Annotated in this window: 61 protein-coding genes, 1 tRNA gene and 1 riboswitch (2 of these 63 cut by a window edge); of the genes, 56 read left to right on the forward strand and 6 right to left on the reverse strand. The window is 68.4% G+C overall.

Annotation, left to right across the window (positions count from 1 at the left end; all coding sequences use genetic code 11):
• The 3 genes in view from VKV57_07150 to VKV57_07160 are tightly spaced (at most 54 nt apart) and all read left to right on the forward strand, a layout consistent with a single transcriptional unit that may run on beyond the window.
• Window positions 1-586: the 3' portion of a hypothetical protein gene (locus VKV57_07150; protein HLW59688.1), read on the forward strand. 962 nt of this gene lie to the left of the window's left edge; the window shows 586 of its 1,548 coding nt (coding positions 963-1,548); its start codon lies beyond the left edge, outside the window; the stop codon is at window positions 584-586.
• A 54-nt stretch (window positions 587-640) separates the two neighbouring features.
• A complete protein-coding gene (locus VKV57_07155) occupies window positions 641-1,360 on the forward strand; it encodes an ABC transporter ATP-binding protein (protein HLW59689.1) in 720 nt (239 codons plus the stop codon).
• Window positions 1,357-2,025: a heme exporter protein CcmB gene (locus tag VKV57_07160; protein ID HLW59690.1), complete on the forward strand. Its 669-nt coding sequence runs from the start codon at window positions 1,357-1,359 to the stop codon at window positions 2,023-2,025. The genes VKV57_07155 and VKV57_07160 overlap by 4 nt, the downstream gene beginning before the upstream one ends.
• 37 nt (window positions 2,026-2,062) lie before the next feature.
• On the opposite strand, the gene VKV57_07165 is transcribed toward VKV57_07160, so the two are convergent.
• Both VKV57_07165 and VKV57_07170 read right to left on the reverse strand, forming a co-directional pair.
• On the reverse strand, window positions 2,063-2,371 hold the full coding sequence (locus tag VKV57_07165; GenBank protein HLW59691.1) for a non-heme iron oxygenase ferredoxin subunit: 309 nt from the start codon (window positions 2,369-2,371) through the stop codon (window positions 2,063-2,065).
• Window positions 2,362-3,036: an ArsR family transcriptional regulator gene (locus VKV57_07170; GenBank protein ID HLW59692.1), complete on the reverse strand. Its 675-nt coding sequence runs from the start codon at window positions 3,034-3,036 to the stop codon at window positions 2,362-2,364. Before VKV57_07170 ends, VKV57_07165 begins: the two co-directional genes overlap by 10 nt.
• 174 nt (window positions 3,037-3,210) lie before the next feature.
• On the opposite strand from VKV57_07170, the gene VKV57_07175 reads away from it, so the two are divergent.
• The 28 genes from VKV57_07175 (at window position 3,211) to VKV57_07310 (ending at window position 28,797) form a co-directional block, all read left to right on the forward strand.
• Complete coding sequence (locus tag VKV57_07175; GenBank protein ID HLW59693.1) at window positions 3,211-3,954, forward strand: Crp/Fnr family transcriptional regulator; 744 nt, start codon at window positions 3,211-3,213, stop codon at window positions 3,952-3,954.
• Window positions 3,954-5,138, forward strand: coding sequence for an FAD-dependent oxidoreductase (locus tag VKV57_07180; GenBank protein ID HLW59694.1), 1,185 nt, complete (start codon window positions 3,954-3,956; stop codon window positions 5,136-5,138). Before VKV57_07175 ends, VKV57_07180 begins: the two co-directional genes overlap by 1 nt.
• Before the next feature lie 29 nt (window positions 5,139-5,167).
• The gene (locus tag VKV57_07185; protein ID HLW59695.1) at window positions 5,168-6,838 is read left to right on the forward strand and encodes an MFS transporter; all 1,671 of its coding nucleotides are present in this window, start codon (window positions 5,168-5,170) and stop codon (window positions 6,836-6,838) included.
• 280 nt (window positions 6,839-7,118) lie between these two features.
• Window positions 7,119-8,471 carry a hypothetical protein gene (locus tag VKV57_07190; protein ID HLW59696.1) on the forward strand — a complete coding sequence of 451 codons (1,353 nt, stop codon included), beginning with the start codon at window positions 7,119-7,121 and terminating at the stop codon, window positions 8,469-8,471.
• 327 nt (window positions 8,472-8,798) lie between these two features.
• Window positions 8,799-9,470 (forward strand): cytochrome c biogenesis protein CcsA, encoded by a 672-nt coding sequence (gene ccsA, locus VKV57_07195; protein ID HLW59697.1) that lies wholly within the window; start codon window positions 8,799-8,801, stop codon window positions 9,468-9,470.
• On the forward strand, window positions 9,457-9,642 hold the full coding sequence (locus VKV57_07200; GenBank protein HLW59698.1) for a CcmD family protein: 186 nt from the start codon (window positions 9,457-9,459) through the stop codon (window positions 9,640-9,642). Before ccsA ends, VKV57_07200 begins: the two co-directional genes overlap by 14 nt.
• Window positions 9,642-10,058, forward strand: a complete 417-nt coding sequence (locus VKV57_07205; GenBank protein HLW59699.1) for a cytochrome c maturation protein CcmE — start codon at window positions 9,642-9,644, stop codon at window positions 10,056-10,058. Before VKV57_07200 ends, VKV57_07205 begins: the two co-directional genes overlap by 1 nt.
• A 15-nt stretch (window positions 10,059-10,073) precedes the next feature.
• Window positions 10,074-12,062, forward strand: coding sequence for a heme lyase CcmF/NrfE family subunit (locus VKV57_07210; GenBank protein ID HLW59700.1), 1,989 nt, complete (start codon window positions 10,074-10,076; stop codon window positions 12,060-12,062).
• On the forward strand, window positions 12,062-12,325 hold the full coding sequence (locus VKV57_07215) for a hypothetical protein (protein HLW59701.1): 264 nt from the start codon (window positions 12,062-12,064) through the stop codon (window positions 12,323-12,325). The genes VKV57_07210 and VKV57_07215 overlap by 1 nt, the downstream gene beginning before the upstream one ends.
• A 130-nt stretch (window positions 12,326-12,455) precedes the next feature.
• Window positions 12,456-13,358: a carboxypeptidase-like regulatory domain-containing protein gene (locus VKV57_07220; GenBank protein ID HLW59702.1), complete on the forward strand. Its 903-nt coding sequence runs from the start codon at window positions 12,456-12,458 to the stop codon at window positions 13,356-13,358.
• Window positions 13,359-13,634: 276 nt separating this feature from the next.
• Window positions 13,635-14,528, forward strand: a complete 894-nt coding sequence (locus tag VKV57_07225) for a c-type cytochrome (GenBank protein ID HLW59703.1) — start codon at window positions 13,635-13,637, stop codon at window positions 14,526-14,528.
• 43 nt (window positions 14,529-14,571) lie between these two features.
• Window positions 14,572-15,207, forward strand: coding sequence for a hypothetical protein (locus tag VKV57_07230; protein HLW59704.1), 636 nt, complete (start codon window positions 14,572-14,574; stop codon window positions 15,205-15,207).
• Between the two features lie 55 nt (window positions 15,208-15,262).
• Window positions 15,263-16,408, forward strand: a complete 1,146-nt coding sequence (locus VKV57_07235; protein ID HLW59705.1) for a cytochrome b N-terminal domain-containing protein — start codon at window positions 15,263-15,265, stop codon at window positions 16,406-16,408.
• A 4-nt stretch (window positions 16,409-16,412) separates the two neighbouring features.
• A complete protein-coding gene (locus tag VKV57_07240) occupies window positions 16,413-16,730 on the forward strand; it encodes a hypothetical protein (GenBank protein ID HLW59706.1) in 318 nt (105 codons plus the stop codon).
• 5 nt (window positions 16,731-16,735) lie between these two features.
• Window positions 16,736-16,930, forward strand: a complete 195-nt coding sequence (locus VKV57_07245; protein HLW59707.1) for a hypothetical protein — start codon at window positions 16,736-16,738, stop codon at window positions 16,928-16,930.
• Entirely contained in the window at window positions 16,923-18,098 is a 1,176-nt protein-coding gene (locus tag VKV57_07250; protein ID HLW59708.1) for a cytochrome b N-terminal domain-containing protein, read from the forward strand. Before VKV57_07245 ends, VKV57_07250 begins: the two co-directional genes overlap by 8 nt.
• Window positions 18,086-18,634: a hydrogenase iron-sulfur subunit gene (locus VKV57_07255; GenBank protein ID HLW59709.1), complete on the forward strand. Its 549-nt coding sequence runs from the start codon at window positions 18,086-18,088 to the stop codon at window positions 18,632-18,634. The genes VKV57_07250 and VKV57_07255 overlap by 13 nt, the downstream gene beginning before the upstream one ends.
• Window positions 18,634-18,768, forward strand: coding sequence for a hypothetical protein (locus VKV57_07260; protein HLW59710.1), 135 nt, complete (start codon window positions 18,634-18,636; stop codon window positions 18,766-18,768). Before VKV57_07255 ends, VKV57_07260 begins: the two co-directional genes overlap by 1 nt.
• A gap of 106 nt (window positions 18,769-18,874) precedes the next feature.
• Window positions 18,875-19,909, forward strand: coding sequence for a polyprenyl synthetase family protein (locus VKV57_07265; protein ID HLW59711.1), 1,035 nt, complete (start codon window positions 18,875-18,877; stop codon window positions 19,907-19,909).
• A gap of 173 nt (window positions 19,910-20,082) precedes the next feature.
• The gene (tatA, locus tag VKV57_07270) at window positions 20,083-20,265 is read left to right on the forward strand and encodes a twin-arginine translocase TatA/TatE family subunit (GenBank protein ID HLW59712.1); all 183 of its coding nucleotides are present in this window, start codon (window positions 20,083-20,085) and stop codon (window positions 20,263-20,265) included.
• Window positions 20,266-20,396: 131 nt separating this feature from the next.
• The gene (locus VKV57_07275) at window positions 20,397-20,666 is read left to right on the forward strand and encodes a DUF4321 domain-containing protein (protein HLW59713.1); all 270 of its coding nucleotides are present in this window, start codon (window positions 20,397-20,399) and stop codon (window positions 20,664-20,666) included.
• Between the two features lie 299 nt (window positions 20,667-20,965).
• Window positions 20,966-21,664 (forward strand): DNA repair protein RadC, encoded by a 699-nt coding sequence (gene radC / locus VKV57_07280; GenBank protein HLW59714.1) that lies wholly within the window; start codon window positions 20,966-20,968, stop codon window positions 21,662-21,664.
• Window positions 21,661-22,698 carry a rod shape-determining protein gene (locus VKV57_07285; GenBank protein HLW59715.1) on the forward strand — a complete coding sequence of 346 codons (1,038 nt, stop codon included), beginning with the start codon at window positions 21,661-21,663 and terminating at the stop codon, window positions 22,696-22,698. Before radC ends, VKV57_07285 begins: the two co-directional genes overlap by 4 nt.
• Window positions 22,699-22,706: 8 nt before the next feature.
• On the forward strand, window positions 22,707-23,546 hold the full coding sequence (mreC, locus tag VKV57_07290; GenBank protein ID HLW59716.1) for a rod shape-determining protein MreC: 840 nt from the start codon (window positions 22,707-22,709) through the stop codon (window positions 23,544-23,546).
• Window positions 23,543-24,049 (forward strand): rod shape-determining protein MreD, encoded by a 507-nt coding sequence (gene mreD, locus VKV57_07295; protein ID HLW59717.1) that lies wholly within the window; start codon window positions 23,543-23,545, stop codon window positions 24,047-24,049. Before mreC ends, mreD begins: the two co-directional genes overlap by 4 nt.
• 14 nt (window positions 24,050-24,063) lie before the next feature.
• Entirely contained in the window at window positions 24,064-25,830 is a 1,767-nt protein-coding gene (mrdA, locus tag VKV57_07300; protein ID HLW59718.1) for a penicillin-binding protein 2, read from the forward strand.
• Window positions 25,827-27,038: a rod shape-determining protein RodA gene (gene rodA, locus VKV57_07305; protein ID HLW59719.1), complete on the forward strand. Its 1,212-nt coding sequence runs from the start codon at window positions 25,827-25,829 to the stop codon at window positions 27,036-27,038. Before mrdA ends, rodA begins: the two co-directional genes overlap by 4 nt.
• 7 nt (window positions 27,039-27,045) lie before the next feature.
• A complete protein-coding gene (locus tag VKV57_07310) occupies window positions 27,046-28,797 on the forward strand; it encodes an Rne/Rng family ribonuclease (protein ID HLW59720.1) in 1,752 nt (583 codons plus the stop codon).
• 30 nt (window positions 28,798-28,827) lie between these two features.
• On the opposite strand, the gene VKV57_07315 is transcribed toward VKV57_07310, so the two are convergent.
• Complete coding sequence (locus VKV57_07315; protein HLW59721.1) at window positions 28,828-30,153, reverse strand: ISNCY family transposase; 1,326 nt, start codon at window positions 30,151-30,153, stop codon at window positions 28,828-28,830.
• 153 nt (window positions 30,154-30,306) lie between these two features.
• Here VKV57_07315 and rplU point away from each other — a divergent pair, with 153 nt between their 5' ends.
• From rplU to VKV57_07425, 22 genes are all read left to right on the forward strand, one after another.
• Entirely contained in the window at window positions 30,307-30,639 is a 333-nt protein-coding gene (gene rplU, locus VKV57_07320) for a 50S ribosomal protein L21 (GenBank protein HLW59722.1), read from the forward strand.
• Entirely contained in the window at window positions 30,629-30,889 is a 261-nt protein-coding gene (gene rpmA, locus VKV57_07325; GenBank protein HLW59723.1) for a 50S ribosomal protein L27, read from the forward strand. The genes rplU and rpmA overlap by 11 nt, the downstream gene beginning before the upstream one ends.
• A 45-nt stretch (window positions 30,890-30,934) precedes the next feature.
• Window positions 30,935-32,035 (forward strand): GTPase ObgE, encoded by a 1,101-nt coding sequence (gene obgE / locus VKV57_07330; protein HLW59724.1) that lies wholly within the window; start codon window positions 30,935-30,937, stop codon window positions 32,033-32,035.
• Window positions 32,028-32,672, forward strand: a complete 645-nt coding sequence (nadD, locus tag VKV57_07335; protein HLW59725.1) for a nicotinate-nucleotide adenylyltransferase — start codon at window positions 32,028-32,030, stop codon at window positions 32,670-32,672. The genes obgE and nadD overlap by 8 nt, the downstream gene beginning before the upstream one ends.
• Before the next feature lie 120 nt (window positions 32,673-32,792).
• Window positions 32,793-33,110 (forward strand): ribosome silencing factor, encoded by a 318-nt coding sequence (gene rsfS / locus VKV57_07340; GenBank protein ID HLW59726.1) that lies wholly within the window; start codon window positions 32,793-32,795, stop codon window positions 33,108-33,110.
• A gap of 132 nt (window positions 33,111-33,242) precedes the next feature.
• Window positions 33,243-33,317, forward strand: a tRNA-Ala gene (locus VKV57_07345).
• 176 nt (window positions 33,318-33,493) lie between these two features.
• Complete coding sequence (locus tag VKV57_07350) at window positions 33,494-33,709, forward strand: hypothetical protein (protein HLW59727.1); 216 nt, start codon at window positions 33,494-33,496, stop codon at window positions 33,707-33,709.
• A gap of 38 nt (window positions 33,710-33,747) precedes the next feature.
• Entirely contained in the window at window positions 33,748-34,275 is a 528-nt protein-coding gene (locus VKV57_07355) for a hypothetical protein (protein HLW59728.1), read from the forward strand.
• Between the two features lie 267 nt (window positions 34,276-34,542).
• Window positions 34,543-35,637 (forward strand): sensor domain-containing diguanylate cyclase, encoded by a 1,095-nt coding sequence (locus VKV57_07360; protein HLW59729.1) that lies wholly within the window; start codon window positions 34,543-34,545, stop codon window positions 35,635-35,637.
• 711 nt (window positions 35,638-36,348) lie between these two features.
• Window positions 36,349-36,681 carry an MGMT family protein gene (locus VKV57_07365; protein HLW59730.1) on the forward strand — a complete coding sequence of 111 codons (333 nt, stop codon included), beginning with the start codon at window positions 36,349-36,351 and terminating at the stop codon, window positions 36,679-36,681.
• A 61-nt stretch (window positions 36,682-36,742) separates the two neighbouring features.
• Window positions 36,743-37,150, forward strand: coding sequence for a RidA family protein (locus tag VKV57_07370; protein HLW59731.1), 408 nt, complete (start codon window positions 36,743-36,745; stop codon window positions 37,148-37,150).
• 257 nt (window positions 37,151-37,407) lie between these two features.
• Window positions 37,408-41,061, forward strand: a complete 3,654-nt coding sequence (locus VKV57_07375) for a PAS domain S-box protein (GenBank protein ID HLW59732.1) — start codon at window positions 37,408-37,410, stop codon at window positions 41,059-41,061.
• Window positions 41,061-41,453: a response regulator gene (locus tag VKV57_07380; GenBank protein HLW59733.1), complete on the forward strand. Its 393-nt coding sequence runs from the start codon at window positions 41,061-41,063 to the stop codon at window positions 41,451-41,453. The genes VKV57_07375 and VKV57_07380 overlap by 1 nt, the downstream gene beginning before the upstream one ends.
• Window positions 41,446-41,835: a response regulator gene (locus VKV57_07385; protein HLW59734.1), complete on the forward strand. Its 390-nt coding sequence runs from the start codon at window positions 41,446-41,448 to the stop codon at window positions 41,833-41,835. The genes VKV57_07380 and VKV57_07385 overlap by 8 nt, the downstream gene beginning before the upstream one ends.
• Window positions 41,835-43,571 carry a GspE/PulE family protein gene (locus VKV57_07390; protein HLW59735.1) on the forward strand — a complete coding sequence of 579 codons (1,737 nt, stop codon included), beginning with the start codon at window positions 41,835-41,837 and terminating at the stop codon, window positions 43,569-43,571. Before VKV57_07385 ends, VKV57_07390 begins: the two co-directional genes overlap by 1 nt.
• A 155-nt stretch (window positions 43,572-43,726) precedes the next feature.
• Window positions 43,727-44,698: a quinone oxidoreductase gene (locus VKV57_07395; GenBank protein ID HLW59736.1), complete on the forward strand. Its 972-nt coding sequence runs from the start codon at window positions 43,727-43,729 to the stop codon at window positions 44,696-44,698.
• 135 nt (window positions 44,699-44,833) lie between these two features.
• Window positions 44,834-47,272 carry a leucine--tRNA ligase gene (gene leuS / locus VKV57_07400; protein HLW59737.1) on the forward strand — a complete coding sequence of 813 codons (2,439 nt, stop codon included), beginning with the start codon at window positions 44,834-44,836 and terminating at the stop codon, window positions 47,270-47,272.
• 56 nt (window positions 47,273-47,328) lie between these two features.
• The gene (locus VKV57_07405) at window positions 47,329-47,952 is read left to right on the forward strand and encodes a sigma-70 family RNA polymerase sigma factor (GenBank protein ID HLW59738.1); all 624 of its coding nucleotides are present in this window, start codon (window positions 47,329-47,331) and stop codon (window positions 47,950-47,952) included.
• A complete protein-coding gene (locus VKV57_07410; protein ID HLW59739.1) occupies window positions 47,949-48,458 on the forward strand; it encodes a zf-HC2 domain-containing protein in 510 nt (169 codons plus the stop codon). The genes VKV57_07405 and VKV57_07410 overlap by 4 nt, the downstream gene beginning before the upstream one ends.
• On the forward strand, window positions 48,455-49,780 hold the full coding sequence (locus VKV57_07415; GenBank protein HLW59740.1) for a sigma-E factor regulatory protein RseB domain-containing protein: 1,326 nt from the start codon (window positions 48,455-48,457) through the stop codon (window positions 49,778-49,780). Before VKV57_07410 ends, VKV57_07415 begins: the two co-directional genes overlap by 4 nt.
• A gap of 91 nt (window positions 49,781-49,871) precedes the next feature.
• Window positions 49,872-50,747 carry a DUF5666 domain-containing protein gene (locus VKV57_07420; protein HLW59741.1) on the forward strand — a complete coding sequence of 292 codons (876 nt, stop codon included), beginning with the start codon at window positions 49,872-49,874 and terminating at the stop codon, window positions 50,745-50,747.
• Between the two features lie 45 nt (window positions 50,748-50,792).
• Window positions 50,793-51,101, forward strand: a complete 309-nt coding sequence (locus tag VKV57_07425; GenBank protein ID HLW59742.1) for a MazG nucleotide pyrophosphohydrolase domain-containing protein — start codon at window positions 50,793-50,795, stop codon at window positions 51,099-51,101.
• A gap of 3 nt (window positions 51,102-51,104) precedes the next feature.
• On the opposite strand, the gene speB is transcribed toward VKV57_07425, so the two are convergent.
• The 3 genes from speB to VKV57_07440 are packed head-to-tail and all read right to left on the reverse strand — an operon-like array spanning window position 51,105 to window position 53,280.
• Window positions 51,105-51,956 (reverse strand): agmatinase, encoded by an 852-nt coding sequence (gene speB / locus VKV57_07430; protein ID HLW59743.1) that lies wholly within the window; start codon window positions 51,954-51,956, stop codon window positions 51,105-51,107.
• Window positions 51,953-52,804, reverse strand: coding sequence for a polyamine aminopropyltransferase (gene speE, locus VKV57_07435; GenBank protein ID HLW59744.1), 852 nt, complete (start codon window positions 52,802-52,804; stop codon window positions 51,953-51,955). Before speE ends, speB begins: the two co-directional genes overlap by 4 nt.
• Window positions 52,804-53,280, reverse strand: a complete 477-nt coding sequence (locus VKV57_07440) for an arginine decarboxylase, pyruvoyl-dependent (protein ID HLW59745.1) — start codon at window positions 53,278-53,280, stop codon at window positions 52,804-52,806. Before VKV57_07440 ends, speE begins: the two co-directional genes overlap by 1 nt.
• A 171-nt stretch (window positions 53,281-53,451) precedes the next feature.
• Window positions 53,452-53,526, forward strand: a riboswitch (cyclic di-GMP riboswitch).
• Window positions 53,527-53,652: 126 nt separating this feature from the next.
• Between VKV57_07440 and VKV57_07445 the strand changes: the two genes are divergently transcribed.
• The 3 genes from VKV57_07445 to VKV57_07455 all read left to right on the forward strand — a co-directional run.
• Window positions 53,653-54,123: a type II secretion system protein gene (locus VKV57_07445; GenBank protein ID HLW59746.1), complete on the forward strand. Its 471-nt coding sequence runs from the start codon at window positions 53,653-53,655 to the stop codon at window positions 54,121-54,123.
• Window positions 54,124-54,151: 28 nt separating this feature from the next.
• Complete coding sequence (locus tag VKV57_07450; GenBank protein HLW59747.1) at window positions 54,152-54,697, forward strand: prepilin-type N-terminal cleavage/methylation domain-containing protein; 546 nt, start codon at window positions 54,152-54,154, stop codon at window positions 54,695-54,697.
• Window positions 54,698-54,767: 70 nt separating this feature from the next.
• Window positions 54,768-55,646, forward strand: partial view of a DUF4900 domain-containing protein gene (locus VKV57_07455; GenBank protein ID HLW59748.1) — the 5' portion only. It continues 1,092 nt past the right edge of the window; only the first 879 of its 1,971 coding nucleotides appear in the window; the start codon lies at window positions 54,768-54,770; its stop codon lies off the right edge, out of view.

Below are 55,646 nucleotides of genomic sequence, written 5' to 3' on the forward strand. Positions count from 1 at the left end.
CGGGCCGGAGGGGATCGATGCGCTGAAAGCCTCAGGCGTCCGGCTCCGGCCGAAGGCCATCACGCTGACGATGTTTGCCCGCCTCTGTCTGGGGGACCTGTTCATCCACGGGGTCGGCGGGGGCCGGTACGACCGCGTGACCGATGCGATGATCGGCGAGCTGTTCGGCTGCGCCGCGCCCCCCTATATCGTCGCCACCGGAACGCTCTTTCTCCCGCTTCTGGGAGAGGAGGAGGCGGCCGACGACCCCCGCGCGCTCGAGCGACGGCTGATGGACCTGCAGCACAATCCTGAGCGGTACCTCGGGACCGCGTCCGCGGCGCAGCAGCGGCTGATCGACGAGAAGTGGGCGCTGATCCGCTCGGTCGAAGCGATGCGCCCGGGCCCCGAGCGCCGAGCCGCCACCCACCGGATCCGAGAGGTCAACACGCTGTTGTCGGCGGGACTGGTCGACCAGATGGCCCGGATCCGGGAGCAGCTGACGGGGCTGAGTCAGAGCTCGTCGGCCCGGGAGGCGGCGGAGGATCGCGGGTACCCGTTCTTCCTCTTCGACCCCGCCGCGGTCGACGCCCTGGCCGGCGCCTAGGGGTTCGTCGCGACGCCCGATGGCTCCGCGCCGGGTCCGTCACCCCGATCCCGCGTGACCCCTCCCGTCCCCGCCGTTCTGGCCGAAGACCTCTGGAGAGGGTACGGCCGCACCCGGGTGCTGCGCGGCGTGAACGTCGCGGTCCCGCCGCATGCCGCCCTCGCCGTGCTCGGGCCCAACGGTTCGGGGAAATCGACGCTGCTGCGCGTGCTGGCGGCGGCGCTGCGCCCGGCGAGGGGGCGGGTGCTCATCGCCGGCAGCGACCTCTTCGCCATCCCGGAGGAGCGTCGGCGGGTCGGGCTCGTTACCCACGAGCCGATGCTGTACGGGGGCCTCAGCGTGCTCGAGAACCTGCATCTCCTCGCGACCCTCTACGGGCTTCCGGACGGCCGCGACCGCGCGCGGGAGGTCTGCGATCTCCTCGGGATCGCGCGCCGCGCCGACCCCGTGCGCGGGCTGTCGCGCGGGGTGCAGCAGCGGGCCGCACTCGCCCGGGCCGTCCTGCACCGCCCCGCGGTGCTGCTGCTCGACGAACCCTTCAGCGGGCTCGACCCCGAGGGGATCGCCGGCGTCACCGGCATCCTCGGGGACTTCTGCCGCGGCGGAGGGGCGTTGATCCTGACCACGCACAGTCCGGCGGAAGCTCTGAGCGTCGCCGCCTCCGCCGCCGTGCTCATCGGAGGACGGCTGACCCCCCTGCGATCGATCGGCGGGATGCCCGTCGAAGCGGTGCGCGCCTGGTACCTCGATGCGGTGGCGGGGGGAGGCGGATGAGGGTGCTGGCGGCATTGGTCTGGAAGGATTTGGTGATCGAAGCGCGGACGCGGGAGCTTGTGACCTCGATGAGCCTCGTCGCGTTTCTCGCGCTGGTGATCATGAGCCTGGCGTTTGCGCCGTCCCCCGCATTCGCGGCGACCGCGGCGCCGGGGGTGCTGTGGGTGACGGTGGCCTTCGCCGCGACGCTCGGGCTCGCCCGCTCGCACGCCCTCGAACAGGACCGGGGCGCCCTGCAGGGTCTGCTGCTCACCCCCGTCAGCCGGGGCATGCTCTACCTCGGAAAGTTCGCCGCGAACCTGTTGCTGGTGGGGATGTTGGAGGTGGTCGTGGTTGCCGCGTTCGCGGTGCTGTTTTCGGTGCCGCTCGGCCGTCACGTCGGGTGGATCGTCCTCCCCCTCGGTCTCGGGGCGATTGGGTTCACGGCGGTCGGCACCCTGTTGGGGGCGATGACCGCGGCGACGCGTCTGCGCGAGGTGCTGCTCCCGGTCCTCCTGTTGCCGGTGGTGCTGCCGGTGATCGTCTTCTCGCTGGCCGGGATCGGCGCGGTCCTGGAAGGGCGGCCCCTGGCCGACCTCTTCCGCTCCGCGAAGCTGCTGGGCGCGGTGGACGCCGTGTTCGTCGTGCTCGGGATCTGGCTGTTCGAATACGTCGTGGAAGAGTAGGGGCGCGTCCGAGTCCTACCGCGCCAGGCCTTGCCGCTTACGGCAGGTCCGCGTACACCGCGCCGTCACGCACCTGCACGGGATAGGTGACGACGGGGCGCCGCGCGGGCGGTTCCACCACCTGACCCGTCCGGACGTCAAACCGGCTGCCGTGCCAGGGACACGTCACCGTGGTTCCGTTCACCGCGCCCTTCCCCAGGGGTCCGCCCATGTGCGTGCATTCGTTTGCGAGCGCGTAGAACACCCCGTCCAGGTTGAAGAGGGCAAGCACCTTCCCGGCCACCCGAACTTCCCTGCCGGTTCCGGCCGGAACCTCTGCGACGTCGGCGAGCTTGATCAACGGCATGCCCGATCCCTCCCCTCGCGGACGTGGCGGGTGCGCGCCCGTCGATCACGGGCTCGGGGGGGTCCGCCCCCGATCGTGTAGGCGGAGAAAGGGTCGCCGCGGCGGAGGCACCGCACCCGCTCCAGCCGCGCCGCGAACAGCGCCTCGAGCCATTGGTGGATCATCTCGCAGACGCGGGGATCCGCTTCCGCCAGCTTCATCAACGGACAGTTGTGCTCGCGCAGCTGGGTGCCGTGCGGGGTTCGTTCGATCGTCGGCAGGAAACCCCGCTCCGCCAGGATGTCCCTCGCCCGCTCGATGCGCTGGCGGCCGGTGGACCCTTCAACGCGCGGCAGGTCACGCGCGATCCACCGACCGGTGATCCGCCGGAGGAGTTTCGGCAGGTCCCCGGGCTGCTCCCCGATCTCTTCCAGGAGGGAGAGGGCAAAATCATCGTAGGCCTTCGGGAACAGGTGATCCGCGGTCGGCGTCAATTCGAAGACCTGGCTGGGCCTTCCGATGCCCGCCCGCAGACCTTCGCGGCGGACCAGATGTTCTCCCCGCAAGGCGGCCAAATGGATCGTGACCGCGGTGCGGGTGAGGTGAAAGGCGGCCGCCAGTTCCTTGACGGTTTGGCTGCCCTTGAGGCGGAGCCGCTCCACGATTCGACGACGGGTTTCCTGCATCGGCCTCCCCAGCATACCGCGACGCACCCAATACGTCAATAATCGATATTATGACATAGATTATTGACATAATATCTATTCCTATGGTACGAATAGACCGACCTCACGGTGCCGCCGGTGCGATCGCGGGAGGGGACCGGAGGGTGTCCGCGGGCTCGGCTGAGGGGGGGATCCTTGCCTGGTTCCCAAGCGCCGGGGGACGGCGTAGATCGCTTTCGTCTCTTTCAGGACCTGGCCGGTCCGCACCTTCACCGGCTGTCCTCACGTCTGAAGGTTCGGCACTTCCGCGTCGGTGAGTTCGTGGTGCAGATGGGGGAGCGGGCGGAGACCCTCTACTTTCTGGACGCCGGTGCCGTAAAGGTCAGCACCATCTCGCCGACCGGTGAGGAGCGCATCCTCGACGTCCTCAAGGCCGGCGACACGCTTGGAGAACTCTTCATCGGCCCGGCTGATCGCTGGACGGCCTTGGCGCAGGCCGTCTCGCCGTTGACCGTCCGCACCATCCAACGGGAGGCCTTCGTCGGGCTGATGCGGGCCGATCCGATCGTCTGCCTCAATTACATCCACCATCTCGTCGAACAGCAGCGGCGGATTCATGCGCGCCTGGAGGCGCTGGTGCATTCGGATCCGGGCCTCCGCGTGCTGGCGCTGCTGGCGGGGTTGGCCGATCGGGGCGAGCGTGCGCCGGGGGACCGATATACGCTGCCGGCGAAGCTCACCCAGGGGGATCTTGCCCGCATGATCGGGTTGAACCGAAGCACCGTGAGTATGTTGATCAATGCGTACAGGCGTCGGGGGTTGTTGGGAGGGGAGCGGGGGACGCTCGTGATCCATTGGGGCCGCGTCAGGGCCGTGTTGAGACGGGCCGGCCTCACGGTCGCCGCACCCTCCGGGCCTCCGCGGGGGGGGTGGTGGTGATGCCGCACTATCAGTACGTGATTGTCGGAGGAGGGATGACGGCGGACGCCGCGATCGGCGGGATTCGCCAGGCCGATCCCTCGGGGACCATCGGGCTGATCGGCAGCGAGGCCCATCCGCCCTACAATCGGCCGCCCCTCTCCAAGGCCATGTGGAAGGGAAAATCGCTCGACAGCATTTGGCGCCGGACGGATCGTCAGGGCGTCGACCTCCACCTCGGCCGAACCGTCCGCAGCCTCGACGCGAAATCAAAGCGCGTCGGCGATGATCAGGGGACGATCTACACCTGGGACAAGTTGCTGCTGGCGACGGGGGGGGCGCCGCGCCGCCTTCCGTCGGGGGGCGGGGGCGTCATCTATTTCCGCACACTGGACGACTACACGCGTCTTCGGGCGTTGACCGAGCAGGCGCAGCGGTTCGCGGTCATCGGCAGCGGGTTCATCGGCTCCGAGATCGCCGCCGCCCTGGCCATGAACAAGAAGGACGTGGTGATGTTATTCCCGGGCGAAGGGATCGGCGGCCGCATGTTCCCGCGGGACCTCTCCGCCTTCCTCAACGACTACTATCGGCAGAAGGGGGTGGAACTGGGCGCCGGCGAGCGGGTGATGTCCCTGACCCCTTCGGGCGCCGGATACCGACTCGCGGCGCAGACCGGCCACGAATGGGTCGTGGAGGGTGTCGTGGCGGGGGTCGGAATCGCGCCGAACACCGACCTGGCCCGGGACTCGGGGCTGGAGGTCGACGACGGCATCGTGGTGGACGAGTGCCTCCGCACCACCCACCCCGACGTTTACGCCGCGGGGGACGTGGCCTCGTTTTTTAGTCCCGTGCTCGGGAAGCGTCTGCGCGTCGAGCACGAAGACAATGCCAACGTGATGGGGAAGGCCGCGGGTCTCCTGATGGGGGGGCAGGGCGCGCCGTACCGCCACCTCCCATATTTCTACTCCGACCTCTTCGATCTGGGGTACGAAGCGGTGGGGAACCTCGATCCCCGGCTGGAGACGGTCGCGGATTGGAAGGATCCCTACCGGGAGGGTGTGGTGTACTACCTCCAACACGGGCGGGTCCGCGGGGTGCTGCTCTGGAACGTTTGGGATCAGGTCGAGGCGGCCCGAGCGCTCATCGCCGGCCCTGGCCCGATCCGCCCCGAGGACCTCAAAGGGCGACTGCCCCTCTCGCGCTGAGGGGGATCGCGACGATGGGTGCGGGGGCGATGCATTCCAAGACCGGGGCCCTGGTCGCGGCGATTCTCGGTTCCGGGATTGTGTCGCTCGATTCGTCGGTGGTGACCGTGGCCTTGCCCCGGATCGGACAGGAACTGCCGACGAAACTCTTCGGGGTCCTGGAAGGGCAGTCGTACATTTACAATGGCTACTCGCTGGCGCTGACGGCGCTCTTGATCCTGGCGGGGGCCCTCAACGACTTCTACGGCCGCCGCCGGGTGTTCGCCCTGGGCGTCGCGGGGTTCGGGGTGACCTCGGTGCTCTCCGGTCTGGCGCCGAACATGGAGTCCCTCGTGGCCTTCCGCGTCCTTCAGGGTGCCGCGGGGGCGTTCTTGATTCCGGGGTCGCTCGCCCTCATCACCGCGACGTTCTCCGGGGAGGAGCAGGGCCGGGCGTTTGGGATCTGGGCGGCGGCTTCCGCCTCGATCAGCACGCTGGGTCCCTTCGTCGGCGGGCTGCTGGTCGACACGACCTCGTGGCGGATGGTGTTCCTGATCAACGTCCCGTTGGTCGTCCTGACGCTTTGGGTTCTGCGGCGGTACGTCCAGGAAAGCCGCGACAACGAGGCCGCCGGGGCGTTTGACGTGCCGGGGGCGCTCGTGGGGGCGCTGGCCACGGGGGGCCTCGCGGTCGGCGCGATCTACGGCCAGCAGCGGGAATGGCGTGATCCCCTGGCGTTTGCGATGCTGGCGGTGGGCGGCGCCGCGATGCTGCTCTTTCCGTTCATGATGCGGCGCGCTCGCCACCCGCTTGTGCCGCTTCAGCTCTTCCGATCGCGCAACTTCACCGTGACCAACCTGTCGACGTTCGTGATCTACGGAGCGCTGTCCGTGACCTTCTATTACCTGACGCTGTTCCTGCAGGGGACACTGGGGTACACCGCCTCAGCGGTCGGGCTGGCGTATATCCCGGAAGTCTGTTTCCTCGTGTTCTTCTCGTCGCGCTTCGGGGCTCTGGCGTCCCGATACGGTCCACGGTGGTTCATGGTCGTCGGGCCGGCCGTCATGGCGGGCGGCGTGCTGCTGCTCTCACGCGTCTCGGCCCAGAGTCAACCCTGGTTGTTTCGGCCCGACACCCCGGCGACATTCCTCCCCCCCAGCGCCTACCTCACCGATTTCCTCCCCGGGCTCGTCGTCTTCGGGGTGGGCCTCATGGTCATGGTGGCGCCGTTGACGACGGCCCTGATGACCTCCGTACCCGCACGCAACTCGGGGGTCGCTTCCGCGATCAACAACGCGATCTCAGAGGTCGGGCCGCAGCTGGCCGGGGCGCTCATCTTCGTCGCGATCACCGCGGGGTTCTATACGCAGATGGCCGCGCGGGTCCCGGGATTGGATACCTCGTCGCCCGCCGTGCGCCGGCAGATCTCTCCCCTCAACCCCGCGCCGAAGGGTGCCGCCGCCGAGGAGGTGGCCGCGGTTCGCGATGCATCGGTCGCCGCGTTTCACCTGGCGATGCTGGTCGGCGCCGCGCTGCTCATCGGCGGCGCCGCGATCAATGCGGTCGGCATCCGCCCCCAGGCGCCGTCCCAGCCGACCGCGATCATCTCCGCTCCCCCGCATTGGCGAAGGTTCTGCATCGCCTGCCGCCGGGAAGACCGGATCCGGCGCGCGAGGAGCGGGGGCGACCCCGCCGACGCGCGTCCCACACGACAGCCGTAACCGCGGCCGCCTCGCTACGCCGAAGACAAGGCAGACCTTCACGATCCGCTCGCGCCGGTGTTGCCGGCGCAACAGCGCCCCCGCACCACTCGTGCTACGCTCCCCCTAACAAAAAGTCTCGCAGGCGGCTCTGCAGCCTATGAGCGGGTGTGCCGGTACCCGGGCACGACGTTCGCTGTAGGGCCTCGGGCGGATGGAAAGGGGCGCGCCCGAGATCCCCGTTTGGGGGGATGGAGAGCGCGAACGGTGTCCGTGACGTCACGGCCGGGGGTGAATCGTGATGAACCGTAAGTTCCTGCTCCGGGGTGCGCTCATCGTGGTCTGCCTCGGCTTCGCGCTGACGTTGATCTCCGGCCGGATCCCCAGCGGTCCCGTCGCCACGGCACAAGCGCCCACGCCGACGGAGTTCGACCGCGTGATCAGCCAGAATGCACAGCGGATGATCGAGGAGGGCAGGAGGACTTTTCGTTACGACACCTTCGGCGATGAAGCCTGGTTTGGGGATACGCTCAAACTCCATCAGGCCATCGAGGGAGCGAAGCACGGCGGCGTGGGACCCGGGGTGAGCCCGAAGACCGCCCTGGCCGTGGGGTTGAAGGTCGATATGGACGCGCTGCCGCCGGCGCTGGTGGCGCAGGTCAAGGCCGGGAAGGTTGACCTCGACGATCCCGCGACAACCCTCGCCCTCCTCAAGCTCAATGCGGTCGTGGGCGTGACCGGATTTTTTCAGGCGGGCGGGAGTCTGCGGTCGGTGGGAGTCCAGTGCGCCTTTTGTCACTCCACCGTCGACGACGCGTTTGCCGCCGGGATCGGCCACCGCCTGGACGGCTGGGCGAACCGCGATCTGAACGTGGGGGCGATCGTGGCGCTGGCTCCGAACGTGAAGGTCATCGCCGACGTGCTAGGGGTCGATACCGCCACGGTGCTGAAGGTGCTCAACAGTTGGGGCCCGGGGAAATATGACGCGGAGCTCATCCAGGACGGCAAGGGCCTGCGCCCCGACGGCAAGTCCGCGGCCACCCTCCTCCCGGCGGCGTTTGGGTTGGCCGGGGTGAATCTCGCCACGTACACGGGATGGGGGTCGGTGACGTACTGGAACGCGTATGTGGCCAACACGCAGATGCACGGGATGGGAACCTTCTTCGATCCCCGGTTGAACAATGCGAAGCAATTCCCAGTCGCGGCGAAAACCCACTACGGCAATATTCGAAACGCTCCCGACGAGATCACCTCGAAGCTGGCCGCGCTGCACTTCTATCAACTGGCGATTCCGGCCCCCACGCCCCCCGAGGGGTCATACCAGAAGGAGGGGGCGGCGAGGGGAAAGATTCTGTTCGAGGGCAAAGCGCAGTGTGCCATCTGCCACGTGCCGCCGCTGTATACGGAGCCGGGGTACAATATGCATACCGCGGCGGAGATGGGCATTGACAATTTCCAATCGAACCGGTCCCCCGATAAGCGGTACCGGACCACGCCGCTCCGCGGCCTGTGGACCCACCAGAAAGGCGGGTTCTTCCATGACGGCCGGTTTCCGACCTTACAATCGGTTGTCGCGCACTACAATACGACGCGCAATTTGCATTTGACGGATCAGGAGATCCTCGACCTCGTCGAGTTCCTGAAGTCGCTGTGATCGATCGCGGAGAGCGGCGCCCAGCGCCCAAGGAGGGAATGGGGGGAAGGGCAGGGCGGACACACGGTCACCCCATCGCCCCGCTGCCGGTGCGGGTGCGACGGCCGAACGGTTCTGCGACGGAGGCATGAGACCATCGGGTTCCCGGCCCTCCACCGGGCGGCGGCGAACGTCAGGGGACCCGTGTGGACGAACCGCGGATCCTCATCACGCCGCCGATGAATGACCGGAGGCCCCGTGCGGATCGGACTCCTCTCATTCGTTGAAACTGCCCCCGCCGGTTGTTATCATCGTGATGATGCATGCTCCGACGACACCGAGGAGTAGATGACCCGATCCCTCGACGGGCTCTTGGCGTGGGGAACCTTTGTCACCATGCTCTGCGCCTTGTTCGGAGCGTTCGTGTTCGCCCAAACCGAGCAGGTGATGGGAGACATCCAGCGCATCTTTTACGTGCACCTCCCGCTTGCCTGGATCAGCTTCCTGGCCTTTGGGCATGCCTGCTGGGCGGGGGTGCAGTATCTGCGGACCGGCCGCGGCGAATGGGACGCGGTCGGCGCGTCGGCGGCGGAGATCGGGGTGCTGTTCAGCACGTTGGTGATTGTGACCGGTTCGCTGTGGGCGCGCCCGGTGTGGGGGGCGTGGTGGACCTGGGATCCGCAACTGATGACCTACCTGATCCTCTGGCTGATTTACGTCGGGTACCTGATGCTGCGCAGCGCCGCGGGGGACGATCTCCGGCGGGCCCGCTTCGCCGCGGTCTTCGCGATCGTCGGGTTCGTCGACGTGCCGCTGGTGTGGTTCTCCGCGCGGTACCTGCGCGCGCTCTCCCCGGTGATCTTTTCCACGCACAGCATCGGCCTCGCGCCGTCGATGGCCTGGGCGTTGCTCGCGGGACTGGTGGCGTGGAGCCTCTTCTATGCGTTGCTGTTCCGGTCCCGGCTCCGCCTCGGGTTGCTGGAAGCGCAGGTGGCGAACCTCGTCGATGAGGGCGCCTGAGATGGCCTACCTCTTCTGGGCGTTTGCCGTCGTCTGGATCGGGATCTTCCTCTACCTCTACGGGCTGGTCCGGCGCAGCCGCGCGCTGGAGCGCGAGGTGGCGGAGTTGCGCGCGAGGACGCGGGCGGGCGGCCCGGCACGGCCGGCGCGCCCGGGCGGGGGCGGATCGTGATGGGACGGACGCGCCCGGTTGTGTTCGTGGGCGGGGTGGTCGTCATCGTCCTGGCGTTGGCGTACCTCGTCTACGGCGGAATCCAGCAAGGCGCCACCTACTGGGTGACCGTCGGCGAGCTGCTGTCGAAAGATCCATCCGTCCCGCAGGACCGGGTCCGCCTGGGGGGAACGGTCGTCCCGGGATCGGTGACCTGGGACGGTTCCCACCAGCACCTGCGGTTCGCTGTGACCGACGGGGCGAAATCGATCCCGGTCCGCTACAGCGGGATCGTTCCCGACATCTTCCGCGAAGGCCGCCAGGTGGTCGTGGAGGGTCGCCTCACGTCGGATGGGGCGTTTGCCGCGACGACGCTGCTCGCGAAGTGCCCGACCAAGTACAACCCGGCCGATCCGCAGGGGCAGGTCCCGCGGTGAGAGGACACCTCGTCCGTGGCTGACCTCGGACGGTTCAGCCTTCTCGCCGCGTTCGTCCTGGCGTTGTACGCACTGCTGGCGGCGGCCCTGGGCGGTCGCGCGCGGCGGCCAGAGATCATCCAAAGCGCCGCGCGGGCGCTGTGGGCGGTTGCCGCGCTTGAGGTCGTCGCCGCCGCGGTGCTTGCTTTGGTTCTCGCCCGCCGCGACTACACGTTCACCTACGTGGTCTCCCACGTCAGCAACGCCCAGGCGCTCGTGTACGACCTCACCTCCTTCTGGGGGGGGATGGAAGGATCGTTGCTCCTGTGGGCGCTGATCCTGTCCGCCTACACGGTGTTGGTCGTCCGCGCCGTCGGACGCGATCATCCGCGGCTCCTCCCCGGGGTGATCGGCGTGTGCGCCGGCGTGGCCGCGTTTTTCCTGTTCATGCTCACACGCGTGACCTCGCCGTTTGTGACCACCCCGTTCCCGCCCGCGGACGGGCGGGGCATGAACCCCTTGCTCCTCAATCCGTGGATGGCGATTCACCCGCCCACCTTGTACCTGGGGTTTGTCGGCCTCACCGTCCCCTTTGCTATTGTCATCGCCAGCCTGCTCGAGGGCGCGGTCGACGAGGGCGGCGTGCTCCTCGCGCGCCGCTGGATGATGTGGGCGTGGTACTGCCTGAGCATGGGGTTGATGTTCGGGGCGAAGTGGTCGTACGTGGTCTTGGGATGGGGCGGGTACTGGGCGTGGGACCCGGTCGAGAACGCGGCGTTGATGCCGTGGCTGGTGGCGACGGCGTTTCTGCACTCCGTCATGATTCAGGAACGGCGGGGGATGCTCAAGCAGTGGACGGTGCTGCTCGTGGTGTTGGCCTTTGGGCTCTCGATCTTCGGCACCTTCCTCACCCGGAGCGGGGTGCTGAGCAGCATCCACTCCTTTACGCAGTCGCCCCTGGGCACGTATTTCCTGGTGTTCCTCGCCGCCGTCATGTTGGCCGCCTTCGGGCTGGTCGCCTGGCGGTGGGAAGCGCTCCGCAGCGAGAACACACTGGACTCCGCGCTGTCTCGGGAGAGCGTGTTCCTGTTGAACAACGCGGTGTTCTTGGCCACGGCCTTCACCGTGTTCCTCGGCACGGTGTTCCCGGTGGTGTCCGAGGTGCTCACCGGCCGAAAGATCAACGTCGGCCCCCCGTTCTTCGCGCATGTCGTGACGCCGCTCGCGCTGGTCCTCCTGCTCCTGATGGGGGTGGGCCCGCTCATCGCGTGGCGGCGCGCCTCGCCGGCTAACCTTCGCCAGAGCTTCCTGACGCCGGGAGCCGTCGGGGTGGCGCTGGGGCTCGGCCTGCTGGCCGCCGGAATGCGCGTGCCCGGCGCGGTGCTCACGTTCACGCTGTGCGGCTTCGTTGCCGGCACGATCGGCCTTGAGTTCGCCCGGGGGATCCGCGTCCGCCGCGCGCATCAAGGGGAGGGGCTGGTCCGGGCGTTCCTCGGCCTCGTCCTGCAAAACCGGCGTCGGTACGGGGGGTACACCGTGCACCTCGGGATCCTGCTGTTGTTCGCCGGCCTCACCGGATCTTCGGTCTTCAGCACCCAGCGCCTGGTGACGCTCCACCCGGGCGAGACGGTTCGGATCGGCGAGTACCGGGTGCGGTTTGACGGCCTCCGGCAGTCGACCAATGGCGGCGCGCTCGTCATCACGGCGGGACTGCGCGCGTTTTCTGGCGAGCGGGATCTCGGCGCCCTCGAGGCCCGCCGCAACCTCTTCTTGGCCGGCGAGGATTCGACCACCGATGTGGCGCTGCGGAGTACCCTGCGTGATGATTTGTACGTGACCCTGACGGGCTGGACCGACAAGGGGGACGCCACGCTTCGCCTTTTGGTCAACCCCCTGGTCGCGTGGCTGTGGATCGGGGGTCTGGTGATCTCCGCCGGGGCGGCGATCGCCATGCTCCCCGAGCGGCGGGCGGTCAGGGTCGTGCAACCCGTTCTGGGCGGGGCGTGGAGCCCCGGAGACATGTGATGGGGGTGGCGCTGGTGCTCCTGGCGGCGGCGGCCGCCGCCTGGGTACTCGCTCCGCTCCTTCGTCCCGCTCCCATCGCCGGGGCGGAGGTGCTCTCGGTAAGCGAGGGATTGCGGCGTCCGTCCGCGGCGGAGCAAGCCCTGCGCGATCTCGAGTTCGACCACGCCATGGGGAAGGTGGGGGTCGAGGACTACGCCACCCTTCGCGCCGGATACGAGGCGGCGATCGCCGCGGACGGACGCCCGGCCGGGGGGGCGCGATGATGGCGGCCGCCGGCGGGTTCGCGCCGGTCCACGGCGGCCGGCGCAGGGGAGGGCTGCTCGTCTGAACTTCCGCACCCGGCTTGGGACTTTCTTCGCGGTGTGGAGCCTCTGCGGTGCCGTTCCGCTTGGGATGCCGCTCCCGTCGGGTGCCGCGGTCGAAGGCGAGATTCGTGGGCAGGTGATGGTGCGGACCGCGCCGGTCCACCCGATCGGGCATCAGGCCGTCGGGCTCGCCATCGTGGAGCGTGCGGTGTCATCCGAGCGTCGAGCGGTGACCGACGCCGCGGGGGCATTCCGCTTCGCCGGCCTCCCGGTCGGTGGCATTCGCGTCTTCGTGCTGCAGACAGATTATGCGGGGGTGCGCTACACCAGCGACCGGATCGTGCTCTCGCCGAGCGCCCCGGCCCGCACCGTGGATCTGGCCGTGTACGCATCCTCGCCGGACCGCTCGATGCTGCGCGCACCGCTCGCGCTGGCCGTGGTCGACGTGGCGCGCGGGGCACTCCGGGTGAGCGTCGTTCAGCGGCTGGAGAATCCGACGGATCGGACGCTCGTCGGTACGCCGCAGGACCCGCTCAATTTCCCGTTGCCCCCGCACGCGCAGTCGGTGAGCTTTCTCGCCGGATGGAGGGACCCGCAGATCGCCAACGGCCGGATCACCGATGCGGTTCCGCTGCTGCCTGGACACCGCGAGGTCGCCTACGCATACGGGCTCGAACCGCACAGCGCTCAGATTGAGGTGCCGTGGACCTTCCCGTACGGCGCCCAGGACGTGGAGGTCCTGGTGACCGATGCCGGGGTCCGCGCGGCCGCAGACGGGCTCACCGCTCGCGGCTCCGTCCAGGGGCCGCACGGGCGCTTCCTGCGATTGAGCGGCGGCTCGATCGCCCAGGGACGGCAGATCGTGCTCCGGCTGCAACGTGTGCCGCTCGACCGCGATCCATGGCCGGGGGCCGCGGCCGTCGGCCTTGCCGCGATCCTGGCCGGTGGGTTGGCGCTGTCGTGGCGCCGTCCGGCTGGGGCGTCCGCCTGAGGCATTTCGTGCGCGCCTCCGCACGCGCTCGTCCCGCCGCCCGGGATTCGAGGAAGGAGACGGGGGGGCGTTCATGGAAGAAAAACATCCCGCGCGCTACGGGACGCTTGCGATTGCGCCCTTCTGCGTCCGGATGGAAACCGGAACGCGGATCGTGCGGCGTCGCTTGCCGGTGTTTCCCGTGACGTCGGTGCCCGGCGTCACGGTCGGAGGGGGCTGCGCCGATCGAGCGAGCGCCGGAGGATCGGCCCACCGCCCGGATGGGGCGGATGGGCGATGGAGGACAGCATCGGCATGCGGTTGCGGAATTTCGAGGCCGGGCCTGGAGCGCTGCTGGTACTGATCGCCTCGGTCGCCCTCGCCGGATGTCAGCCCTCGGTGAATGTCTCGGATGCCAAGGTCGACCGGCGGCTGCCGCCCCCGCAGTCGGTCGAGATCCCGTTGGTCACCGACGAGAACGAACAGCCGATTGTCCCGGACGCGGTCAAGGGGAAGCAGGTCTTCGAAGCGAACTGTGCGGTCTGCCACGGGATGAGCGGAACGGGAAACGGCCCGATGTCAAAGTCGCTCGTCGCCCCGGACATCGACGTCCTCACCGCGTTCCTGGGCTTGTTTGGGATCACCCTGCACCGCACGCCCCTCCCCAGTCACCCCGCCGACTTCACCAATCGAGATCTGGAGAACGTCATCTCGCCGGCGATCCTGTTTGAGACCGTCACCGAGGGGCGGCCGCATACGGCGATGCCGGCGTTTGGCCCGGAGGCGTCCTTTGGGGCGAACAAGGCGCAGACCCTCAAGAACGAAGAGCGGTGGGATGCCAACGCGTACGAGATGACGTTCCGCACCAACCCGGCGGAACTGAGCGCGGCGAAGGCGTTATACGATCAGCAGTGCGCGGTGTGCCACGGGGAGAACGGCGACGGCAAAGCCCCGCGCGGCTCAGAGATGGCGGCCGAGCTGTGGTCGTGGTCCCGCGGGGAAGGACCGGGGATCTTCACCGACCTCAACTACATTGTGCAGCGGAACCCGAGCGAGCTCACCAACGCCATCCTGGACGGGCAGGGGTTTGGGCTGATGCCCGGCTATCGGGGGAAGCTCACGACGGGGCAAATCAACGGGCTGGTGGACTACATCTACTCGTTCTTCTACAAGCACCCGCCGATCAAGTAGTACAATTGGGCGGGCAGGGCGATGCGAGGAGGCGTTGGGGACGATGAAGGCTGATCGACGGGGCTTGCTGAAAGCGCTCACCGCGCTTCCGGTGCTCGGTGGGCTGATCGCGATCCTGTCCCCGTTCTTTCGCTATCTGAAGCCCAACGACCAACCGTGGGGGATCTTCACGGTGGCCCCCGACACCCCGAAGGGCGGAGCCCAGATCGTGGGGAAGACGACCGCGCTGCAGAAGCCGTGGGACTCGTTCTACTTCACGTACGTCCAGAAGTACGTCCAGTACGACCCGACAGGGTTCAAGGCCGCCAACATCCCGGGGGTGGCGATCCGGCTGCCCCAGAAGGTGAAGTTCACGAACGTCCAAGGGTTCGTCGGGTACGACGGGGAGACCGACATCGTGCTCTTCCAGCGGATCTGCCCCCACCTGGGCTGCATCTTCGACTACGTCCCCGTCTGGCAAAACGTCACCTCGGGGTACGGCGGGTTCACCCCTCCCGCGAATGAGCAGCATTCGCTGATGGCGTGTCCCTGCCACTTCAGCATCTACAATCCCGCGTATCCGGGCGATCCGGGAAACGTCATCTCGGGCCCGGCGCCGCGCGGGGCGCGCTACTTCCATTTCACGATCGATGGCGAGAACATCGTCGTGGACGGCGCGGAACTCGGCGGGATCGCGTGATGCCGCCCCGAGCGCAGGCGCGTCGGGAAGACCTCAGGGCGTAGGGAGGGGACCCGTGCAGGCGGTGCTGGCAGATCTCAAAGAGTGGTTCCAGGATCGCAAGGCGCACCTGGACCTCTTTGATGAGACGAAGACCGCGCAGCTCGACAACCCGCTGTACAGCCTCGGCGGGCTGGTCTGGCTGTCGTGGATGGCCGTGATCGTCTCGGGGGTCATCCTGATGCTGTGGTACATCCCGACGACGACCGGCGCCTACCGCTCGATTGAGCACATCACCTACGACATCCCGTTCGGTTGGCTGGTGCGCGGGGTTCACAAGTATGCGGCGGACATGCTGATCACCTGCATCACGCTGCGCATCTATCGGATGTACTTTGCGGGAGAGTACAAGAAGCCGGGCGAGCTCTCGTGGATGATTCTCTTCGCCTCGCTCGTGCTCGGGATGATCTCCGGGATCAGCGGCTACCTGCTGATCTGGAACCAGCGGGCGTTCTGGGCGGCGAAGGTCGTGCTGACGGTGCCGACCTATTACGATGACATTCCCATCCTCGGCAACCTGGGGCTCGGCCGGGCGATCGCGTTCATCTTCCTCGGCGGCCCGGCCGTCAGCCAGGCGGCGATCACCCGGTTCTACGCGATTCACTTCGGCATCTCCGTCGTGTTCGCGATCCTGGCGGAGGTCTTCTTCTACCGCACGCGGCGGCGTCGCCTGAACCTCTCCCCGTTTGTCATCGTGCTGGTGATCGCGTTCCTGGCGTGGGTGAGCTTCGAGCGCATCACGGACATGGGGCGGTGGGCCAACCCCAACCGAACGCCGCTCCCGATCCTGTCCGACTGGTACTTCCTGGCCCTCTACCAGCTCGTGAAGTACATGCCCCCGCTGTGGGCCGGCATCGCCCCGGCGCTGCTGATCGGGTACGGCATGCTGGTCCCGTTCCTGGACCGGACGAAGGAGACCGGGCCGCTGGAGCGTCCCTTCTTCTTCGTCGTGGGCCTCTTGTCGCTGTTCTACTTCATCGCGTTCACGGCGCTGATCATGCTCAACATCGCCGTGATCAGCCGCGATCCACCGATCATCCTGGTCGTGACCGTGGTCGTCTTGGTGCTGGCCTTCGCCTGGGAGATTGCCTACCGTCGACGTAAGGCCCGACGGGCGACGGCGCCCCCTGCGCCGGCGCGGGCGGCCGCGGCGGGGGACTGACGCGATGCGGCGGAAGGCGCGCTTTTACGCGCTGCTGGTCCTGGCGACCGTGGGGCTGAGCCGCCTGCTCGCTGCGTGGCGGGCCTGGCGTGCCGCGCCCACGCTGGAGGGCGGCCTGGTGGTGGCGGCCTTCGGCCTCGTGGTGGTCGGCGCGATCCTCTGGCTGGGGTTCGTGCTCTACGAGGTGGACAGGGCCGCCGGTCGGGTTCGCCACCGGGTCGGCGTGTACGAGTGGATCCTCGCCCGCCGGGTGGGGGCGCGGCGTCCGGATCTGGGCTGGCCGGAAGCGCCACGGACTCGGCCGGCCGGCGGCGGGAGGTGAGCGGCGTGGACGATCGGACGGCGGGGTACGGGACGTGGATCGCCGTTCTCGCTGTCGTCAGCCTGGTCTGCGTCGTCGGGATGGTGTGGGGTGAACTGACCAGCCATCGTCTCGTCACCGGGGGGCTGATCGGCGTCGTGCTGCTCGCGTACTCCTTCATCCTGTTGTTCCTGCGCAAGGGAGGGTTTACGGGTGTATAAGCGGCTCCTGGCGCGCCTCCTGCGGTGGACGTTGAAACTCGACGTGGCCATCAACCGTGTCTACCCGGAGGATTTCAATCCCCTGTACTATACGGGAGGGCTGTCCAACCTCTTCCTCACGGTCCTGGTGCTCTCCGGGATCTTCCTGTTCTTCTACTACGTGCCGTCCTTCAACGACGCCTACACCTCGGTGCAGTACATCTCCGATCAGCTGCCGCCGCCCGCCCAGGTGCCGTACGGACAGATCATCCGCGGCATTCACCGCTACGCCGCCGATGGGTTCATCATCGTCATCCTGCTCCATTTCTTCCGGAACTGGTTCACGGAGCGATTCCGGTTCTCCCGCGATGAACCGTGGATCAGCGGCATGATGCTGCTCGTCTTCGCCGGCTTCATCGGCGTGACCGGGTACGTGTTGGTCTGGGACCAGCGCAGCGAGTTGATCGTGGCGATGACGGGGAACGCGTTGGGGTCGGTGCCGTGGGTGGGCGGATGGCTGCGCTCCGTCCTGTTCGGGGGGGAGGGGGTGACCAACCTGCTCCTGCCGCGGATGCTGTTCCTCCACGTTGGCCCGGCGACCGCGCTGTACGTCCTGCTGTGGTGGCACTACGTGCGCATCCGCCACCCCAAGGTCTGGCCGCCGGCGGTATGGACGCTGTTCTCGGTGGGGCTGATCCTGCTTCTTACCGGGTTGGTCCCCGCGGTCAGCCAGCCTTCGGCCTCGGCGGGGTCCACGCCTTCCCGCCTCGCGCTCGACTGGTTCTTCCTCCTCCCGTACGCGAGCCTTCAATACCTCCCGTCGCTCGGGCTGATCCTGCTCGCCGTCGTCATCGTCGCCTACGGGCTGTACATCCCGTACCAGCTGCCCGAGACCGAGCGGGAGCTGGGGATGCGGGACTCCGGGGTGGCGCAGGTCATCGACGCCAACTGCACGGGGTGCGAGCTCTGCTACTACGACTGCCCGTACGACGCGATCGTCATGGTCCCCACCCCGCATCCCGGCGTGACGAAGGCGGCCCAGGCCCGGAAGCTCCTGGCCATCGTCCTGGAGTCGCGGTGCGTGGAGTGCGGGATCTGCATCGGTGCGTGTCCCTTTGAAGCGCTGGAACTGCCCCACTACCTGGAATCGGACGTCCACGAAAAGGTGCTGGCCGCATGCCGGAGCTAGGGTCGACCCAGAAGCCCGCCCCCGGGGCGGGGACCCCGCCGGGGACGTCCTCCCACCGTCCCAAGATCGTCGGCTTCCTCTGCGACTGGGCGGTGAGCGCGGAGGGGTTAATCCGCGAGGACGGGACGATGCGCGATCTTCCCAACGTCACGTTGATCAGGGTGATGTGCTCGGGGTTCATCCGGCCGGCGTGGCTGGAGTTCGCGCTGCGGAACGGCGCGGAGGGAGCGTTCGTCTGCGGGTGTCCGCTCGGGGACTGCTTCAACCGGTTCGGGAACAACTTGATCGGCGACCGGGTTCTCCAGATGCGCCGGCGGCTCGAACGGCAAAAGATCCACCCGGACCGGGTGGCGACGATGTATTTCGGACTGCACGCCCAGGCCGAGTTCGTCACCGCCGTTCGGGAGTTCAGCGACCGCGTGGCCGGCCTGCCCGGCCCCGTCACGCCCCCCGCGCGCCCGGCGGCGCGCGCCGGCGCCCCCGGACAACCCCCCGCCGCGCGCCGCTCCGACGCGGGTGGGGAGGAGGGCGCGTGATGGCGGAGCGCACGCCGTCCGGTCAGGCCAGGAGGCGATCGGCCGCGGTCCAATGGAAGTACCTCATCTTTTGGCTACTCCTCTTCGGCACGCTGTTCTTCATCTCGCTCTACGGCATCGTGGCGGAGGCGTAACATCGCCGCCCCGCCCCGGTGGGGCGGGGCGGCGACCGTCTTTCTCTCCCCGGCGCGGCGTCGCCACTCCAGGAGAACCCCCGGGCTGACGAGAAACACACCGCTCATGGATCTCACCTCGATCTATGCTCCCGTGCGCGATGACCTGGACTCGCTGGGGCGGCTCCTCAGAGACGAGCTGTCGGCCGATGATCCCTTTGTCGGCGAGCTGGTGGCCCACGTCCTCAAGACCCGCGGCAAGTTCCTCCGGCCCGCTCTGGTGTGCCTCAGCGCGCTCTCCTGCCGCGCCATTCCTCCGAATATCGGGGTGGGGGGAACGGACGGAGTCCCCGCCCGTGCGGACGACGCCGGTGCCCGGCTGGAGGTTGCCGCCGCCACCGAACTGATCCACGTCGCCTCCCTGATTCACGACGATGTGATCGACGCCGCCGACCTCCGGCGGGGGCAGGCTTCCGTGAACGCGATTTGGGGCAACCAGGTCGCCGTGCTCTTGGGGGACTATCTGTTCAGCAAGGCGTTCCACTTGCTGTCGCGGCTGCAGGACGCCTCCCTCGCCGCCGCGATGGCGGCGGCCACGGTGAAGATGAGCCAGTCGGAGATCAAGCAGATCAAGTACGGGAATACGCCTCACACCGATGAGGCGATCTACTTCGACATCATCGCCGGGAAGACGGCGCACCTCTTCAGCGCCGCCTGCCGGTGCGGTGCGCTGACCGCCGGGGCCACCGAAGCGGAGACGACGGCGCTGACGACGTTTGGCTTGGAGTGGGGGATGGCGTTCCAGATCACCGACGACGCGTTGGACTTGACCGCCACCGCGGAGCAGGTCGGGAAACCGATCGGCAGCGACATCCAGACGGGCAAGGTGACGCTGCCGATCATCCACGCGCTCACCGTCGCCCCCCAGAACGACCGGCGCCGCCTTGAGGAGATTCTGGGGAGCGGCGACGGCGATCGGGCACCCGAGGCGATGGGGGAGGTGGCGGCGATCCTGGCCCGGTGCGGCGCGATCGACCACGCCTTCGAGGTCGCCCGCCGCCGTGCCGAGCACGCCGCGGTGAGCCTGACCCGGCTCAGGGCCTCGGCCGCCCGGGAGAGCCTGGAGGCACTGGTCGAGTTCGTCACGGTGCGGAGCCATTAGCCCGTCGGGAGCTGATGCCCCCGGGGAGACGGTCGCCCCGCAGGCTCCCCGGCGGGCCCGGGTTCTGCCCGTGGGCGCTGATCGGGCTGGATGCCGCCCCGGAACCCGCGCCGGGGGGGGAACTCCGTAGCGCCCTCGGGCGCTTGCGTGTATAATGAGCCCGGAGGTGCCGTATGACGGGGAAGTTTTGGGAACTGATCATCATTCTGGCGATCATCATCCTGGTCTTCGGCCCCAGCCGCCTCGCCGGTCTGGGCGGGGCGGTGGGGAAGGCGATGCGGGAGTTCCGCGAGGCCACCAAGCCCGAGGAACCAAAGCCGGTCACTCCGGATAAGGGCAGCGGAGAGAAAGGCTGATCCTCCGGCGGCGCCCCGGCGCACGGGGCGCGCCAGAGGCGCGGGAGAGGGGAGCGGCCGGCGGCCGCTCTTTTTTTGCGTCGGGCTCGCCGAGGTCGGGTCGGCCCGAGGCGGGCTGGCGGAGGTGAGGGGTGGCCAAGACGCCCAAGCGCGGGAGGAATCCGTGGTGGATCTTGGTGGTGATCATCATCGCGGGCGCGATGCTCGGCAGCGTGCTGGCCAACGCGGTCGGGCAGTTCACCTACCTCTCGTGGCTGGCCCGATCGATCAGCATCGGAGTCACCCCGCCGGTCGTCGTTGACCTGCACGTTTTCACCCTCACGATCGGATTCGTGGTTCGGTTGAACCTCGCGATCGTCCTTGGTATACTGGTAGCCGCGTACGTGTTTCGGATGCTTTGACCGCGACGGTCAACAAGGGCGAGACGTGGGAGCGGCGCACGGCGCCGTGCGCGCGGTTGGTGTCTCCGCCACGTCCTTGGCCGACTCCGAGGGGACGGCCCGTCGCTGGGGGAACCTCCTGGTGTCCACCGGTCCCGAGATGCTCCGGAAATCGGGTGCGCGTGTCGTCGCACGGACCGGCGTCCTTCCCCCTCCGCCGGCCGCTTCTCGGTTTGCGTCCGTCGACACCCCGGAACGGTGGGATGCCCGTACCCTCTGACCCTCTCGCCGGAAATTCTCCGCCGCGGAGGGTCCCGCGAATGAAAGATCTCCCCGTCGAACTGCGACCGCGGGAGCGGCTGCTCACCGACGGGAGTGCGGCGCTCAGTTCCGCGGAGTTGATCGCGGTGCTGCTGCGCACGGGGTCGTCCGGACGCAGCGCCCTCGACGTGGCCACGGAGCTGCTGTGCCGGTACGAGACCCTGGATCGGCTCGCCTCGGCCACCCCGGGGGAGTTGTGCACGACGCCGGGCGTGGGACCGGTCAAGGCGCTGCACCTGCTGGCGGCGTTCGAGGTCGGGCGGCGCCTCGGCAACCTCCCTCCCCACGTCCGCCAGGCCATCCGCACCGCAGCCGATGTCGCTCAGCTCGTGATGCCGGCGTTGAGGTTCCAGGAGACCGAGCGGTTCTGGGTGCTGCTCCTGAACACGAAAAACGAAGTCCTCGGCCGCGCGGAGGTGTCGGCGGGGGGATTGGCGAGCACCCCGGTCGACCCGCGGGAGGTATTCAAGGCGGCCGTGAAGCGCGGGGCCGCCGGGCTGGTCCTCATCCACAATCATCCCTCCGGGGATCCCACTCCCAGCCGGGCGGATGTCGCGCTCACAGCGCGCCTCCGCCGCGCGGGGCGGCTAATGGGCATACCTATCATTGATCATCTGGTGATCGGAGATGGTCGGTACGTCAGCCTCCGGGAGCGGGGCATGTTCGAGGAGGAACCCGAGAGGAGCGTGGAGGGATGATCTTCAACGGGCTGCTGAACCGGTTCAGCCGGGACATGGGCGTGGACCTCGGCACCGCCAATACTCTCGTGTACGTGCGGCACGAGGGCATCGTGCTGCGCGAGCCCTCGGTCGTGGCGAAGCGCGTGGACGGGGGCGAGATCCTGGCGGTGGGGGACGAGGCGAAGAAGATGATCGGCCGCACCCCGGGCGACATCGTGGCCACCCGCCCGCTGCGCGACGGCGTGATCGCGGACTTCGACACCACCGCCGCCATGCTGACCTACTTCATCCGCCATGGGCTGCGGGGCCGCAGCTTCTTGCGGCCGCGGGTCGTCGTGGGCATCCCCAGCGGCGTCACGGAGGTGGAGAAGCGAGCCGTGATCGACGCGACGCTTCAGGCCGGCGCCCGCGAAGCCTATCTGATCGAACAGCCGATGGCCGCGGCGATCGGGGCGGGGCTGCCGGTGTCGGATCCCATCGGCAGCATGGTGGTGGACATCGGTGGCGGCACGACGGAGGTCGCCGTGATCGCCCTCGGTGGGATCGTGACCGCGCGCAGCCTCCGCATCGCGGGAGACGAAATGGACGAGGCGATCATCCAGTACTCGCGCAAGGCCTATAATTTGCTGATCGGGGAGCGCACCTCCGAGGACATCAAGATCGCCGTGGGGTCGGCGTTCCCTCAGCGCGAGGAACAAACGATCGAGGTGCGCGGCCGTGACCTGGTGTCGGGCCTGCCCCGAACGGTGCGGATGACCAGCACGGAGATTCGGGAGGCGATGGCGGAGCCGATCGCGGGGATCGTCGAGGCCGTGAAGATGACGCTCGAGCGGACGCCCCCCGAGCTCGCCGCCGACATCGTCGATCGGGGGATCGTGATGGCCGGCGGCGGGTCGCTGCTCCGCGGCCTCGATCGGCTGCTCGCCGAGGAGACCGGGATGCCGGTGACGCTGACGGAGGATCCGCTGAGCAGCGTCGTGCTCGGCACCGGCAAGGCGCTCGAGGAGATCGAGACGCTGAAGAAGGTGTTCATCTCCAGCAAGCGGTTCTAGGAGTCGTTGTGCTGTCTGAGGGGTTCGGCCGCCGTCGGCGATTCGTCCTGTTCGTTGTGCTGTGCATCCTGGCCCTCGGGGTGCTCACCGAACAGGTTCGCACCCCCGACAAGCGGCGGGCCGGGTGGTTGGGCCGGGGGGTCGAGGCGGTGCTGGCACCGGTCACCGCCGGCCTCTCCCGAGTGAGCGACGCGGTCGGCGGGAGCTGGGTCCTGCTGACGGAGATCGGCACGCTGCGCAGTGAGAACGCGCGGCTGCGCGCGGAGGTGGCGCAACTCCGCTCGGAGAGCGCCCAGCTCCACGAGGCCGCCCAAGAGGCCGTGCGGCTGCGCAAGCTTCTGGCGTTCAAGGAGCAGCCGTACCGCACGGTCGCCGTGCGGGTGATCGGGCGCGATCCCAGCCAGTGGTTCAACACCGTGCTGGTCGACCGAGGGCCCGCCGCCGGCATTCGCCGAAACGATCCGGTCGTCACCAGCGAAGGGCTGGTGGGTCGGGTGATCGAAACGGGAGGCTCGTGGGCCAGGGTGCTCCTGATCCTCGACCCCCGCAGCGCGGTCGGGGTGTTTGTCGGGTCTTCCCGCGATGCCGGGGTGGCGGAAGGTCAGGCGGGACCGATCCTCCGGGTCAAATACCTGTCTCGGGACGCCGAGATCAGGCCGGGCGACCCAATCGTGACGGCGGGGTTGGGAGAAATTTACCCGCGAGGCCTGCCGGTCGGGACGATCGTGGGCGTGACGCGCACGGAGGGGGACCTGTTCCAAGAAGCCCTCGTCCGGCCGGACGCCGACCTCAATCACCTTGAAGAGATGCTCATCCTGGTCACGAGCGCCTCACCGGGGTCTCCGTGATCAGGTACGGTGCCTACGCGGTGCTCGTCGCCGCGGGGCTCGCCTTGCAGACGACGTGGCTGACCCGCGTCAACATCGCCGGGGCCGCGCCGGACCCGGTGCTCGTGGTCGTGATGGTCGTGGGGCTCTTCCACGGGTCCGAAGAAGGCGCGATCTTCGGTGCGGGGGTGGGGCTGCTTCAGGACGTCGCCACCGGGGTGCCGCTAGGGCTCGGAATGCTGGCCGGTCTCTGCGTGGGGTTCGCCGCGGGGCTGGGGGAGCGCGTCATCTATATGGAATACATCTGGCTGCCGGCTCTCGCCGCGGTGGTGCTGAGCGCGATCCGGATGGTGGTGTGGGCCGGCGCGGCGCATCTGGTGGGACTCCTGCAGGCCCCGATTCTCGACGTGATCCGGGTGGGGGTCGCCGCCGCGTGCTATAATGGCGTTATTGCCGTGCCAATTTTCTACGGACTCCACCACCTCGATGGGATTCTGGGCCAGCGCCACGAGGAGTCCCGGTAGGGGTCGTCCCGAGGATGGACCGAGACCTTTTTGAGCACCGCCTCGCCGTGCTGTTCGCGGTGATCAGCGGGTTGTTGGTCGTGCTGGCCCTTCGCCTTTGGCAGATCCAGATCGTCCAGGGCGAGTATTTTCTCCGACTGTCGGAAGAAAACCGGATCCGGGTCAGCCCGGTCGAGGCGCCGCGCGGCCAAATTCTCGACCGTCAGGGGCGGCCGCTGACGCTCAACCGGCCCGCCTTCACCGTGTCCCTCCTTCCCATGGAGCTTCGCCATCCCGAGCAGGTCATCCCGGAGATCGGCCGCCGGCTGGGAATGACCCCCGCCGAGGTCGCCGCCAAGCTGGCCGAGGCGCGCGGGCGGCCCTTCGAGCCGGTGCGCCTGAAGCGCGACGTGCCGAAAGAAGTCATCGCCGCGCTCGAGGAAGATCGGATGGACCTGCCCGGGGTGCTGGTCCAGGTTGAGCCGGTTCGAGACTATCCCTACGGGGTGCTGGCCGCTCACCTGCTCGGGTACCTTGGGGAGATCAACGACCGCGAGCTTGAGTCGCTGCGACCGCGCGGGTACGAGGTCGGAGAGTTGATCGGCAAGGACGGCGTGGAGCGGATCTACGACCGTTACCTGAAGGGTCGAAACGGCCAGATCCAGGCCGAGGTGGACGCGCAGGGCCATCCGCTCCGGGTGCTGGCGACGATTCCGTCCCAACCGGGCGACAACCTCAAGCTGGGCATCGATCTCGACGTTCAGAAAGCCGCGGAGGATGCCCTGGGATCCCGCGTGGGCGCGGTCGTGGCGATGGACCCCCGCGACGGCACGATCGTCGCGCTGGCCAGCCATCCGGCGTTCGACCCCAACCTCTTCGCCACCGGGATCACCACGACCAACTGGAACCGATTGTTGCACGATCCGCTCCAACCGCTGCTCGACCGGTCGACCCAGGGGGGCTACCCCATGGGTTCGGTGTTCAAGATCGTGACCGCGACGGCCGCGCTGGAGCTGGGGTTGGTGCAGGCGGACAGTCGATTTTACTGCCCCGGATTCTACAACCTCGGCGGCCACATCTTTCACGACCATGAGGCCCACGGCAACATCAACTTTCTCGAGGGCATCGCCCAATCGTGCAACGTGGTGTTCTGGACCGTCGCCCGCCCCGTGGGGCCCGAGCACCTCGCCCAGTACGCCCGGATGTACGCGCTGGGCCAGGCGACCGGGATCGACCTGGTCCAGGAAAGCGCCGGCGTCGTGCCCGACCCGGACTGGAAGCGACGGGTGTGGAAGCAGATGTGGTTCGCCGGCGATACCCTGAACACCGCGGTCGGGCAGGGGTACGTACTCGCCACCCCGATCCAGGTGGCGCGCCTGCTCGCGGCGGTCGCGAACGGCGGCACCCTCGTCACCCCGCACCTGGCCACCGAGGTCGTGGCGCCCAAGGGCCGGGTCGTGGCGCGGATCGCGCCCCCGGCGGGAGGGGAAATCCGCCTGCGCCCTGAGACGTGGGCCGTGCTTCGCGCCGGCCTCGCGGCCGTGGTCAGCCGCGGCACCGCGGCGTCGATCCAGATCCCGGGGCTGGCGATCGCCGGGAAGACCGGGACCGCGGAGAACCCGCACGGCAAACCCCACGCCTGGTTCGCCGGGTACGCTCCCGCCGACCACCCGCAGCTCGTGGTCGTGGCCATCGTCGAGAATGTCGGGTTCGGCGCGGAGTTCGCCGCGCCGATCGTGAAGCGCGTATTCGAGGCGGCGTTCGGGATCCCGGAACCGACCCCCGGAGCCCCCAAGCCGTGAGCACCGCGCTGGCCGGCGCCCCCCTCCCGGCCCCGGCGGGGCCCCGCCGGTTCCTCCGCCACCTCGACGTGCTGCTCCTCGGTGCCGTGGTCGCTTTGGTGGGGTTCGGGCTGGTGATGGTCTACAGCAGTACCCACGTCTCGTCCCTGCCGTTCCTGTACGTGCGCAGCCAGGGGCTTCACCTCGCGGTCGGCGTGGCGATCGGCCTTCTCTTGCTTGTGGTCGACTACCGGGTGTTCGCGTCGGGCGCCCGCGCGCTCTACGTGCTCAACCTGCTCCTGCTCGCCGCCGTGCTGGTCGCCGGGCGCACCAGCCTCGGCGCGCAACGCTGGATCCCCCTCGGCCCGCTCGGGCAATTTCAGCCGTCGGAGATGGCCAAGATTGTCATCGTCCTCACGCTCGCCAAGCACATGGCCGACCGCCCGGGGCCCTACCGCTCCGTGTGGAGCCTTCTCCCGTTCCTCGGGCACGTGGCCGTGCCGATGGTGCTGATCTTCAAACAGCCCGACCTGGGGACGGCGCTGGTCTACGGCGCCATCTTCGTCGGCATGCTCTACGCGGCGGGGGCGCGGCGGCGGGACCTCGCCACCCTGGGCGGGGCGGCGTTGGTGGTCGCTCCGATCTTCTGGCACCTGCTCAAGGAATATCAGCGCCGCCGGCTGCTCGCCTTCGTCCACCCCAGCCTCGACCCGCTGGGCTCGGGGTACGGGATCATCCAATCGAAGATCGCGGTGGGCAGTGGCCTGGTGTGGGGGAAGGGATTGTTCGAGGGCACCCAGGGCGTGCTGCGGTTCGTCCCCGAGCACCACACCGACTTCATCTTCTCGGTGATCGGCGAGGAAGTCGGGTTCGTCGGGTCGATGCTGCTGCTGGGGCTGTTCTTGCTCTTCGTCTGGCGCGGGCTGCACATCGCCGCCGTGGCCCGCGATCGGTTCGGCGGCCTGGTCGCGGTGGGGATCGTCTCCATGGTCGCGTTCCACGTGTTCGTGAACGTGGGCATGACCGTGGGGATCATGCCGATCACCGGCATCCCACTGCCGTTCATCAGTTACGGCGGCAGCGCGCTGATGGCCATGGTCTGGGCGACGGCGATCCTGCTGAACGTCGGGATGCGCCACCAAAAAACCGGCATCGGATTTGACGCATCGCCGGCGAGCCCCGTGCGGGTCATCCGCCTCGTGGGCCGGCCGGAGCGTCCGGAGGAGTGAGTCGAGGATGGGGAAGGAGATCCTAGCGAGTGTGGATCCGCTCGAGGTGCGTGTGGCCGTCGTGGAGGACGGCGTCCTCACCGGATTCCTGGTCGAGCGGGGGGCGCCGCTTGCCGGGAACATCTACAAGGGCCGGGTCGCCAGCGTGCTCCCGGGAATGGAAGCCGCATTCGTCGATATCGGCCTGGAGCGCAACGCCTTCCTGCCCCTGGCCGATATTCGCTCCCAGCGCATCGCTCCCACCGACGGGCAGGGGGGCGAAGAGTTGGAGGATCAGATCGGCCGCGGTCCCATCGCCGAGCGCCTGCGGGTCGGCCAGGAGATCCTCCTGCAGGTGACCAAGGAGCCCCGCGGGAGCAAGGGCGCGCGGGCCACAACGTACGTCGCGCTCCCCGGGCACTACGTCGTGCTCATGCCCACCGTCTCGGGGATCGGCGTCAGCCGGCGCATCGAGCACGAGCCGGAGCGGCGGCGCCTCCGCGGGCTGGCCGAGCGGCTCCGCCCCGTCAGGGCCGGGACGGGCGACCGGATGGGCCTAATCGTGCGGACGGCAGCGGAGGGGATGGCCGAGCGGGAACTGGCCGACGACCTGCGGTTTCTCGTCCAGCTCTGGCAGGGTGTGACCGACCGCGCCCGGACGGCGCGGGCCCCGGTCCTCCTCTACCAGGACCTGGGGCTGACCGGTCGGGTCGTCCGCGATCTCTTCACCGGCGAGGTGGAGCGGTTTGTGGTGGATTCCGCGGCCGAGCTGAACCGGATCCGGGACCTCCTCGCTGTGTTTCCCGCGAGCCTGCTGGAGCGCGTCCAGCTTCACCGCGGTCCCGAACCGATCTTCGAGGCCAACGGGGTGGACCGGGAGATCGAGCGCGCGCTGCACCGGAAGGTCTGGTTGCGCAGCGGCGGCTACCTCGTCTTCGACCGGACCGAGGCGGCGACGATGATCGATGTCAACACCGGGAAGTATGTCGGGAAGACCGACCAACCGAGCACGATCCTGCGGACCAACCTCGAGGCGGCCGTTGAGGCGGCGCGCCAGATCCGCCTGCGCGACATCGGCGGCATTATCCTCATCGACTTTATCGACATGGAATCCGAGAAGCACCGGCGCCGGGTGCTCGCGGCGCTCCAGGAGGCGGTGAAGCGGGACCGGACCAAGATCCACATCATCGACCTGACCGGGCTGGGGCTGGTCGAGATCACTCGGAAGCGCGTCTACCAGAACCTTGAGGAGATCATGCGCATGCCCTGCCCGTACTGCGAAGGGCGGGGTCGGGTACTCTCCGCGCAGAGCGTCGCCGTGCGGGTTCGCCGTGAACTGGTGCGCCTGGCGCAGGGATCCCGCGCGGCCGTCCTGCTGGCGCAGGTGCACCCCGAGGTCGCGACCTGCCTCGACGAAGACGCGCGGTGGCGGGAGGCGCTGGAGCGGGAATCCGGGAAGGTCGTGCTGGTCCGCGCGCAGCCCGGCGTGCACCTGGAGCGGGTGAACGTCGTGAGTGCCGTCTCCGCCGAGGCGGCCGAACGCGAGGCCGCTTCCTCGCTGAACGGGAGGGGCGGGCCGGTGTGGATGGAGCCGAGCCGGGGCGAGGTGCTGGATCTGCCCGACGAGAACGGCACCGCCTCACGCGGCGCGGCTCCCCGACGCGGGCTCCTGGCAAGGCTGCGCACGTGGTGGGGCGGGGTGCTGCCCCCGCGCCGCGCCGCCCCCCGGCTGTGGCGCGACGAGCGGACGCACGCGGAGGAGCGTGTCGTGGATCAATGATCCTGTCCCCTTAACGGATAAATGAAAATGTCACCCTCTTGGGATCTGGAGCTGCTGTCGCCGAGCCGCGGCCAGCAGCGGCCGTCGCCACGGGTGATCGGGTGCCGGGATGCGTGGGGGACGACCTGGCTGCGCGTCCCCGTTCGGCGGGAGGGTATTCGGGGACGGTCCGGATTCCGCGCATCGATCTTGGGTCATCCTGAAGGGCCGGTGTCCAAGCGGGAGCCGCTTGGCGCTGAGCCGCTGGCCCTGATGGTAGATGGCGAGCGTGCCGTCGAGGAAGGCGTGGACATCGACCCGCGCGCCGGTGTAGCTGCGCCCGCCTGGGCCGGGAAGGACCTGAAGGAGGCCGCCGTTGAGCTGCACGGTGTTGTCGTGGGCGACGGTGCGTCGATACTTGAAGCAGCAGATGCGCGTGAGGTCGGCGGGCGCCGGCCGCCACGCGGGCTCCGGCTGGGCGGGCAGACGGGCGAAGCGCGCGTTGTAGCGGGGGCGGAAGCGGTCAAAGACGCGCTGGGCCTGGGGGAGGGTCCGCGCCTGCGCGAGGCGGAGTTCGACGACCAGCCGATCCTGAAAGGTGCCAAAGAGCCGCTCCACGCGGCCCGTACCTTGCGGCGAGGCGGCAGGGATCCAGCGGATGCCGAGTTCCTGGAGCGCGCGTCCGACCTGGGTCGAGGCGACCTCGCCCTCGAGCTGCTCCGCCAGGCCGTGCGGCGTGCGCGGATCGCGATGAAAGATGCCATGCCGATCCGTGTAGGCCGCGGCGGGCAGGCCATAGCGGCGGATGAGCTGGCGCAGCAGCAGGAAATAGCCGTGGGTATCCTCCGTGGGGCGAAAGACGCCCGCCAGCACCTCGCCGGTGGCATCGTCGATGGCGGCGAGGAGGACGAGGCGCGGGCCGCGATCCTCGAGCCAGGGATGGTCGCTACCGTCCATCTGGACGAGCAGACCGGCTTGCGGCATCCGCTCGCGGCGGCGGCGATGTTTGGGCGCTCGCCGGGTGCGGGGGCTCCCGATGCCCGCCTGGCGCAGCAGGCGCTGCACGGTGGGCCGGGACAGGCTGAGGCCCTCGTGCTCCCGGAGGAGCTCGGTGAGGTGGTGATCGTTCGCGCCAGCGTAGTGCGTGCGGGCCAGCGTGAGGACCTGCGTCCGAATGGCCTCGGCGAGGCGGCGGGGGGAGGCCCGTCCGCGGTTGCCATGGGCGAGCGCCGCCGGGCCGGCCAGGCGGACCTTCGCCAGCAGGCGCCGGAGGTGACGGAACGAGAGGCCCAGGAGGCGGGCCGCGTCAGGCACCGGGAGGTGCCCCTCGACGACCTGGACCAGGATATGGGCTCGTTGCTGCTCTCTCTTGCTCAAGGTGACTCTCCCCCTGTTCATGCTCCCAGGGTGACAGAATCATTGATCTGTAAGGGGGTGACAGAATCATTGAGCTATTACACGCACGCGGAGGAGCGTTGACACCCCCCGGGTCCCGTGCTACGATTTCGTGGGTTTGGCGAGGGGTGAGCGATGTACGCAGTCATCGAGAGCGGCGGCAAGCAGCTCCGGGTGGAGCCGGGACAGGTGGTTGAGGTCGATCGCCTGTCGGACGAGCGCGGCGCCGAGATCACCCTGGGGCGGGTGCTGATGCTGGTGGACGGGGAGCAGGTCACGGTCGGGGTGCCGACCGTCCCCGGAGCCCGCGTGACCGCGACCGTTCTCGGGCACGCGCGGACCCGCAAGCTCCTCGTCGGGAAGTTTCGCCCGAAGAAGCACTACCGGCGCAAGGTCGGGCACCGGCAGCCGTTCAGCCGGGTGCGCGTCGAGCGGATCGACTCGGAGGGGGCGTCCCGTGGCGCATAAGAAGGGCGGCAGCAGTTCGCGCAACGGGCGGGACAGCAACGCCCAGCGGTTGGGCATCAAGCGGTTTGCCGGCCAGGAGGTCACCGCCGGCAGCGTCTTGGTCCGGCAGCGCGGCACCCACTACCTGCCCGGGGTCAATGTGGGGCGGGGGCGAGACGACACGCTGTTTGCCCTCGCCAGCGGCGTCGTCCGGTTCGAGCGGCGCGGGCGCGACCGGCGGCAGATCTCGGTGCAGCCCGCTGGGTCGTAGGGGTCTGCGGCGAACGATGCCCCGGGTCGTCCGGCCCGGGGTTTTTTGATTCTCGACCTCGCGATGTTCATCGACCTCGCCCGCATCCATGTCGAAGCCGGCAACGGCGGAAACGGCTGCGTCGCCTTTCGGCGGGAGAAATTTGTCCCGAAGGGGGGGCCGTCCGGCGGTGACGGCGGCCGGGGCGGGGACGTGATCCTTGTGGCGGATCCCGATCTGAACACCCTGCTGCCGTTTCGCTACCGCCGCGAGTTCCGCGCACCCCGCGGCGCGCACGGAGAGGGGAGCGGGCGCGCCGGGCGCTCGGCGGAGGACCGGTTCATCTCGGTGCCGGTGGGCACGGTGGTGCTCGACGACGCGACGGGAGAGCGCTTGGCGGATCTGGTGGCGCCGGGCCAGCGATTCGTCGCCGCCGGGGGCGGCCGCGGCGGGAGGGGGAACGCGCACTTCGCCACCCCCACGCACCGTGCGCCCCGCGAGGCCGAACCGGGGGGGATCGGCGGGAACCGCTGGCTGCGTCTGGAGTTGCAGCTGCTGGCCGACGTCGGGTTGGTGGGGTTGCCGAACGCGGGGAAATCCTCGCTGCTCGCCCGGATCTCTGCGGCCCGGCCCAAGGTGGCGGACTATCCTTTCACCACGACCGAGCCGATGCTGGGTGTCGTGCCGCTGCCGGACGCGCCGGGGATCGTGGTGGCAGACATCCCCGGGCTGATCGAGGGGGCGCACCGGGGGGTGGGGCTCGGGCACGAATTCCTCCGCCACATCGAACGGACCCGGGTGCTCGTGCACGTCGTCGACCTCGCCGGCGAGAATCCGCGCCTGCAGCTGGAAACCGTGGAGCGGGAGCTGACCCTGCACTCCACGCCCCTGGCAGGCCGCCCGACGATTGTGGCCGGCAACAAGATCGATCTGCCGGAGGCCCGGGCGCGCTGGGCGGCCTTCGCGATCTTCCTGACACGCCGCGGGCAGACCGGGGTGCCGATCTCGGCGGCGACGGGCGAAGGGATCCCGGCGCTCCTCCAGGCCATCACGGCCGTGCTTCGCGCTCACCCCCGGCCGATTCCGGAGGAGGCGCTGCGGGGGGCCGAGAAGTCGGCGGGACGGCCCTTCGTCGAGCACGGGAATTCCGGAGGCGGGCATGAGTAAGATCGGTCTGATGGGGGGGACATTCGATCCGATTCACTACGGCCACCTCGTCACGGCGGGGGAGGCGCGCTGGCAGTTCGGGCTGGCGCAGGTGATCTTCGTCCCCAACCGGCATCCGCCGCACAAGGACGCCCGCGAAGTGTCGGACCCCGAGGACCGCTACCTGATGACGGTTCTGGCCACGGTGACCAACGCGCTCTTCACGGTGTCGCGGATCGAGATCGATCGGTCGGGACCGTCATACGCGATCGACACGATCCGCGAGTTGCGCCGCACGCACCCCGAGGACGACCTCTACTACATCACCGGGGCGGATGCGCTGCAACAGATCCTCCACGGCGAATGGCGCGATACCGACCAACTGCTGGGACTGTGCCAGTTCATCGCCGCGAGCCGGCCGGGTTACGACGTGGACTCGTCGGCGTGGTCGTCGGCCAACCACCGCCTGGGCGAACGGCTTCGCAACGTCCACACGATGGAGATCCCCGCCATGGCCATCAGCAGCACCGACATCCGAGCGCGCGTGCGCGATGGCCGGCCGATCAAGTACCTGCTGCCCGAGGCGGTGGAGGAGTATATCGCCAAACACCGACTGTACGTGGCCGCCCCCGTCAAGGCCCGCCGGCGGGGTTCGTAGTGGTCCCTTACCCCGCAGGGTTCAAGATGACCGGGGCCGCGGCCCGTTCCGCACGGTGAGAGGGGTGCGCATGCGGCGCGAATCCGCGGTGGGGCGTTAGTGGAGTCGAGGAGAAAGGCGTTGCTGGCGGCCAGCGCCGCCGAATCCAAGTTCGCGGAGCACGTCGTGGTCCTGGATGTCCAGGAGCACACGCCGGTGACCGACTTCTTCGTGATCGCCAGCGGCACCAACCGGATCCAGATCAAGGCCATCACCGAGGCGGTGGAGGAGACCCTGCGCGCGGTCGGCGAGCGGCCGAGTCGAGGCGAGGGGCGGGAGGACGGCCGGTGGGTCCTCCTTGATTTCGGCGATGTCGTGGTGCACATCTTCGCGCCCGTGGACCGTCAGTACTATGACCTCGAGCGGCTGTGGGGTGATGCCCCGATCGTGGAACGTTAGCGAGCCCGAGCTCGCCGTCGGCGTTCGCGGCGAATGTCGCCCCAGCTGAGGGCCTCATCCGATCGCCCGGCGATCTCGTTGTCGTCGGGTCTGCGATCCGGTATAATACGGAACGTCGCTGGAGTTCGTCGTGGGGCTGTAGCTCAGCGGGAGAGCGCCTCTTTGGCGTAGAGGAGGCCGTGGGTTCAATTCCCACCAGCTCCACCAACCCCACACCTTCGCGCCCACGCTTCCGAGGACGGACCGCACAGGGCTGCGACCACCGTGCAGCCGTGCAGAGGCGGTGCCGTGTTCCCGGACCGTCGGCGCGACGGGCGTTCTTGTGGCGACATGCGGAGACGAGGGGGGGTGAGCGGAGCATGTGTTTCAACTGCGGATGCAAGATGCCGGACAATCCGATGGGAGTCGGGCACGCTGGGGCCGAGCCGACGGGGAAGTCGATTACGCGCAAGACGTTCGCAGAGGCGGGGAAAGCGATGGAAGAAAGCGCGGACGAGTCCCAGCGGAATGCCCTGGACCTTTTGAAGAAGGTGCTCGGCGAAAAACCCGCGAAGATCGTGAAAGACCCTTCCGGATACGATCGCTACGACGATCCGTAGGGGGATCCTGCTCGTCGGGGGCCTAGGGCTCAACGGGCGTGAGGGTGGAGACCCCCCGGTCGACGACCCGCCTATCGGTGGTCGGTGTGTCGGGGGCGGGGAAATCCACCATCGCCCGCGCGGCCGCTAAGCATCTCCGAGCTCCCTATATCGAGCTGGACGCCATATATCACGGCCCCAACTGGACCCCGATCCCGCTGTCCGAGTTTCGCCGCACGGTCGCCGAACTGGTTGCGGGGGACGGCTGGGTGATCGACGGGAACTACCGGGATGTTCGCGATCTGGTTTGGGCCCGGGCCACGACGGTGGTGTGGGTCGATCCTCCCAGGCCGGTAGTGATGGCGCAGGTGATCTGGAGGTCAATGCTGCGCGCCGCCACCGGGGAAGAGCTCTGGCACGGCAATCGTGAAGACATCCGCGCGTGGCTCGATCCCGAGCACCCCATTCGCTGGGCTTGGCGCACCTATCGCCAGCGGCGTTCGGAGCATGAATCCCTGATGGCGCCGCACTGGGTCCGGCTGCGGTCGCGGGGGGACGCCCGTCGGTGGCTCGATTCGCTGCGGTGAGGCCCGACTCCCCGAAACGCACTTCCCGTCAGGATGCGGCCAGCCGTCCCGAGCGGCCTGTTTTCCCTCACCCTCACCCGCCGCCCCGAGTCGCGAACGCCTCGCGCACTTGGGCGCGGTCCCGAGTCGCGGCGAACCGTTCCGTATCCCGGGCATCGCCCACACGGCTCCCGCCGCCCGGCCGGATGTCCTCGTCGGAGTCCCCGCACGGCGTGTCTAAGGCCACGCGCTCGCGGGCACGATAGGTGACGAGGCCTGTGACGCTTCATGCGGAAGACGACGAACGACACGCGCAGCACAACGCCCGCCCGGAGGTCGCACCCGAGACGGCCGGATAAGGCGCTCGCATTCCTGGCGAGCCTCGCCAGCGAATTCACGGCAGTGCTCAACCTCAACCAACTTGTCGATCGAGTCCTGGAGTCCCTGCGGGCACAGGTGGGGTTCGATTCGTGCACGATCGGGCTCCTCGACGAGCGCGCCGGGGATTGCATCACGGTCGTGGGCGCCGCCGGCCTGCGGGTTGACTTCCGGGGGTTGGTCATTCCTCGGGGGCACGGCCTCCACTGGGCGGTCATGGACGCCGCCGGGCCCCTCTACGTTCCCGATATGCAGGCCGACCTTCGAGTGTTCCGGCGTGACGTTCGGGTGCGATCGGGGATTTACGCACCCCTGATTGTCCACGGCCGGCCGATTGGAGTGTTGAGCGCTCACCGCAGCGCGGTCGCGGCGTTCACCCAGGGCGAGCTTGACCTGCTCACGGTCGTGGCTCGGTATCTGACCGGAGCCTTTGAAGTGGCGCGCCTGCACGAGCAATTCCGCGTGCTCGCCGCGACGGACACGCTGACGGGCCTCTCCAATCGGCGTGCGTTCATCACCCGCCTGGAATCGGAATTGGACCGCAGTCGCCGCGCCGGCCGCTCGTTCAGCCTGGCCTTGGTTGATGTGGACGGGTTCAAAGAGATCAATGATACCTACGGGCATGCCGTCGGGGATGCGGCGCTCATCAAGATCGCCGGCACGTTCAAGCGGAGCATTCGCGCGTACGATCTGGCGGCGCGGTTTGGCGGCGATGAGTTCGTGTTCTTGTTCCCGGATACTGCCGCCACCCTGGGCGAAACCGTTCTCCGTCGGTTGATGCGGCAGGAAATTTCTGTTGGGGAGACAGGAGGCAGCGTCCTGCTCACCCTGTCGTGGGGCATCGCCGCCTGGCCGGATGACAGCGATGACCCGCTGGGACTGATCCGCGCGGCCGACGCCCGGCTGTATGCGAAAAAACGCGAGCAGCCCCATGCTCAACCCGCCAAGGGGCATGGGCCCCAAAAAGGATCTCTGCGGCGTACCCGCCTGCGCCACACGCGGTGATGCAATCCTCAGCCTGATTGGGACGGGACCGTTAGCCAGCCGGAGTGCAGGTCAACGGGCCGCGCCCGCGGAGGCCGCGCCCACCCGTCGCTCCACGGCCGCCGATGATTCCCTGGCGTCTCAGCGCCGTGGGATTCGGGCACACACATTGGTGTGATGGCGATGACAAAACGACGCGGCTATATCGCTCTACTGCTCCTCGGAAGCCTCTTGGTCGGAGGAGTCATCATCGAACTCGTTCGGGGGTCGGCGTTCGGGAAACCTCGGATCTAACCTCACTTTAGACACCCCAATCCGCAGGCCTGCCTCAGCCCGAGCCCCGCGCCCACCTGTTCGCCGAGGTAGCAGGTGACGTCGGTGACGCCCTCCGCACGGCCCAAGGGCAACGCTCGCTGAGCGCCGAAGACTCGAAGGACCAAACGGCGGATTCACCGGCTGGCGAACCGCGAGCATCACGAGCGGCGCGAAGACTTGGAGCTCTGTCGGGGAGTTGTCAAGTAATTGGGGATGAACACTCGCGTACTGCCCGTGCAACGCCTGCCAATACGTGAAGACACGACCGCACTCCGAGATCATCGTACGGCGGCCCTCCGGAGATGCCATGGGGGCCAGGGCCGTCTCGTGTGCCCTGTTCTCTGTCGACGTTCTCCGCTCTCCCGGAGAGCCCCCGCGCCAGCCGGCGTCCTTTCGTGAGTGGTGCCCCGGGGGGGGATGAAGTCCTTGGGCTCCCGCGTCCGAGCAGGGCCGACGTTCTTCCTGCGCGTCTACGCGTTGGTGAGGCGGATCCCACGGGGTCGGGTCACCAGTTACGGGGCGATCGCGCGGGCGCTCGGGGCGCCCCGCGGAGCCCGGACGGTCGGCTGGGCCCTGCGCACGTCCGGGCCGGGGGTGCCGTGGCATCGTGTGGTCAACGCCGGCGGTAAGATCAGCTGGCGTCCGACCGGAGGACCTCGCCGGCAGCGGATGCTCTTGGAGCGCGAGGGCGTGCGGTTCGACCGCGAGGGGCGGATCGATCTGGACGCGTTTGGATGGCGAACCTTGTGAGGCCCGATTCTCAAACTACGCGCCGCGCCGGTAGCGGCCACGTGGGGGAGGTGAATGAACAGTGTCGCGGCAGCGCATCTCGTCGGGGGCTCCGTGGGAGCCTATCGTAGGCTACTCGCGGGCCGTCCGAGTCGGATCGGTCGTGCACGTCTCGGGGACCACCGCGGTCGACACGCAAGGGAAGATCGTCGGGCGGGGCGATCCCTACGCGCAGGCGATCCAAACGCTTCAGAACATCGAGATGGCCCTTCGGCAGGCGGGCGCGGAGATGACGGACGTCGTTCGCACGCGGATGTACGTGACGGACATCGATCACTGGGAGCAGATCGGCCGAGCCCACGCCGAGTTCTTCCGGGAGGTCCGCCCTGCGGCGACATTGGTTGGGGTGACCCGCCTGGTCGATCCGGAGATGTTGGTTGAAATCGAAGTCGAGGCGATTGTCGGCGAACCATCGCTCGTTCCCCCTTAGGTGCCCCCGGACCGGAGGGGTCGCGGCGGCGAGGCCTGATCGGCTCCACCCCCTTTCGCAGCGCGGTCCATCCTCGGGCTCCAAGGTCTAGGATCGTCGACAGGTGGGCATTTTCCTGGAAGAAGGTGATAAGATTGGCGATCGGTGCGCCGGTCTAGACCGGCCCGTGCCGACCCTGTCCATCGCCGAGTCCCGCCGCTCCCACCGCATGGTACGACCGCTCGATGGCGGCTCGAAGGAGAGGAACCCAGACACCGATGCGGATTACCATGCTGCAGTGGGCGGTGGGGCTGTTTTGCGCGCTGATCGGGGCGCTGATGATCACGGTTCCTGAGCAGTTCGACACCCCCGCCTATGCGGCATTCGTTCCACACCTGACCGGGTGGGGGTTGGCGTTCCTCGTGGCCGGGAACGGCCTGCTCGCCGTCGCCATCTTCAGTCCCCGGCGGACGCTGACGATCGTCGGCCACCTGCTGGCCGCCGGTGTCGTGCTCGCTCTCGCCCGGGGTTTCACCGTCCCCGGGATCTGGACCGCGACGTGTCAGTATGCGGTCCTCGGACTGGGAACGGCGATCGCACCGTTCATCCGCGGACCCGGCGGGCCGGAGGAGTGGCGCGGGGGGCGCCATCTGTTCGGCCTGCTGATGGGCCTAGGCGCGATGGCGTCGGGGCTCATGTTCTGGGGGTTCCCACGCCAATTTCTCGCGCCGTTCTACGACGTGGTTCGCCCTCATCTTGCGCTGTATGGGTTGATCTTCGTGGGCGGCGGGGGAGCGCTCGTCTTCGCCCAACTACCCCAGCTCCCTCGGTGGGCCACCAGGGTGCTCTATCCGGTCGGCGGTGGGGCGTTACTCGTTTCTCTCGCAACGACAGCTCTGCCGGCCCGGTACTGGACCGGGATCGTCTATGGCGGCGCATTTGGCCTGCTCCTCGTCCTCCAGCCGTGGATGGGACCGTTACTCTATGCGATCAGGCCGAGTTCGCTTCGCGCGCGGATCGCCTTGGCGCTGGCGGTTGCTGCGGCGGTCCCGCTGATCTTTGCGGTGGGCTTCGTCACCGGAGAGGAAGAGCGGTCGGCAACGCAGCAGGCACTCGTGCTTCAGCAGACGCTCGCGAAGTCGCTGGCCGATCAGATTTCCGACTTCGTCGTCCAACATCGGGCCGCCGCGGTCACCCTGGCCGATTCGCTCAGCCTCTCGGGACTGGATCATGGGGGGGAGGAGGCCCTGCTGCGCGCGGTCGCCGGCGAGTCTCCCGACATCGTGGCGTTCTCCAGCTACGACGCCGCCGGGCAACCACGCGCGCGCAGTGACGGGCGCCCTCTGCACGCCGCCAACGGCCTGCATGTGTTTGAGGCGGCGAGGGAGACCAACGGGCTATCGGTCGATTTCTATGTCTCACCGACGATTCACCAGCTGGTCATGGGGTTTGCGGCCCCGACGCGCTCCTCGGACGGACAATTTTCGGGGGCAGTGCTCGGTACGGTGGAAGCATCCAGCATCGACGACATCCTAAGGAGGGTCAGCACCGACATCGCTGGTGCGAGTTACCTAGTTGACGAGGCGGGCCGCGTGATTGCGTCCGGAGACGCCACCCGGTACCCGCTCCACACGGACCTGTCCGGTGCGCCGCCAGTAACCGAGATGCTCCTGGGCAGTCACCTTCCGGGGTCGCTCATCTACCGCGGCGCGGAAGGCGTGCGTGTGGTTGGGTACGCGCGCCTGGACGATGTCACCTGGGGCGTGGTCGTGGAGCGCCCTCGGGCGGCCGCGCTGGCGGGGGCGGACAGAGTTCGTGAGCGCGCCTTCCAGGTCCACCTGCTCCTGATCGGGCTGGCCGCCCTGGCTGGGATCGTCCTGGCCAGCGCCATCGCCAAGCCCTTGGAGGGGCTCGCCCGGGAGGTCACCCGATTCGACGAAGGGACCAGTCACGATCCGGTTCCCCACAGCGCCGTCGCCGAGGTGCGAGAGCTTTCCACCGCATTCGAGGAGATGCGCACCCGCCTGGCGGCCCGCACGGCGGAGCGCGCACGGGCGGAAGGGGAGCGGGTCGAGGCGCTCGGGCGAGAGCGGCGCCTCTCCAACCACGTCCGCCTGCTGCTCGAATCTGTCACGGAGGGAGTCTACGGCATTGATATGCAGGGGTGCTGCACGTTTATCAACCAGACCGCAGCGAACGTGCTCGGGTATGCTCCCGATGAACTGATCGGCCGGGACATGCACGCCGTGCTGCACCACAGCTTGGCCGATGGCTCACCGTATCCGGTCGAGGCCTGCCCGATCCTTCGGGCGCTCCGGACCGGCCATGCGTGCCGAATCGACAGCGAGGTCTTCTGGCGCCGGGACGGCACGTCGTTTCCCGTCGAGTTCTCATCGGGACCGATCGTGGGGGAGCACGGGCTGGAGGGGGCGGTGGTGGCGTTTGAGGACATCACGGCGCGCCGTCGCAACGAAGCGGCGCTGCAGGCGAGCGAAGAGCGGATCCGCCTGATCATCGAGACGGCCCAGGACGCGTTCGTGGCCACAGATCCCGACGGGTTGATCACCGCTTGGAATGCCCAGGCGGAGGCGACGTTTGGCTGGCCGCGGTCGGAGGCGGTCGGCCGCCGATTGTCCGACACGATCATTCCCCCCCAAGCTCGGGACACACACGAGGGGAGGTTGAAGCAGGTCCTCGCCGCGGGCGGCGTTGCGGTCTTCGACAGGCGGTTTGAGACGACGGCCCTCCACCGCGATGGCCACGAATTCCCCGTCGAGTTTTCGGTCTCCCCCGTGCGGGCGGGCGATGCGTTCAGCTTCAACATCTTTGTCCACGACATCTCCGAGCGCAAGCAGACCGAGCTGGCGTTGCGGGAGCGGGAAGCCCGCATTAGCGCGATCATGGACTCGACGTCCGACGGGATCCTCTTTGTCGGCCTGAACGGTCGGATCCAGACGGCCAACCGCCGGGCGGGAGTGCTCCTGGCACAGCCGCTGGGGTCGACGGCGAAGGGTGATCTGCGGGATCTCCTCGCCTCGGTGGGGGTTGAGCTCGCCGAGTGCGAGACCGTGCTCGACACGATCAAGGCGCTGCGGGAAGGAAGATCGGTCAGCGGGGAGGGTGACCTCGAGTTGTCGGTGACCAAGCGCGTGCTGCACTGGGAGATGCAGCCCACCTGGGGAGCGGGGGGAACGATTGCCGGGTACACCTTGACCCTCCACGACATGACCGAGGAGCGAGAGGTCAGCCGGATGAAGTCCGACTTTGTTTCCTTCGTCACCCACCAGCTGCGTACTCCGCTGTCGGGGATCAAGTGGATGCTGGAACTGGCGGCGGAGACGGAGGCGGCGGAGGACCTCCGCCAATACATCGACGATGCGCGTGCGGCCAATCAGCGGTTGATCCACCTCGTCAACGATCTGTTGGACGTCTCTCGGCTTGAGAGCGGACGCCTCACGCTTACCTCCCAGGAACTGGACCTGACGGAGCTCACCAAGAGCGTCTTGGCCGAACTGGCCCCGATCATCCACGAGAAAGGCCATCGCCTCACGGTCGCCCCGGCCGAGACGCCCCCCCCCGTGCAGGCGGACCCGCAGCTGATGCGGCAGGTGGTGATGAACCTCCTGTCCAACGCCATTAAGTACACACCGGGGCCGGGAGACATCATCCTGCGCGTCGGCCAGGAGAATGGGGGGGTGACCTGGGCGGTCCAGGACAGCGGCATCGGAATCCCCCAGGCCTCGATGTCGAAGTTGTTTGAGAAGTTCTATCGGGCGGACAACGTGGCCATCCTGGAAACCGAAGGCACGGGCCTCGGCCTCTATCTCGTCCGGCTGATCGTGGAGCGGCACGGGGGGCGGATCTGGTGCGAATCGGAAGAGGGTAAGGGGTCGACGTTTCACTTCATGCTGCCGTTTCCGAGGGGGCACTGATGGGAGCTCGACACCGTATCTTGATCGTCGAGGACGATCGGTTCCTCCGGCGGGCCTGCCAAGCCGGCCTCGAACAGCGAGGCTACACCGTGACCACGGCGCAGGATGGGGCGGAGGGCCTTCGGCTCGCGCAGGCGGAACTCCCCGACCTCATCCTGCTCGATCTGCTCATGCCGAAGCTCCCCGGGATCGAGGTGTTGCGGGCCCTCAAGGCCGGGGAGGAGACCCGCGCCATTCCGGTCCTCATCTTGTCCAATTCGTCGCGCGACCTTGATATTAACCTGGTGCAGGAGTTGGGCGCCGTCGGGTCTTTGGTCAAGGCGAACCTGTCGCTGCAGGATCTGGGCGAACGGGTGAAGCGGATCCTGGAGGCCCCCGGGGACGATGCCTGAGGGGACACGGCGCATCCTCATCGTCGAAGACGACCGCTTTCTCCGCAAAGCGGCAGAGGCCGCCCTCCGCCGGCACGGGTTCGCGGTGCTGACGGCCGCGGATGGCGAGGAGGGATTGCGGGTCGCCCGGGCCGAGGTTCCCGACCTCGTCCTCCTTGACCTGATCATGCCCGGCCTCCAGGGCTTCGAAGTGCTGCGGCAGCTGAAAGCGAATGACGCCACTTCCAAAATCCCGGTCATCGTGATGAGCAATCTCAGTCAGGACAACGACATGGAGCAGGCCCTCATCGGCGGCGCGGAAGCCTACCTGATCAAGGCCAACCTGTCCCTCGACGACCTCGTCAAGCGGATCAAAGACCTGTTTGCGGCGAGGGCGGGCTGATGGCGGGCGTGCGGGCGAGCGAACAAGAGCTCAAGGACCTGCTGGTGACGCAGCTGGAGGTCCTCGACGAGGCCGAGTTCGGCAAGGTCCGCGAGCTGGCGGACCGCTTTAAGATCCCCTTCGAGCAGGCCCTGGTCGAGCGGGGCGGCGTGCCGATGCACTTCCTGTTGGAGAGCCTGGGGAAAGCCTGGGGCGTCGGGTTCAAGGAACTGCGGGCATCGGACGTCCGCCCGGACGCCCTCCGGCTGGTGCCGGAGGAGTTTGCGCGGTCCCGCACCCTGCTGCCCTTCGCCGTTCGCGACGGACAGCTCCACGTTGCGATGTGGGATCCGCGCGATCAGCCCGCCATCGACGAGCTGCAGCGCATGGCCTGGATGCGGGTCGTGCCGCACCTGGCGACGGAGACCGCGATTCAGCGCGCGCTCCTCCTCTACAAGGGAGACCTGCACGCCATTCTCGAACGCGCCGTCACCGAGCGGGCGGCGGTCGTGTCTGGCGACGGGGACGACCAAGGGCGCTCGGCGATCACCCTTCTGGACAGCATCCTCGAGTACGCGGTCGTCTCCGAGGCGTCGGACGTCCACATCGAGCCCTACGAACTCGAGGCCTATGTCCGGTACCGGATCGACGGCGCCCTGCACGATGTGCTCAGCCTTCCCAGCAGCGTCATGCCGTCGCTCCTGGCCCGCATCAAGATCCTCAGCGAGATGCGCATCGACGAGAAGCGGGTACCGCAGGACGGCCGGTTCGACGCGACCTTCGGCGGGCTGAAGCTGGATTTCCGGGTCGCGACCATGCCGACGCATTGGGGCGAAAAAGCGGTGATCCGGCTCTTGACCAAGGAGCGGGCGCTGCTGGATCTCGAGGATCTGGGATTCTTGCCCGCCGACCGGGAGATCGTCACGCGGGGCATCAGCCGCCCCTTCGGGTTGATCCTGATCACCGGCCCGACGGGGTCGGGGAAGACGACGACGCTGTACGCGACGCTGACCCGCCTCTTTATCGAACGGCACAACGTCGTGAATATCTCCACGGTGGAAGACCCGGTCGAGTACACGATCCCCCGTGTGAACCAGATCTCGATCAACCCGGTGGCCGGCATGACCTTCGCCTCGGGCCTGCGGGCGCTGCTGCGGCAGGACCCCGACATCATCATGGTGGGCGAGATCCGAGATCGGGAAACGGTTGAGATGGCAATCCGCGCGGCGCTGGTGGGCCGGCTGGTTTTGTCGACCCTGCACACGAACGACGCCACGAGCGCGGTTCCCCGCCTGCTGGACCTGGGGATCGAGCCGTTTCTGATCAATTCCACGCTCGCGCTCGTGATGGCCCAGCGGTTGGTCCGGAAGATCTGCCTCCACTGCCGTCAGAGCGTGCCGCTCGAGCGCGACACCCTCGAGCGGCTGCGGGCCCGGGCCGACTACGAGGAGACGATCCGCATCCTTCAAGCGGAGGGTGTCCTGGGCCATTCGGCCGACCCCCTCTCCGGCCTCCACGTCTTCAAGGGCAAGGGGTGCCCGCAGTGTCTCGGCAGCGGGTACCGGGGGCGGATGGGGGTGTTTGAGCTGTTCGAGGTGACCGACACCATCCGCACGATGATTCTGGAAAGGCGCGACGCCTCGGCGATCCGTAAGGTCGCCATCGCGGGCGGAATGCGGACGATGTTCTGGGACGGCCTGGCCAAGTCGATCATGGGCGAGACGACGATCGAAGAGGTGTTCCGGGTCGCCCTGTAGACGTGCGGCGGTGTTCCGCGCGCGCGCGGTCCCCGTCCAGGGGGCCGCGCGCGCTCTCGGACGGAGGACAACGGCTTCCCGCTGTAATATGCGTAGGGGGTGCCGGCCGCTGGCGGCGGCGCCCACCGACGTGTCGGCTGAGCGAGGAGGGAACCGTGAAAGCGATCCGTGTGCATGCCACTGGAGGGCCTGAGGTGTTGCGCCTCGAGGACCTGCCGACGCCCGAGCCGGGCCGCGGGCAGGCGCTCGTCAAGATCCAGGCGATCGGCGTCAACTACACCGACATCTATTCCCGGGTGGGCTGGTCCAAGGCGTCGCTGCCGTTCACGATTGGCGTCGAAGCCGCGGGGACGGTAGAGGGGGTGGGGCCGGAGGTGTCGGGGATCACCCGAGGCGACCGCGTTGCCTCCACCGGGGCGATGGGCGCGTACGCGGAATATGCCGTGATCCCGGCGTGGCGCCTGGTCAAGCTGCCGGGGGGAACCGAGTTCACCACGGCGGCGGCGGCGATGCTGCAGGGCATGACCGCGCACTACCTCTGCCACAGCACCTACCGGCTCGCCGCCGGTGAGACCGCCCTGGTCCACGCCGCGGCCGGCGGGGTGGGGTTGCTGCTCGTGCAGATGGCGAAGATGCTCGGCGCGCGCGTGATCGGGACCGTGTCCACGCAGGCGAAGGCTCTCCTCGCGCGGGAGGCCGGGGCCGACGACGTCGTTCTGTACACGACGGTCGATTTTGAATCCGAGGTCAAGCGGCTGACGGAGGGAAAGGGCGTCCAGGTCGTCTACGACTCCGTCGGCAAGACGACCTTCGATCAGAGCTTGAACTGCCTGGCGCCCCGGGGTCTGATGGTCCTTTTCGGCCAGGCGAGTGGCCCGGTCCCGCCGGTCGACCCCCAGCGGTTGAACGCGGGGGGATCGCTCTTCCTGACGCGCCCCACGCTCGGGAATTACACTTCCACCGCCGAGGAGCTCAACGACCGCGCCGGCGACGTCTTGAGCTGGGTGGCCTCCGGCCGGCTGAAGCTCCGGATCGACCGCACCTTCCCGCTCGCCCAGGCCGCGGAGGCCCACCGGGCGCTGGCGAGTCGAGGCACTTCCGGAAAACTCTTGCTGCTGCCGGCGTAGCGCGCTCATCGCGGGGCGGCGCCCCGCCGTTGACCCCTATTCCGGCGCTTGCTACAGTAGGGATACTCTACCAGCGCGGGCACCGTTCATCTCATCGCCGCTCCGGCACGTCGGTGGGAGCGGGGCAGGAGACGTATGGGCGAAGGGTACGACCCCAAGCGGCTCGAGCCGATGTGGCAGGCCCGGTGGAAAGCCGACGGGCTGTACCGGACGCCGGATCAGTCGGACCGGCCCAAGCTCTATTTCCTGACCATGTACCCCTATCCGAGCGGTGATCTGCACATCGGTCACTGGTACGTGATGACGGCGTCGGACACCAAGGCGCGATACCTGCGGATGCGTGGGTACAATGTTTTCTTCCCCATCGGGTTCGATGCGTTCGGACTGCCGGCGGAGAATGCCGCGATCCAGCACGGGATCCATCCATATAAGTGGACGATGGCGAACATCGAGCGCATGCGCGGGCAACTGCGGTCGATGGGGGCGATGTTTGACTGGTCCCACGAAGTGGTGACCTGCCTGCCCGAATACTACAAGTGGAACCAATGGTTTTTCCTCAAGTTCTACGAGGCCGGATTGGTCTATCGGGCGCTGGCCGCCGTGGACTGGTGCCCCCACGACAACACGACGTTGGCCCGAGAACAGGTCGTCGGCACCGATCGCGTCTGCGAGCGGTGCGGCACCCCGGTGGTCAAGAAAGACCTGGAGCAGTGGTTCTTCCGGATCACCAAGTACGCGGACGAGTTGCTCGATTTCAGCAAGATGGAGTGGCCGGAGCGCGTGCAGACGCTGCAGCGCAACTGGATCGGCCGGAGCGAAGGCGCGGAGATTACCTACAGCAGCGAGCAAGGGGACCCGATCACCGTCTTCACCACCCGGCCCGACACGCTCTTCGGCGCCACGTTCCTGGTCCTCGCCCCCGAGCACCCGTTGGTCGAGAAGTTGACCACTCCCGACCGCCGGGCCGAGGTGACGGCCTACGTCCACCGGGCGCGGCGACAGTCCGAGATCGAGCGGCTGGCCGAGGACCGGGAAAAGACCGGGGTGTTCATCGGCGCGTACGCCCGGCACCCGTTGACCAACGCGCGGATTCCCATCTACATCGGGGACTACGTCCTGCTGACGTACGGGACGGGGGCGATCCACGCCGTGCCCGCGCACGACAGCCGCGACTTCGTCTTCGCCCGCAAGTACCGGCTGCCCATCCCCGTCGTAATCGCCCCGCCCGACTGGGACGGGAAGGCGTTGGCCGAGGCGTATCAGGGCGAAGGCCCCATGGTCAACTCCGGTCCCTTTGACGGCACGCCGAGCGACGAGGGGCGCCGGCGGATCACCGAGGCGTTGGAGCGGGCCGGCCGGGGTCGGCCCGCCGTGACCTACCGGCTGCGGGACTGGTTGATCAGCCGTCAGCGATACTGGGGCACCCCCATCCCCATGGTCTACTGCCCGGCCTGCGGGACGGTCCCGGTGCCGATCGGCGACCTGCCGGTGTTGTTGCCGGAGGACGCCGAGTTCCTCCCGACCGGCGAATCGCCGCTGAAGCACAGCGCGGCGTTCCGCCACGTGCGCTGCCCCCGCTGTGGAGGAGCGGCGGAGCGAGAAACCGACACCATGGACACCTTTGTCGACTCGTCGTGGTACCAGTACCGGTACCTCAGCCCGCACGATCACGACCGGCCGTTTGACCCGCAGCGAGGCCGGGCGTGGCTGCCGGTCGACCAGTACACCGGCGGAATCGAGCACGCCGTGATGCACCTGCTCTACACGCGCTTCTTCACCAAGGCGATGCGGGACATCGGGATGGTGTCCCTCGACGAGCCGATGCTCCGCCTCTTCAACCAAGGCATCATCCTTGGCCCGGACGGCAACCGGATGAGCAAATCCCGCGGCAACGTGGTCAACCCCGACGACTATGCGGGGACGATGGGGGTGGACACCGTCCGGGCGTACCTGATGTTCATCGGACCGTGGGACGCCGGCGGGCCGTGGAACCCGAAGGGGATTGAGGGACTGCACCGGTTTCTGCACCGCGTCTGGCACCTGGTGGTGGACGAGATCCCGCCGGGCGCGGCGGGACCCGGGGCCGCGTCGGCCGTCCGCCGCGTGGTGCACCAGACGCTGAAGCGGGTGAGCGAGGACCTGGAGGGATTTCGGTTCAACACCGCGCTGGCGGCGTTGATGGAATGCACCAACGCGCTGATGCGGGTGCGGGAGGGCGGCGCGGCGGCGACCCCCGAGTGGGCGGTGGCGATGAAGGCCCTGGTGATGATGCTGGCCCCGTTCGCCCCGCACCTGGCGGAGGAGCTGTGGGCGAAGCTCGGCCAACCCTACAGCGTCCACCTTCAGGCCTGGCCGGCGTGGGACCCCGACGCGGTTCGCGAGGACACCGTCACCCTTGTCCTGCAGGTCAACGGGCGCGTCCGCGACCGGGTGCAGGTGTCGGCGGGGTTGGACGAGGCGCGCCTGCGGGAGACGGCGCTGGCGAGCGAGCGCGTCCGGAAGTTCATCGACGGGATGCAGGTCCAGGATGTGATCGTCGTCCGTGACAAACTCGTGAACGTCGTGGTGCGATAGGGCGACGTCCGAGGGGAGAGGAACTTTTCGCCAGTCCGCTGCGTCTTTCTTGGGTGATGGAGAGGCTGGCCGTGATGGTCCCGATGGCGCGACCTGATGCGGTCCGCGCGGATCGTTATACGCGGGAAGAGCTGGCGCGGTACGATGCGATCATCCAGCGATACGCCCGCCATGTGTACAACATTGCCTACCGCATGGCGGGCAACGAGGCCGACGCGCGGGACCTCTCCCAGGAAGCCTTCCTGCGGGTCTTCCGAGCGCTGCGGCGGGTCGAGCCCGACGCGCCGCTGGAGAGCTGGCTGCATCGGATCGTCAGCAACCTCTACATCGACCTGCTCCGCAAGCGGCCGCGGGCGAGGGTCGAATCGCTCGATGCTCCGATGGAAACCCCGCGCGGCGAGATGGTGCGGGAGTTTCCCGACATCGAGTCGAGCCCCGAGGCCATCATCGAGCGTGAACAGCTGGACGGGGCGATCCAGCGCGCGTTGGGGACCTTGAGCGCGGACCTCCGACTGGTGGTCGTGCTGAGCGATATCGAGGGGCTGGCCTACGAAGAGATCGCCACAATCCTGCACGTGCCCTTGGGGACGGTGAAATCCCGGCTCCATCGCGCGCGGCAGATGCTCCAGCAGCGGCTGCGCCCCTATATGGAAGCGCGCCGGCGGGGATGGGACGGATGAAGATGAACCACCATCGTGTCGGACAACTGCTGTCCGCGTACCTGGACGGCGAGCTCCTCCCCCGCGAGGGGGCGGCGGTGCAGGAACACCTGCTGGAATGTCGGCGCTGCCGCGAGGAGTACGAGCGCCTCCGGACCACCAAGGGCCTGCTCGGCGAACTCCCGCTGGCCGAGCCCCCCGCGGAGTTTTGGCGGGTGGTGCGCGCGCCCGAGGCCGCCGCGGCGCCGCCGCGGCGGATTTCGTGGCGGGTGCCGTTGCTGCTGCGGCCGGCGTGGGCGGTCGCGGCCGTGATCGTGATCCTCGCGCTGGCCCTGATCCCGCTCGTCAAGGGGACGGTCGATCGGCTGCACGCGGCAGAGATTGGGGTCGACCTCTACGTGCGCGAGCACGCGCTGCAGATGAGCACGGAGCCGCTGCCGGATCGCGCCTACCTCGGGGTGGTGACGGGGGACGCGGATCTCGTGCTCGTCGGGGGGTCGACCCATCGCGACGAGGGAGCGCCGTGAACGCCTCGCTGCCTCTGTTCGCCAGGGCCGTGGCTGGCGCGATCCTGCTCGTCCTGGTCGGCGGCGGCCTGAACTTCGCTGCCCAGGCACCGGTGGTGCCGCCCGCCCGGATTCTCCAGATGGCACTGGAGGCCCCTCGGCTCGTGGACTACGAGGGGACCGAGGTGATCACCGCGCTCCGGGCCGGACGCATGGAGACGATCACGGTGGCCGAGTCACACAAGCGCCCCGACCTGTTGCGGATGGAGTACGTGTCCCCCGGGGACCTGGCGGGCCGGCTGATCGTCGACAACGGCACCACCGCCTGGCACTATGAGCCGAGCCTGAATATGGCGTTCGAGGGGCCCACCCTGCAGGGGCAGCTCCTGAGCCGGGACCTCACGCTGCTCCTGCGAAACTACCGTCTCTCCGCCCTCGGCGTCGAGGACGTCATCGGCCGGCAAGCCTACGTGATCGCGCTCGATCCGGTCCACCTGGGGGTGCGGCGCCAGTTGTGGGTGGATCGCTCCACGGGGACGGTCCTCCGCAGCGAAGAGCGAGATCCGTATCGGGGGATCATCCTCAGTTCCTATTTCTCTCGCATCAGCTTCAGCCTGAACCTCCCCGAGGCCTACTTCAAGTTCCGGGTGCCCGCCGGGGCGCACGTGTTCAATTGGATCACGACCGAGGCGGGCTCGATGAGCCCGGCCGCCCTCGAGACGCGGAGTCATTTCCCGGTGCTGATTCCTCCGGTGCTGCCCGAGGGGTACACATTTCGCGGCGGGGCGCTGAGCCGTTTCGGCAGCCTCACCTCGGTGTACCTGCGCTACAGTGACGGCGGCAACCTCATCTCATTCTTCGAGGCGCCGGCCGGATCGATCGGATGGCCCTCCGCGGGCACGCCGATCCAGGTCGCGGGCCGGCCCGCGCGGCTCGTCGATCAAGGGTACTTCCGCGTGCTGATCTGGGAACAGCGCGGTCTCCGGGTGACCGCGGTCGGCACGGTGCCGACCGAGACGCTGGTGACCGTGGCCGGGCAGATCGCCGCGGGAAGAGAACAGGCCCTGGTGCAGGATGTTTCCCGCCGCATCGAGAGCGATCCCGCGACCGTCCGCCGGCTTCGCGGGGAAGGGCTGACCTTCCCGGAGGTGGCCAGGACCGTTCTCCTCTCGCAGCGGCTGGGGGCCGATCTCCCCACGACCGTACGCTACGTTCGCGGAAGCCTGACCACGGACGAACTGGCCAGAAGGCTGGGGATCCCCCCGGCGGCGGTTCAGCGGATCGTCCGACAGGCGGTCGGGGAACTACCGGTCGTCCCCGTGCTTCCGGCCACCCCGCGCTAGCCCCCCCCGCGGGGCGGGCGGCGGAACATTTCCCTCTCCCCGCCACGTTACTGTAACTGATATGCGCAGAATTCCCAGGACAGGGTTTGCTTTGGCCGCCTGCCTCATCGCCGCTGTTGTGGGGACGGGGTCGACCGTCGCCGCCCCCGTGGTGGCGCCCGCCCCGCTGGCCAGGGGGTGGGGGTGGCTCCTCCTATCCGGGACCGCCGCCGCCGTCAACGGGTCGACGCGGACCATCACAGTGGCCGTATCGGGCGAGGGGCGCGCGGAGATCTTTGAGGGGGGAACGGCCTGGCGCCACGAGGCCGTCACGGGCACGCAGGTCGTGCACCTGCTTTCCGAGACCGTCCTGGTTGACGCCGATCGTGGGCCCGTGCCGATCGCCACGATCCGGCCCGGCACCCCGCTCCTCACCTGGGGAGTGGTGCGGCCGGATGCATCGACCTTCGGGCTCACGGTGGTGATGCCGCGGCTGCACGCTCGGGCGTCCGGCGCGAGCCCGGAGCCCACCGGCGTCTCGGGGGTGGTGATTCGCTCCTCGGGACGGATGCTGGAACTGCTCAACCAGGGGGGGGTGCAGAAGAGCGTGATCGTCACCGGAACGACCGCGGTTCACGCCGCCGCCGGCGGAGCAGCGCCGGGGATCTCCCCCGATGATCTGGTGAACGTCGAGGGGACGATCAATTCGGACGGGAGCGTTTCCGCCACCCGCATCGACGTGACCTTGGCGGTCGCCACCGCTGCCCAGGTTTCCGGAGGGGTCGCGCAGCGCTTGGATGACGTGGAAGGGCTGGTCGTGACGGGGGTGCCCGTGGCGGTCTCGGGGGAGACGTTCTTTGTCCGAGGGACCGGCCCGGCAACGTTCAAGCAGTGTGCGCCCGGCCAGGCGGTGACCGTCTACGGCACGCCGATCACCATCGGGAGCCAATCGGTCGGCCTCCGCGCCGCCCTGGTCGTGTTGCGCTAAGGGCCAGGACCCTGCTCCCCGCCCGCCGAACCTGCCGGTGGAGGGATGCGGCGGATGGACGTGGCGGCGCTGCAGGCGCAGATCTCGGCGACATTTGGGGCGAGGGACCGGGCGCGCGGTCCCGACGGGACGTTCCGGCGTCTGGTCGAGGAAGTGGGCGAAGTGGCGAAGGCGATGCGCGCCCGCGACCGGGCCGCGCTGGCGCTGGAGCTCTCCGATGTCGTCGCCTGGACCGTGAGCGTTGCCGTGCTCTGTGGCGTCGATCTCAACGCGGCGCTCGGCCGGTACGAAGCAGGGTGCCCCAGGTGCGGGGCATCCCCCTGCCGCTGTCCCCTCGACCCCGCGGCGCGGTAACGATCAGCGCGCTCCCGTCGGGGTGCGCTCCCCGGCGGGCGTCCCGAACAGCAGCAGCATGTCGCGCACCAGCGAGGCGGCGATGATCGCCGTGCCCCCGCCGGGATCCCACGGTGGGGCGACCTCCACGAGATCCATGCCCACGATGCGGTGCCCCTCGAGCGCGGTCAGGGCCGTCAGGAGCTCCGAGTAGGTGGCCCCATCCGGCTCGGGGTTGCCCGTCCCCGGCGCCACGGACGGGTCGAGCACATCGATGTCGACGGTGAGGTAGAGCGGTTTCTCCCGCAGCGAATCCAGTAGAGGCTGGGGGAGCCGGACCCCCCGAGCGAGATGCAGGCTTCGGCGCCGGGCGAGCGCGAATTCCTCCCGGGTGCCCGCCCGGATCCCCAGTTGCACGAGCGGGACCCCGCCGTCCAGCAGGCGACGCATCACCGTCGCGTGGTGCACCTCCGCCCCCTGGTATTCGCTGCGGAGATCGGTGTGCGCGTCCCACTGGACGACCACCACGTCATGGTGGCGGGCGGTCACCGCCTGGACCCCGCCGAGCGTGATCGTGTGCTCGCCGCCGAGGAGGAACGGGAGCCCGGGCCCGATCGAGCGTCGCACCGCCCGCACCATCGCCGCCGGGTCCAGCGCCTCGACGGCAAGATCGCCGGCGTCGACGAACGCGACCCCTTCCAGGTCGCGATCGAGGAGGGGGTTGTAGGTTTCGATGCTGTCCGAGGCCCCGCGGATCGCGCCGGGTCCCCACCGGCTGCCCCGCCGAAACGACGACCCGACATCGTACGGGACGCCGGTGAGCGTGGGCCCCGCGGATCCGCCAGCGCCGGGGGCGCGCGCGGCGAGGAAGGTCACTCCATCTCGACCTGTTCCCGGAGGTAGGGCGGGAGATCAAAGGCCGCCCGGTGCCCCGACGGCGTATAGTAGCGCAGCCCGGCAATCGCCGCCACCCGTCGGGCGATCTCCTCGGGCGCGATCGCGTGCGGATCCCGGCCCTTCGTGCCGACGGTAAACGACCACAGCACCCCCGGGTAGGTCGTCACGGTCGCGACGTACGTTCGCACCGTCGGGAACGACGGTCGCAGGTGTCGCCGGACCATCCGGATCAACTCCTGCTGGTAAACCGCCGAGCCGGATTGCACCGCCAGCACGCCCTGCGGCGTGAGCCGGTTTGCCACCTGGGCGTAGAACTCCGGGGCGAAGAGGCCGGTGGCGGCCCCCTCGGGGTCGGTCGAATCGATCAGCACGACGTCGAACCGATCGGGGGTTTCCCGGACGTAGGCGATGCCGTCGCCGATGACCAGGGTGGCCCGCGGATCCTCGAAGGCCGCGCCACAGATCGTGCTCAGGTACTGCCGGCTGGCGCGGACGACCGCCGCGTCGATCTCCACCATCGTCGCTCGCTCGATGGGGTGCTTGAGGACTTCCTCCAGCAGCCCTCCGTCGCCGCCGCCGATGATCAGGACGGTCCGGGGCCGGGGGTGCGCGCACAGCGCCGGGTGGGCGAGCATCTCGTGGTAGACGAACTCATCACCTTCAGTGGTTTGCACGGCGCCGTCGAGCACGAGCATTCGCCCGAACCGCGGGCTGTCGTAGATCTCGAGGTGCTGGTAGGGGGTGCGCTCGTCGTGGAGGCACCGGGTGATCTTGAAGGCGGAGGTGATGTCGCTCACCCCCTGATCCACGATCCAGGCGCCGCGCATCAGAGGAGGCCGTTTCGGCCCGGCCAGAACAGGGCGACCGCCACCGCGCATCCGGCCCGTTCCACCGTGTGCTCGGCGCCGGTGACGATCACCTCGTCGAGCGTGATCCCGCGGATGCGAAACCCCTCCTCGACCATGCTGCGCACCGTGGCCTCCGCCGCGGCCAGGGACGAGTGGGCGGTGTGCTCCATGATCACCCCGTATGCCTCCCGCGAGATCCCCACGCCGATCGTTGCGCTGATCAGATCCCCGGGCCTCGTGCTCGCGATGCGCGAGTACACGGCGGGGACGAGCAGGCCCGGCGGGTAGGGTGGGAGCTCGATCACGCGCGCCCCCGGGGGCATGATGCTGGTCACCCGGAGGAAATTGATGTTCGCGACCCCGGCGTCCTGCAGCGCCCGGTCGAACGCGTTGAGCTCGGACGGGCCTTCGCCGTGTCCGGAGACCAGTGAGACGGCTTTGGGTGGCTGCCACATGCCGCTAGATATTCCACCAGGCACGTAGGCTTCCTTTTGCTGTCGCTTCGATGGAATATGGCGGGAGGATTTGCCGAAAACTCCGGGACGCTCGACCGACAAACACGCGGGGGGATTGACATGGTCCGGCCCGCTCCGCATAATGGGCACAATTGAATATAGAGACACGTCCTTCCGAACAGGCAAACCCGAAGCAATTCGGGGACGCAACGCCACGGGACCCTCGCGGTCAGCCGGGCTGCCGAAGAGGACTCTGATGTCGCGACAAGCGCGGGGTCCTTCAGGAGGACCTCGCGTTTGCCTTAGGGGCGCTGGCGGCGTGCCCCGAGGATCGCCGGAAGGGCCAGAGATGCAAGGGGGGGAACGCGTCCCATGGCCATGCTGCGCGTCCTACGGCGTCGGCCGCCGAGCCGGTTGGGCCTCGATCTGAGGGTTCGAGGCGACAGCGGGTTCACGTTCATCGAGCTCATCGTCGCGCTGACCTTGTTCGCCGGGGTCTCCGTGTTTCTGCTACAAGCCTTCATGGACGGGATGACCTACGCGAACCGATCCGATGAGAAGGCCGCGGCGACCAGCATCGCGATGCAGGTGATGGAGCAGATCAAGGCCAGCCCCAATCCCTACACGCTCGTGGGATTCACGGATATCGGACGGACGCCGCTGCCGCTCCCCGCCCCCTATACGGGGATCAACAATCCGACGCCGCACACGTTCCAGGCATCGGTCTCCGTCACCCCCGACAACAACCTGTTCCTGAGCACGGTCACGGTCAACGTGTACCGGCCGCAGGATGCGGACGTCTCCCCGTTGGTGACGCTGTCCACGGTGCTCGATGCGCAGTAGCCTACCACCGAGCGCCGGGGGAGACGCGATGCGACGGGAACGGGGCGTGACCCTCATCGAGTTCGTCGTGATGCTGGCGATTTTGGGGCTGGTCATCGGGGGGATCTACCAGTTCGTGGTCAACGGGACCGTGGCGGCGGGAAAGACGAATAACTTCCTGCAGTCGCAGGCCCAGGTCCGCGCCGCACTGGACAACATCGTCGACGAGTCGCGGTGGGCGTCGGGCGTGACGGCCGGCACCGCCACGGCGGTCACGCTCTCGATCCCGCAGAATACCCCCTTCTCGGCGTCGAGTCCGTACACCGTGACGTTCACCTACGATCCGGTGAACCGGGTCGTGACCCGCCAGCAGAACGCCGGTCCGGCCGTGGCGATGGCCTACCTCGTCGTGGGGCAGGGGGCGTCCACGGGGTTGACGTTCATCTACTTCGACGGCGGCAACAACTCGCTCGGATCGTCGCCCACCGCCGGGCAGCTGAGCAGCATCGCTCGCCTCCGAGCGATCGTGGCCACCACCAGCGGTACGGTCACCCGGAATCTGGCGGGCGATGCGGCGCTCCGCGCCCACCCGTAGCGTGGAGGATCCCTCACCCATGTGCATCCATCGTATGCGGACGGTCCGGCGAGGAGAGCGCGGCCTTGCCATGATGTCCCTCTTGTCCATGATCTTCGTCCTCACGGTCCTCGCGACGCTCGTGCTCTATTTGAGCGGGAAGGAAACGGCGTTGAGCGCCGTCCGCCTCAACGGCGCCGAGAGCCTGTACGTCGCCGAAGGGGGGGCCTTCTCGGGGCGCGCCGCCCTGATGGCCTACATGGGCGCCTACCCGGCGGCCGTGACGTCCGTCGACCCCTCGCTCTCCACGACGACGGCGCTGGGATGGTACGCCGGCGGCACCAAAACCGCCCAGAATCCGTTTGGGGTCCTGGACTATCTCCTGACCGACGGCCAGCGGTTCTCGCTGGGCGCCTCCGCCTCGACGGCGTCGGAGACCTTCCAGGTGAACTGGGGGTTGGGCAACCCGCACCTGAAGCTCCAGACCGGCGCGGCACCGGCCAACCCGGTGGGGGCCGGGGCGTACGCCGCCTCGGTGCAGCTCCAACCGGACCCGCAGCCCGACGCGTCGTGCGCACCATTCAACACCGGGGCCTCCTGCTCGGTGCACCAGCTCGGCACCAACGACTACGAGCTCTTCTATACCTACACGGTGACCAGCGACGGCCAGCTGTCGCCGCGGTTCAAGCGTCGGGTCGTGCTCTCGGGGAACTTCAGCGTCCATCTGTTCGTCCAGACCTTTGCGCTCTACGCCCTCTTCACCGACGTGCAGAACACCCCCACCAACAATCCGATCTGGTTCACCAACAACACGAGCTTCAACGGGCCGGTGCACACCAACGGAGAGTTCCGCTTTGCCTTCTTCCCGACGTTCACGGGGAAGGTGGAGAGCGTGAACGCGAAGGCCTGGTACAACAACGGCGGCAACCCGCTCGAGCTCTCCAACAACGAGAACGTGAACGGCGGCACC

The organism is bacterium (assembly GCA_035307765.1).
In the GTDB taxonomy this organism is placed as follows: Bacteria; Sysuimicrobiota; Sysuimicrobiia; order Sysuimicrobiales; family Segetimicrobiaceae; genus Segetimicrobium.

What these genes read in the sequence shown, in the direction of transcription:
- VKV57_07160 (HLW59690.1), top strand. Translation starts at nt 1,357, where the DNA reads ATGAGGGTGCTGGCGGCATTGGTCTGGAAGGATTTGGTGATCGAAGCG.
- VKV57_07165 (HLW59691.1), bottom strand. Translation starts at nt 2,371, where the DNA reads ATGCCGTTGATCAAGCTCGCCGACGTCGCAGAGGTTCCGGCCGGAACC.
- VKV57_07170 (HLW59692.1), bottom strand. Translation starts at nt 3,036, where the DNA reads ATGCAGGAAACCCGTCGTCGAATCGTGGAGCGGCTCCGCCTCAAGGGC.
- VKV57_07180 (HLW59694.1), top strand. Translation starts at nt 3,954, where the DNA reads ATGCCGCACTATCAGTACGTGATTGTCGGAGGAGGGATGACGGCGGAC.
- VKV57_07185 (HLW59695.1), top strand. Translation starts at nt 5,168, where the DNA reads ATGCATTCCAAGACCGGGGCCCTGGTCGCGGCGATTCTCGGTTCCGGG.
- VKV57_07190 (HLW59696.1), top strand. Translation starts at nt 7,119, where the DNA reads ATGAACCGTAAGTTCCTGCTCCGGGGTGCGCTCATCGTGGTCTGCCTC.
- ccsA (HLW59697.1), top strand. Translation starts at nt 8,799, where the DNA reads ATGACCCGATCCCTCGACGGGCTCTTGGCGTGGGGAACCTTTGTCACC.
- VKV57_07200 (HLW59698.1), top strand. Translation starts at nt 9,457, where the DNA reads ATGAGGGCGCCTGAGATGGCCTACCTCTTCTGGGCGTTTGCCGTCGTC.
- VKV57_07205 (HLW59699.1), top strand. Translation starts at nt 9,642, where the DNA reads ATGGGACGGACGCGCCCGGTTGTGTTCGTGGGCGGGGTGGTCGTCATC.
- VKV57_07215 (HLW59701.1), top strand. Translation starts at nt 12,062, where the DNA reads ATGGGGGTGGCGCTGGTGCTCCTGGCGGCGGCGGCCGCCGCCTGGGTA.
- VKV57_07220 (HLW59702.1), top strand. Translation starts at nt 12,456, where the DNA reads ATGCCGCTCCCGTCGGGTGCCGCGGTCGAAGGCGAGATTCGTGGGCAG.
- VKV57_07225 (HLW59703.1), top strand. Translation starts at nt 13,635, where the DNA reads ATGGAGGACAGCATCGGCATGCGGTTGCGGAATTTCGAGGCCGGGCCT.
- VKV57_07230 (HLW59704.1), top strand. Translation starts at nt 14,572, where the DNA reads ATGAAGGCTGATCGACGGGGCTTGCTGAAAGCGCTCACCGCGCTTCCG.
- VKV57_07240 (HLW59706.1), top strand. Translation starts at nt 16,413, where the DNA reads ATGCGGCGGAAGGCGCGCTTTTACGCGCTGCTGGTCCTGGCGACCGTG.
- VKV57_07255 (HLW59709.1), top strand. Translation starts at nt 18,086, where the DNA reads ATGCCGGAGCTAGGGTCGACCCAGAAGCCCGCCCCCGGGGCGGGGACC.
- VKV57_07260 (HLW59710.1), top strand. Translation starts at nt 18,634, where the DNA reads ATGGCGGAGCGCACGCCGTCCGGTCAGGCCAGGAGGCGATCGGCCGCG.
- VKV57_07265 (HLW59711.1), top strand. Translation starts at nt 18,875, where the DNA reads ATGGATCTCACCTCGATCTATGCTCCCGTGCGCGATGACCTGGACTCG.
- tatA (HLW59712.1), top strand. Translation starts at nt 20,083, where the DNA reads ATGACGGGGAAGTTTTGGGAACTGATCATCATTCTGGCGATCATCATC.
- radC (HLW59714.1), top strand. Translation starts at nt 20,966, where the DNA reads ATGAAAGATCTCCCCGTCGAACTGCGACCGCGGGAGCGGCTGCTCACC.
- VKV57_07285 (HLW59715.1), top strand. Translation starts at nt 21,661, where the DNA reads ATGATCTTCAACGGGCTGCTGAACCGGTTCAGCCGGGACATGGGCGTG.
- mrdA (HLW59718.1), top strand. Translation starts at nt 24,064, where the DNA reads ATGGACCGAGACCTTTTTGAGCACCGCCTCGCCGTGCTGTTCGCGGTG.
- VKV57_07310 (HLW59720.1), top strand. Translation starts at nt 27,046, where the DNA reads ATGGGGAAGGAGATCCTAGCGAGTGTGGATCCGCTCGAGGTGCGTGTG.
- rplU (HLW59722.1), top strand. Translation starts at nt 30,307, where the DNA reads ATGTACGCAGTCATCGAGAGCGGCGGCAAGCAGCTCCGGGTGGAGCCG.
- nadD (HLW59725.1), top strand. Translation starts at nt 32,028, where the DNA reads ATGAGTAAGATCGGTCTGATGGGGGGGACATTCGATCCGATTCACTAC.
- VKV57_07350 (HLW59727.1), top strand. Translation starts at nt 33,494, where the DNA reads ATGCCGGACAATCCGATGGGAGTCGGGCACGCTGGGGCCGAGCCGACG.
- VKV57_07360 (HLW59729.1), top strand. Translation starts at nt 34,543, where the DNA reads ATGCGGAAGACGACGAACGACACGCGCAGCACAACGCCCGCCCGGAGG.
- VKV57_07365 (HLW59730.1), top strand. Translation starts at nt 36,349, where the DNA reads ATGAAGTCCTTGGGCTCCCGCGTCCGAGCAGGGCCGACGTTCTTCCTG.
- VKV57_07375 (HLW59732.1), top strand. Translation starts at nt 37,408, where the DNA reads ATGCGGATTACCATGCTGCAGTGGGCGGTGGGGCTGTTTTGCGCGCTG.
- VKV57_07380 (HLW59733.1), top strand. Translation starts at nt 41,061, where the DNA reads ATGGGAGCTCGACACCGTATCTTGATCGTCGAGGACGATCGGTTCCTC.
- VKV57_07385 (HLW59734.1), top strand. Translation starts at nt 41,446, where the DNA reads ATGCCTGAGGGGACACGGCGCATCCTCATCGTCGAAGACGACCGCTTT.
- VKV57_07390 (HLW59735.1), top strand. Translation starts at nt 41,835, where the DNA reads ATGGCGGGCGTGCGGGCGAGCGAACAAGAGCTCAAGGACCTGCTGGTG.
- leuS (HLW59737.1), top strand. Translation starts at nt 44,834, where the DNA reads ATGGGCGAAGGGTACGACCCCAAGCGGCTCGAGCCGATGTGGCAGGCC.
- VKV57_07405 (HLW59738.1), top strand. Translation starts at nt 47,329, where the DNA reads ATGGAGAGGCTGGCCGTGATGGTCCCGATGGCGCGACCTGATGCGGTC.
- VKV57_07410 (HLW59739.1), top strand. Translation starts at nt 47,949, where the DNA reads ATGAAGATGAACCACCATCGTGTCGGACAACTGCTGTCCGCGTACCTG.
- VKV57_07425 (HLW59742.1), top strand. Translation starts at nt 50,793, where the DNA reads ATGCGGCGGATGGACGTGGCGGCGCTGCAGGCGCAGATCTCGGCGACA.
- speE (HLW59744.1), bottom strand. Translation starts at nt 52,804, where the DNA reads ATGCGCGGCGCCTGGATCGTGGATCAGGGGGTGAGCGACATCACCTCC.
- VKV57_07440 (HLW59745.1), bottom strand. Translation starts at nt 53,280, where the DNA reads ATGTGGCAGCCACCCAAAGCCGTCTCACTGGTCTCCGGACACGGCGAA.
- VKV57_07445 (HLW59746.1), top strand. Translation starts at nt 53,653, where the DNA reads ATGGCCATGCTGCGCGTCCTACGGCGTCGGCCGCCGAGCCGGTTGGGC.
- VKV57_07450 (HLW59747.1), top strand. Translation starts at nt 54,152, where the DNA reads ATGCGACGGGAACGGGGCGTGACCCTCATCGAGTTCGTCGTGATGCTG.